At 60.1% G+C, this 53,423-nt stretch carries 44 protein-coding genes (1 of these 44 running past the window's edge); 26 read left to right on the top strand and 18 right to left on the bottom strand.

The features are described from left to right. Both ACESMW_RS00285 and ccmI read left to right on the top strand, forming a co-directional pair. Positions 1–111: the end of a cytochrome c-type biogenesis protein gene (locus ACESMW_RS00285; protein WP_372985097.1), read on the top strand. The gene continues 369 nt to the left of window position 1, outside the view; only the last 111 of its 480 coding nucleotides appear in the window; its start codon lies off the left edge, out of view; it ends in the stop codon at positions 109–111. Between the two features lie 51 nt (positions 112–162). Continuing rightward, positions 163–1,431, top strand: coding sequence for a c-type cytochrome biogenesis protein CcmI (gene ccmI / locus ACESMW_RS00290; RefSeq protein WP_372985098.1), 1,269 nt, complete (start codon positions 163–165; stop codon positions 1,429–1,431). Between the two features lie 19 nt (positions 1,432–1,450). On the opposite strand, the gene ACESMW_RS00295 is transcribed toward ccmI, so the two are convergent. From ACESMW_RS00295 to ACESMW_RS00320, 6 genes are read right to left on the bottom strand one after another with little or no spacing between them, the layout of a single operon-like run. Beyond that, a complete protein-coding gene (locus ACESMW_RS00295) occupies positions 1,451–3,154 on the bottom strand; it encodes a BatD family protein (RefSeq protein ID WP_372985099.1) in 1,704 nt (567 codons plus the stop codon). Between the two features lie 17 nt (positions 3,155–3,171). After that, a complete protein-coding gene (locus ACESMW_RS00300) occupies positions 3,172–4,923 on the bottom strand; it encodes a VWA domain-containing protein (protein WP_372985100.1) in 1,752 nt (583 codons plus the stop codon). Next, positions 4,916–5,941, bottom strand: coding sequence for a vWA domain-containing protein (locus ACESMW_RS00305; protein WP_372985101.1), 1,026 nt, complete (start codon positions 5,939–5,941; stop codon positions 4,916–4,918). Before ACESMW_RS00305 ends, ACESMW_RS00300 begins: the two co-directional genes overlap by 8 nt. Beyond that, positions 5,935–6,405 (bottom strand): DUF4381 domain-containing protein, encoded by a 471-nt coding sequence (locus ACESMW_RS00310; RefSeq protein WP_372985102.1) that lies wholly within the window; start codon positions 6,403–6,405, stop codon positions 5,935–5,937. The genes ACESMW_RS00305 and ACESMW_RS00310 overlap by 7 nt, the downstream gene beginning before the upstream one ends. Beyond that, positions 6,402–7,349, bottom strand: a complete 948-nt coding sequence (locus ACESMW_RS00315) for a DUF58 domain-containing protein (protein WP_372985103.1) — start codon at positions 7,347–7,349, stop codon at positions 6,402–6,404. The genes ACESMW_RS00310 and ACESMW_RS00315 overlap by 4 nt, the downstream gene beginning before the upstream one ends. Before the next feature lie 31 nt (positions 7,350–7,380). Continuing rightward, a complete protein-coding gene (locus ACESMW_RS00320) occupies positions 7,381–8,343 on the bottom strand; it encodes an AAA family ATPase (RefSeq protein ID WP_372985104.1) in 963 nt (320 codons plus the stop codon). A 160-nt stretch (positions 8,344–8,503) separates the two neighbouring features. Here ACESMW_RS00320 and ACESMW_RS00325 point away from each other — a divergent pair, with 160 nt between their 5' ends. The 4 genes from ACESMW_RS00325 to ACESMW_RS00340 all read left to right on the top strand — a co-directional run bounded on the left by ACESMW_RS00325 (position 8,504) and on the right by ACESMW_RS00340 (position 16,462). Then, positions 8,504–13,390 (top strand): NAD-glutamate dehydrogenase, encoded by a 4,887-nt coding sequence (locus tag ACESMW_RS00325; protein WP_372985105.1) that lies wholly within the window; start codon positions 8,504–8,506, stop codon positions 13,388–13,390. 66 nt (positions 13,391–13,456) lie between these two features. Beyond that, positions 13,457–14,137, top strand: coding sequence for a carbonate dehydratase (gene can, locus ACESMW_RS00330; RefSeq protein WP_372985106.1), 681 nt, complete (start codon positions 13,457–13,459; stop codon positions 14,135–14,137). A gap of 7 nt (positions 14,138–14,144) precedes the next feature. After that, positions 14,145–15,191: a methyltransferase gene (locus ACESMW_RS00335; protein WP_372985107.1), complete on the top strand. Its 1,047-nt coding sequence runs from the start codon at positions 14,145–14,147 to the stop codon at positions 15,189–15,191. 131 nt (positions 15,192–15,322) lie between these two features. After that, positions 15,323–16,462 (top strand): class I SAM-dependent methyltransferase, encoded by a 1,140-nt coding sequence (locus ACESMW_RS00340; protein ID WP_372985108.1) that lies wholly within the window; start codon positions 15,323–15,325, stop codon positions 16,460–16,462. Here the strand turns inward: ACESMW_RS00340 and ACESMW_RS00345 are convergent. Then, entirely contained in the window at positions 16,444–17,055 is a 612-nt protein-coding gene (locus ACESMW_RS00345) for a riboflavin synthase subunit alpha (protein WP_372985109.1), read from the bottom strand. The genes ACESMW_RS00340 and ACESMW_RS00345 overlap by 19 nt on opposite strands. A gap of 123 nt (positions 17,056–17,178) precedes the next feature. On the opposite strand from ACESMW_RS00345, the gene ACESMW_RS00350 reads away from it, so the two are divergent. The 4 genes from ACESMW_RS00350 (at position 17,179) to ACESMW_RS00365 (ending at position 20,426) form a co-directional block, all read left to right on the top strand. After that, positions 17,179–17,856 (top strand): TetR/AcrR family transcriptional regulator, encoded by a 678-nt coding sequence (locus ACESMW_RS00350; protein ID WP_372985110.1) that lies wholly within the window; start codon positions 17,179–17,181, stop codon positions 17,854–17,856. Between the two features lie 61 nt (positions 17,857–17,917). Continuing rightward, positions 17,918–18,418 carry a L,D-transpeptidase family protein gene (locus tag ACESMW_RS00355; RefSeq protein WP_372985111.1) on the top strand — a complete coding sequence of 167 codons (501 nt, stop codon included), beginning with the start codon at positions 17,918–17,920 and terminating at the stop codon, positions 18,416–18,418. 23 nt (positions 18,419–18,441) lie between these two features. Next, positions 18,442–19,638 carry a mechanosensitive ion channel family protein gene (locus tag ACESMW_RS00360; RefSeq protein ID WP_372985112.1) on the top strand — a complete coding sequence of 399 codons (1,197 nt, stop codon included), beginning with the start codon at positions 18,442–18,444 and terminating at the stop codon, positions 19,636–19,638. Then, the gene (locus ACESMW_RS00365) at positions 19,638–20,426 is read left to right on the top strand and encodes an S-methyl-5'-thioinosine phosphorylase (RefSeq protein ID WP_372985113.1); all 789 of its coding nucleotides are present in this window, start codon (positions 19,638–19,640) and stop codon (positions 20,424–20,426) included. The genes ACESMW_RS00360 and ACESMW_RS00365 overlap by 1 nt, the downstream gene beginning before the upstream one ends. On the opposite strand, the gene ACESMW_RS00370 is transcribed toward ACESMW_RS00365, so the two are convergent. Both ACESMW_RS00370 and mfd read right to left on the bottom strand, forming a co-directional pair. Beyond that, entirely contained in the window at positions 20,401–21,162 is a 762-nt protein-coding gene (locus ACESMW_RS00370) for a CsiV family protein (RefSeq protein WP_372985114.1), read from the bottom strand. The genes ACESMW_RS00365 and ACESMW_RS00370 overlap by 26 nt on opposite strands. A gap of 28 nt (positions 21,163–21,190) precedes the next feature. Next, complete coding sequence (mfd, locus tag ACESMW_RS00375) at positions 21,191–24,715, bottom strand: transcription-repair coupling factor (RefSeq protein WP_372985115.1); 3,525 nt, start codon at positions 24,713–24,715, stop codon at positions 21,191–21,193. A 203-nt stretch (positions 24,716–24,918) separates the two neighbouring features. On the opposite strand from mfd, the gene ACESMW_RS00380 reads away from it, so the two are divergent. The 10 genes from ACESMW_RS00380 (at position 24,919) to sthA (ending at position 35,398) form a co-directional block, all read left to right on the top strand. Continuing rightward, complete coding sequence (locus tag ACESMW_RS00380) at positions 24,919–26,388, top strand: glyceraldehyde-3-phosphate dehydrogenase (RefSeq protein WP_372985116.1); 1,470 nt, start codon at positions 24,919–24,921, stop codon at positions 26,386–26,388. A 323-nt stretch (positions 26,389–26,711) separates the two neighbouring features. After that, on the top strand, positions 26,712–28,058 hold the full coding sequence (locus ACESMW_RS00385; RefSeq protein WP_372985117.1) for a Na(+)-translocating NADH-quinone reductase subunit A: 1,347 nt from the start codon (positions 26,712–26,714) through the stop codon (positions 28,056–28,058). Positions 28,059–28,062: 4 nt separating this feature from the next. Continuing rightward, positions 28,063–29,271, top strand: a complete 1,209-nt coding sequence (locus tag ACESMW_RS00390; RefSeq protein WP_372985118.1) for an NADH:ubiquinone reductase (Na(+)-transporting) subunit B — start codon at positions 28,063–28,065, stop codon at positions 29,269–29,271. Continuing rightward, complete coding sequence (locus ACESMW_RS00395; protein WP_372985119.1) at positions 29,264–30,067, top strand: Na(+)-translocating NADH-quinone reductase subunit C; 804 nt, start codon at positions 29,264–29,266, stop codon at positions 30,065–30,067. The genes ACESMW_RS00390 and ACESMW_RS00395 overlap by 8 nt, the downstream gene beginning before the upstream one ends. Positions 30,068–30,069: 2 nt before the next feature. Then, positions 30,070–30,735 (top strand): NADH:ubiquinone reductase (Na(+)-transporting) subunit D, encoded by a 666-nt coding sequence (locus ACESMW_RS00400; protein ID WP_239036804.1) that lies wholly within the window; start codon positions 30,070–30,072, stop codon positions 30,733–30,735. After that, on the top strand, positions 30,735–31,343 hold the full coding sequence (gene nqrE, locus ACESMW_RS00405; protein WP_372985120.1) for an NADH:ubiquinone reductase (Na(+)-transporting) subunit E: 609 nt from the start codon (positions 30,735–30,737) through the stop codon (positions 31,341–31,343). The genes ACESMW_RS00400 and nqrE overlap by 1 nt, the downstream gene beginning before the upstream one ends. A 37-nt stretch (positions 31,344–31,380) precedes the next feature. Continuing rightward, a complete protein-coding gene (gene nqrF, locus ACESMW_RS00410; protein ID WP_372985121.1) occupies positions 31,381–32,607 on the top strand; it encodes an NADH:ubiquinone reductase (Na(+)-transporting) subunit F in 1,227 nt (408 codons plus the stop codon). 9 nt (positions 32,608–32,616) lie between these two features. After that, complete coding sequence (locus ACESMW_RS00415; RefSeq protein WP_372985122.1) at positions 32,617–33,666, top strand: FAD:protein FMN transferase; 1,050 nt, start codon at positions 32,617–32,619, stop codon at positions 33,664–33,666. A 12-nt stretch (positions 33,667–33,678) separates the two neighbouring features. After that, positions 33,679–33,927, top strand: a complete 249-nt coding sequence (nqrM, locus tag ACESMW_RS00420) for a (Na+)-NQR maturation NqrM (RefSeq protein ID WP_372985123.1) — start codon at positions 33,679–33,681, stop codon at positions 33,925–33,927. Between the two features lie 79 nt (positions 33,928–34,006). Further along, the gene (gene sthA, locus ACESMW_RS00425) at positions 34,007–35,398 is read left to right on the top strand and encodes a Si-specific NAD(P)(+) transhydrogenase (RefSeq protein WP_343810540.1); all 1,392 of its coding nucleotides are present in this window, start codon (positions 34,007–34,009) and stop codon (positions 35,396–35,398) included. 278 nt (positions 35,399–35,676) lie between these two features. Here sthA and ACESMW_RS00430 read toward each other — a convergent pair whose 3' ends face one another. The 7 genes from ACESMW_RS00430 to ACESMW_RS00460 form a co-directional block, all read right to left on the bottom strand. Continuing rightward, positions 35,677–36,513, bottom strand: a complete 837-nt coding sequence (locus tag ACESMW_RS00430) for a glycerophosphodiester phosphodiesterase (protein WP_372985124.1) — start codon at positions 36,511–36,513, stop codon at positions 35,677–35,679. Then, entirely contained in the window at positions 36,510–37,637 is a 1,128-nt protein-coding gene (locus tag ACESMW_RS00435; RefSeq protein ID WP_372985125.1) for a 3-deoxy-7-phosphoheptulonate synthase, read from the bottom strand. The genes ACESMW_RS00430 and ACESMW_RS00435 overlap by 4 nt, the downstream gene beginning before the upstream one ends. Before the next feature lie 14 nt (positions 37,638–37,651). Beyond that, entirely contained in the window at positions 37,652–38,098 is a 447-nt protein-coding gene (locus ACESMW_RS00440; RefSeq protein ID WP_372985126.1) for a TerB family tellurite resistance protein, read from the bottom strand. Between the two features lie 27 nt (positions 38,099–38,125). After that, positions 38,126–39,091: a transaldolase gene (tal, locus tag ACESMW_RS00445; protein WP_372985127.1), complete on the bottom strand. Its 966-nt coding sequence runs from the start codon at positions 39,089–39,091 to the stop codon at positions 38,126–38,128. Between the two features lie 117 nt (positions 39,092–39,208). Continuing rightward, positions 39,209–40,243: a tRNA dihydrouridine(20/20a) synthase DusA gene (gene dusA / locus ACESMW_RS00450; RefSeq protein ID WP_372985128.1), complete on the bottom strand. Its 1,035-nt coding sequence runs from the start codon at positions 40,241–40,243 to the stop codon at positions 39,209–39,211. Between the two features lie 145 nt (positions 40,244–40,388). Beyond that, complete coding sequence (locus ACESMW_RS00455) at positions 40,389–41,414, bottom strand: NAD(P)H-dependent flavin oxidoreductase (protein WP_372985129.1); 1,026 nt, start codon at positions 41,412–41,414, stop codon at positions 40,389–40,391. Positions 41,415–41,433: 19 nt separating this feature from the next. Further along, positions 41,434–41,898: an acyl-CoA thioesterase gene (locus tag ACESMW_RS00460; RefSeq protein WP_372985130.1), complete on the bottom strand. Its 465-nt coding sequence runs from the start codon at positions 41,896–41,898 to the stop codon at positions 41,434–41,436. A gap of 246 nt (positions 41,899–42,144) precedes the next feature. Between ACESMW_RS00460 and ACESMW_RS00465 the strand changes: the two genes are divergently transcribed. From ACESMW_RS00465 to ACESMW_RS00475, 3 genes are all read left to right on the top strand, one after another. Then, on the top strand, positions 42,145–44,784 hold the full coding sequence (locus ACESMW_RS00465) for a DUF3427 domain-containing protein (protein WP_372985138.1): 2,640 nt from the start codon (positions 42,145–42,147) through the stop codon (positions 44,782–44,784). Next, positions 44,781–46,463 (top strand): methyltransferase domain-containing protein, encoded by a 1,683-nt coding sequence (locus ACESMW_RS00470; protein ID WP_372985131.1) that lies wholly within the window; start codon positions 44,781–44,783, stop codon positions 46,461–46,463. Before ACESMW_RS00465 ends, ACESMW_RS00470 begins: the two co-directional genes overlap by 4 nt. A gap of 112 nt (positions 46,464–46,575) precedes the next feature. Further along, positions 46,576–47,385 (top strand): SDR family oxidoreductase, encoded by an 810-nt coding sequence (locus ACESMW_RS00475; protein ID WP_372985132.1) that lies wholly within the window; start codon positions 46,576–46,578, stop codon positions 47,383–47,385. A gap of 4 nt (positions 47,386–47,389) precedes the next feature. Here ACESMW_RS00475 and ACESMW_RS00480 read toward each other — a convergent pair whose 3' ends face one another. After that, on the bottom strand, positions 47,390–48,574 hold the full coding sequence (locus ACESMW_RS00480; protein ID WP_372985133.1) for a trans-sulfuration enzyme family protein: 1,185 nt from the start codon (positions 48,572–48,574) through the stop codon (positions 47,390–47,392). 172 nt (positions 48,575–48,746) lie between these two features. On the opposite strand from ACESMW_RS00480, the gene selD reads away from it, so the two are divergent. Together selD and ACESMW_RS00490 are read left to right on the top strand one after the other, a co-directional pair. Continuing rightward, complete coding sequence (gene selD, locus ACESMW_RS00485; protein ID WP_372985134.1) at positions 48,747–49,784, top strand: selenide, water dikinase SelD; 1,038 nt, start codon at positions 48,747–48,749, stop codon at positions 49,782–49,784. 30 nt (positions 49,785–49,814) lie between these two features. Beyond that, positions 49,815–50,729: an AEC family transporter gene (locus tag ACESMW_RS00490; protein WP_372985135.1), complete on the top strand. Its 915-nt coding sequence runs from the start codon at positions 49,815–49,817 to the stop codon at positions 50,727–50,729. Here the strand turns inward: ACESMW_RS00490 and ACESMW_RS00495 are convergent. After that, a complete protein-coding gene (locus ACESMW_RS00495) occupies positions 50,706–51,632 on the bottom strand; it encodes a zinc ABC transporter substrate-binding protein (RefSeq protein WP_372985136.1) in 927 nt (308 codons plus the stop codon). The two genes, ACESMW_RS00490 and ACESMW_RS00495, sit on opposite strands and share 24 nt — an antisense overlap. A gap of 146 nt (positions 51,633–51,778) precedes the next feature. Here ACESMW_RS00495 and gltX point away from each other — a divergent pair, with 146 nt between their 5' ends. Continuing rightward, positions 51,779–53,260, top strand: a complete 1,482-nt coding sequence (gltX, locus tag ACESMW_RS00500) for a glutamate--tRNA ligase (protein WP_372985137.1) — start codon at positions 51,779–51,781, stop codon at positions 53,258–53,260. Positions 53,261–53,423 lie beyond the last annotated feature (163 nt).

A 53,423-nucleotide genomic window follows, 5' to 3' on the forward strand; every position in this document is an offset into this window, starting at 1 on the left:
GTGGTTATCCGTGCCCGGCGCAGTGAACGGCAGGCAACCGGCCTGAGCGCAGAAGAGCGCGCTCGCGCCGAGCAGATCCTGGCAGGCCAAGACGAGACCCGCGACCGCTGAGCGCTCGCCTGAACCGATCGAATCCATTTCCAATGCAGTGACGACATCTCCATGACCGATACTTTCTGGATTGCCGCGACGGTACTGATCATTATCGCCCTGGCTTTTGTACTTTTCCCGGTGCTGTTCCAGCGCGCCGACGCCCGTGCCCGGGCGAATATCCGTAACCAGAACCTGATGGCCTACCGCACCCGGATGAAAGAACTCGATGAGGAGTTTGAAGCCGGTATTCTGGATGAAGACAACTACCGACAGCTGAAAGAAGAACTGGCGGGTTCCATGCTCGACGATGTCCCGGAATCGGAACAGCCCCGGCGCGTGGTGCCCGGTCGCAGGAGTGCGATTGCGGTGGCGCTGGTGTCGGTTCTGGTCTTGCCCGCTGCAGCCTACCTGCTGTACCAGGAATGGGGTGCCATGGACCGGGTTGAACAGTACATTGCCATGCAACAGATGGAGCAGAGCGATTCCGGTCGTCAGGCACAGATGGCGGACCTGGTGGTGCAGCTCCGGGACAGGCTCGAGGCCGATCCCGACAATCCTGACGGCTGGGCCATGCTGGGCCAGAGCTATATGCGCCTTGAGCAGTACCAGGAAGCTGCCTGGGCATTTCGTCAGCTGGCCAAAGTGGTAGATGGCAACGATCAGGCGGAGGCGGTGGCCCTGGGGCTGTCGGCACAGGCCCTGTTCTTCGATAGTCAGGGCATAATGACCGAGGCGGTCACCGAGGCGATTCGCCGGGCGCGGTCCCTGAACCCGGACGAAGTCAACGCCCTGGGGCTGCTCGGGATCAATGCCTTCAGTCAGCAGAATTACCGCGAGGCCATTGAATACTGGGAGCGGATCGTGACCGTGGCGCCGGATCACCCCCAGATCGCCTCGATCCGGGGCGGCATCAATGAGGCGTATAATCGCCTGGGTGAAACGCCGCCCGAGGTGCAGGCGACAGCCGATGCCGGAGGTCCCGGTGTGACCGTCGAGGTGTCCCTGGCGGATACTTTCCAGGGCCAGGTGCCGGCCGACACGACCCTGTTCGTGTTTGCCCGTGAAGCCGGTAACACGGGTGGGCCGCCGCTGGCCGTCGCGCGCCTGACCGCCGGCGATCTGCCGGTGACCCTGCGGCTGGATGATGGCAACTCCATGTCACCGCGGGCGAAAATTTCCAGTGCCGATGAGGTGCTGGTCACCGCCCGCCTGAGCCGCTCTGGCAGTGTTTCCGCCCAAGCCGGTGATTGGCAGGGCAGTGTCGATGAGCCTGTCACCGTATCCGGCGAGGATGCTGATCCGGTCCGGCTGGTCATCGACCAGCAACTGACCAACTGATTCGGGCCGGCGGCGCCGGTCAGGCCGACAGGTTATCCGGGTAAAGGGGGCGCAGGCCATTCTCCCGGGTGGTCCGGGCTTTCCGGCGCCGAACCTGTTCCAGAGCTCTGACCAGAGCCTGCCGGTCCGCCACACCCGATTCCGGACTTCCTTTCCCGGCAAACAGATCCGCCTGCAGGCGATCCAGTTCAGCTGCCAGGGCTTCATCTTCCAGAAACTTCACAACATCCCCGGCGGTGTGGAACAGCTGATCCGGATGCCGATGCTGCATCCACCGGATCAGGAAATGGGGTGTTTCCGCAGATCCCTTCCTGGCGGCGATGATGAGTTGGTCAAACAAAGCGTGCTCGTTGTTGTCGCCCTCATGGGGTACGGGCTGTTTACGCGTCCCACGGCCATTCCTTCCGGACCACCACCAGCCAGCGACAGTGGCAGCCCAGGCGACAGCCAGGGCCAGACTGACCCAGGGCCAGATCGATCCGGTTGCTTCCGGTGAACTACCAGTCTCCGGCTCGCTGGCCGTGCCGGTTGTTGTGGAACCGTCTGGAGGCGGTTCCGGGGCGGGTGGCACGGCGGCGGCGCCGGTATCGGCTACTGACAGCGTCCGGGCAGGAATGACCGCCACCTGCTGGTTGTCAGTGTCGGTGTCCCACCAGGCAAGCCGGACTTCCGGCAAGGTCATCTCGCCGGCTTGCACAGGAACCAGCGCGATGGTCTGTTCCAGGGTTGAGACCAAACCCTCGGGCGTCACCTGGGTGCTTCTCTGCGGCTGGTCGGGGTAGGCACGGACTCCCGGTGGCGTATCCTCGGGCAGTGGGGGCAGGGCCTCCGAAGGCAGATCACTGGCTTTCAGGGTGATTCGGCGGGTCAGGTTCTCACCCATGTCCACTTCCAGGGTCGGTGGCAGGCCGCTCTCTTCCAGGGTCAGGTCGCTCGTGGGTAGCCAGGTGTCGCCGGTAAATTCGTCCGGAACCGGTTTTACCGGGATGGCAAAGAACTCCTCGCTGTCCCTCAGGAACCGTAGCTTGCCCTCCTGGGTCCGTGCCTGGCCCTCGAACCGGATCGGGGGCAGATCGAGCTCACCTGTCCTCTGCGGAAACACGGCATAACGCCGTTCAACGACCCGGTAGCGGACGCCGTCCCGGTACCGGGTATATTCCTGCTGTTTGCCAAGGCTTTCGATGATGGCGTGGGGGTGCTCCGGCTCGGACAGTTCACCCCGAATCAGATTGCCGGTGAAGAACAGGCGAACCGTCAGGGTCAGTTGCTCCTGCACATAGACCTCGCCCTTGTCCGCGGACAGCTCGACAAAACTGTCCCGGACTTCCGGCCCGGAGCCGGAGACCACTTCAACGGTCACAGGCTTCGAGGTGGCATCCCTGAAGGTGAGTTCGGGAATGGTGAGCTCACCGGTGCGTGTGGGGGCCAGCTGGTAGGTCCAGGTGATCTCACCGATCATCTGGCTGTTGACGGTACGGATGCTGTATTGCTGGTTACGGGCGAGGATCTCGAAATCCGGCTCGACCTTCTCGATATCCGGCGCGGGCAGCTGGGACAGATCGAACTCGAACAGGTTGCTGAGGTTGATGTCCAGCTCCATGGTGCCCTTGACCGTGACGGTCAGGACCTCGCCTTCATAAAGCTGCTTTCGGTCCGGCTCGACGGACAGCTCACCGGCGCAGGCCGGGAAGGCCAGCGCCAGCAGCAGCCACAATCCGGTCATCGTTGCCAATATCCGTTTTACCATGGTGTATCGCCCTCAGCGGGTGGTGTCTGACGTTCCTGGTACTGTTGCAGGAATTTCCGGCGCAACAGGCCGCCGGGATTGTCGGGAATGCGCCTGAGCCACTGTTCCTGCCCCTGGCTCAGGGGTGTCTCCGAGATCGCGGCCGGGGCTTGCGCCTGTTGCCCGTCCTGTTGTTCCCCGGACTCTCCCTGTTGGCCGCTAGCCGGATCCTGTTGCGGTTGCGCGGGGTCCGATTCCTGTTCGCCCTGACCGCTGTCCTGACGGCTGTCCGACTGACCGGATGGATCCTCCCCGGAGGGGGAAGGCTGCTGTCCGGCTTGTTGGTCATCGCCCTGCTGCGATGGGTTGTCCTGGCTGCCACCCTGGTCCTGCTGATCCTGCTGCTGTTGTTCCAGCAGTTGCTCCACCAGGTCCCGGTTGTGGCGCGCGTCCTCCATCTCCGGTGCCTGCGCCAGGGCGCTCTCGTAGGCGTCGAGAGCCTGTTCGAGCTTGCCGGCCCGGGCCAGGGCATTGCCCCGGTTGTAATCTGCCTCCGGACCATCCAGGGATCCAAACAGTTTGGCCGCCTGTTCATACTCTCCGGAGCGGTAGAGTGCAGGCGCCCGCCAGGAGGGGGTTTCGAGTTCACGGGCGGCCTGCTCGGGATCCTTGCGGATCAGCTCCGGCGCCCGCTGATCCTCCCGTTGCCAGAGGCTGTCCCAGCTTGCAGCCCGCGCCGGTTCGGGCATCAGGGGCAGGATTAGCAGGGCGAGCACAGCAAACCCGCCCCGGCGCCAGCCCAGAAGGATCAGTGGGAGCGCAAGCCAGAGTAGCCAGTAGCCATCATCCTGCCAGCGATTCACGGTCTGGTCGGAGTCGGCGGATTGCCAGTCGTCACTGTCTTCTGGCGCCAGTTTCAGTGCCTCGACATCGGTGTCGTCCAGGGTCAGGGCGTGAAAGGAGCCCCCGGTTTCCGCGGCCACATCGGAAAGTGCGCCGGGATCGGCCCGGGTAATCACGATCTCCCCGTTTTCGCGCATGAAGCCCCGTTTGGCCAGGGGAATGGGGCCGCCACCCTCGGTGCCGACCATCAGGGTGCTGAGGGTGTAAGGCGTGCCTGCCAGGGCGTGGGTGATTCCGGGCAGATACCCCTCCCGGACATCATCGGTGATCAGCAGGATCTTGCCTTTGCCCGGCGCTCCCTGTTGCAGCAGCTCTGTTGCCCGGGTGACCGCCAGATCGGCGCGGTTGCCCTGGGCCGGCATGATCGTCGGGTCCAGCACCTTGAGCATGGCTTCGATGGTGCGGGCATCATCGGTCAGCGGTGTGACCACATGGGCATCGGCAGCATAGACCACCAGACCGTTGAGGCTTCCCTCCCGGGTCTTGAGGATATCCCGGATCTTGCGTTTGGCCCGGGTCAGGCGGTCGGGTTCCACATCGGTGGCGAGCATGGACAGCGACAGATCCAGCACCATGACCAGACTGTCCCCCGGTTGCTTCAGGGGCGTGGGTGCCTCCCGCCAGGCCGGGCCGGCCAGGGCAACCGCCAGTATCACCAGTGCCAGGGAGACCGGCACAAGCGGAGAACCGCCCCTGCCATTCTGTTGACCCCCGGACCGGATCAGTGGTGACAGCAAGGGGGCGGGAATCAGCCGTGACCAGCCGCTGTCGCCGTGGCCTGCGTTGCGGAGTATCACCACGAGTACTGGTACCGCGAGAAGGAGTAGCAACCAGAGTGGGCGAAGGAAATGGAAGTCAGCCATGTTGCGCTCCTCCCCGCGCTTCTGCGCCGGATTGGCGGCGTCGGGCGGCGAGGTTTGCCAGGGCGAGTATCAGCCATAGACCGGTCGCCATGCCCGCCGGCCAGACGAACAGCTCGGTCACCGGCCGGTAGAATTTGCCCTCCAGTTCGATGGCTTCGAGCTGGTTGATGCTCTCATAGATCATTTCCAGTTCGGGCAGGCTACGGGCTCGGAAGTACTGGCCGCCGGTGGCCTGCGCCATGCGGGTGAGCAGGCCCTCGTCCAGGTCCCGGGAGGGATTGACCCGTCGGGAACCGAGAAGGCCTCGCTGCACCATGGTGTCGGCCCCGATCCCGATGGTATACAGCCGGACGCCGGCTGCTGCGGCGATTTCCGTGGCCTTGTCCGGACTGATCTCTCCTGCGGTGTTGGCGCCGTCAGTGAGCAGCACCGCGACTCGTTGTTCCTGGGGGCGGTCCCGTAACCGCTTGACTGACAATCCGATGGCGTCGCCGATTGCCGTGGCCCGGCCTGCCATGCCCAGTCCTGATTCCTGCATCAGGGTGCGCACGGTTTCCAGATCAAAAGTCAGCGGTGCCTGGACGTAGGGCTCGGTGCCAAACAGGATCAGGCCGAGCCGGTCGCCCTTGCGCCGCGAGATGAAATCATTCAGCACGTGTTTGACCGCCTGCAGACGGTTGATGCTGCGGCCCTGGATCACCATGTCCCGCTCGTCCATGGAGGGGGAGATATCCACCACCAGCATGAGGTCGCGCCCGGTAACCGGCAGCTGCACCTGCTCACCCACATACTGGGGGCGCGCCAATGCCAGCACGAGGAGTAGCCACAGTAGAGCGAGCAGCAGTCTGCGCCACCACGGGGTGGCGTTCCCCTGACGACTGACGCCGGGCAAGCCGGACAACCAGTGCCCGGTGGGCAGGACTGGTGCGTCCACCTGCCGGCGGGCCGGTCGGCGCCACTGGATCAACAGCGGGAGCAGGGCGATGACAAGCACCCAGGGATAAGCCAGGCTCAGCATTTCTGCCCTCCCAGCCAGTGGCGGGCAAACCGGATCGCTTCGGCGGGATCGGCCTGTACCGTTGGCATCCAGGCGGCATGGGCCATCGCCTCGAGCTGGTGTCGCTCAGGAGTTTGCCCCTCCGGTGCCGTGGCGATCAGGAAATCCACCCAGGCGCCGCCGCTGAGGGCCTGGGGTCGACTTTCCGGGTGGCATTCCCTGGCTGCCTGCTTGAGTAGCGTATTGAGGCGGGCGAACCAGACAGGCGTCGGTTCCGCCTTTTGCTCGAGGTCAATCAGGGCGAGGATCGCCTGTCTGCGCCAGCGACTGCGACGCCTGCGGCGAAGCAGGGCTACCACCGTCAGCGTCAGGACAGCCAGAATAAGCAGGGCAAGCACCCACCAGCCCGGCGCCGGGGGCCAGAAACCACCGGTGGCGGGAAGGTGGATGTCGCGCAGCTGGCTCAGGGGATCCTGTGGATTCATCCGATGCGCCCCCTTGGCCCGAGCAAGGACTTCAGCACCGAGGCTGGATCCTCGCCGGTTGAAACCGTCGCGGAAACAACACCGGCGGTGCGGAAACAGGACGCCAGCCGTGTTTCGTGGGCTGTAATGCGTTGCCGCCAGGCCTGCTGGAAACGGGGGTTGCCGGCATCGAACCAGATCGGGCCGTCCGGCCCGGCAACCGCGAACCGGCCGCTGTCGGGCAGCTGCTCTTCCAGCGGATCCACAATCCGGATGGCATTGACGGCATTGTGGCGTGCCAGGGCCCCGAGCAGGGAGGCAGTGTCGTCAGAGATCTGCAGGAAATCGCTCAGTACGAAGATGCGGCTGCCGGTGTGGGCAACGCGCCGGGCTTCGGCCAGCGCCTGATCGAGCCAGGGCCCGTTCTCCATGCCGGAGGCTGGCAGTCCCCCGTTGCGGTCGGGTTTGTGCTGCTGTTCCGCCAGGGCATCGAGCAATCGCAGCACCGATTTCTTGCGACGGGCCGGCCGAAGCACCTGGAGCTTCTCACCGTTGAAGACGATCCCGCCGACCTGGTCTCCGGCCCAGAGGGCCAGCCAGGACAGGATCGCCGCCACCTGGGCGCAACGGACCTGCTTGTAGGCGCCGGTGCTGGCGAAGAACAGGCTGGGTCCCAGATCGCACAGCAGCAGTACGGGACGCTCCCGTTCCTCCTCGTACAGTTTGGTGTGCGGAGATTGCCTTCGGGCGGTAACCCGCCAGTCGATGCTGCGGATGTCATCGCCCGGCTGGTACTGGCGCACCTCGGCAAAGGCCATCCCGCGCCCCCGTTGCGGTGAGCGCTGCAAACCCGCCTGCCGGGACCTTACCGGCCGGGCCGAGGGCAGCTTCAGGGCCCGGGCATCCGCCTGCAACCGGATCAGGTCAGGCAGGCTGATGTGTGTCGTGGCTTGACTGCTTACCATGGCGTCTGGTCTTGCACAGGAATGTAGGCCCTCAGGCGGCAACCGGAACCCGGTCGATCAGCCGCGCGATAACCGCGTCCGGCGTCATGCCCTCGGCTTCGGCCTCGAAGGTCAGCAGGATCCGGTGCCGGAGCACGTCAAAGGCCATCGCCCGGACGTCATCCGGGGTGACATAGTCCCGGCCATCCAGCCATGCACTGGCCCGGGCGCACCGGTCCAGGGCAATGGTGCCCCGGGGGCTGGCGCCGAAAGCGGTCCAGCGGGCCAGTTCCGGGTCCAGACTGGCGGCATCCCGGGTCGCCAGTACCAGAGCCAGCAGGTATTGCTCAACCGGCTCGGCCATGAAGATATCCGCGGCCTCGGCCCTCGCGGCGAAGACCTGCTCCGCACTGATACGGGTTTCGGCCTTTGGCAGTCCCTGGCGGTAATCGTTCCTTGCCAGATGCAGGATCGCCTTTTCGGCCTCGGCCGAGGGATAGTCAATCACTACATGCATCAGGAAACGGTCCAGCTGGGCTTCGGGCAGCGGGTAGGTGCCTTCCTGCTCGATCGGGTTCTGGGTGGCCATCACCAGGAACAGTTTGTCCAGGGGAAAGGTCCTGAGGCCGACGCTGACTTGCCGTTCGCCCATGGCTTCCAGCAGGGCGGACTGCACCTTCGCGGGCGCACGGTTGATTTCATCAGCAAGCACGAGGTTGTGAAAGATGGGGCCTTTCTGGAATTCGAATTGTCCGGTCTCGGCCCGGTAGATCTCACTGCCGGTGACATCCGACGGCAGCAGATCCGGGGTGAACTGGATACGGTGGAAATCCCCCTCGAGGTGATCCGCCAGCGCCTTGATGGCGGTGGTCTTCGCCAGCCCGGGCGCCCCCTCCACCAGCAGGTGGCCGTCCGCCAACAGGGCAATGAGCAGCCGGTCTACCAGTTTTTCCTGGCCAATGATCCTTTTGGCTAACTGTGACCTTAACTCCCCGAACGTATGCTGTAGTGACATTGGATGTAACTGCTCCCTTATCCATGTCCCGTCAAGGAACCGTATTGTTCGTAAGTAGTTGCCGCAGTTTTCGCATCTGGACGGCAAAAATCAAGGGCTTGGCTATGCTTATGTGACAGTGCGTCGATTACGTTTATTTCACACTAACCAGAGGTAGATCATGAACGCGTTGACTGTGGCCAGCAAGGAACAGTTTTTTGAGCAACTCGCTGATGCGTTTTCCCAGAAGATCGCGAAGACCGAGGCGAAAAAAATCAGTGAATTTGCAAAGCAGCATTACGCGCACATCCCTCTTGAAGAGTTGGTGAGTCGACGATTCTCCGATACCTACGGCGCCATTCTCGCCGCCTGGCAGTTCCTGCAGAAGCGCAGCGCCGAGGAGACCCCGGTATCGGTATTGAACCCGGACCTGGAAAGTGACGGCTGGCAATCCACCCACACGGTCATTTTCATCCTGCATCCGAACATTCCGTTCCTGATCGATTCCCTGCGGATCGCCATCAACCAGCGGGAAATCGGCACCCATTCCATCCAGCACTCGATCCTGCAGGTCGACCGTGACAAGGACGGCAAGCTCAAAAAGTTGCACTCCACCAAGAAGAGCGGCTCGGGCGCCGAGTACGAGGCCTTTATCGTTCTCGAGATCGACCGCCACAGCAATCCGTCGGATCTGAAAGATCTGGAGGAGATGTTGCAGACGGTGCTGCACGAAGTGCGTATCGCGGTCTCGGACTTCGATGTTGTGACCGAAAAGGTCAACCGGATTATCGGTGAGTTGGACGATACCACCGCCGGTATCAGCGATGAGGAAAAGGAAGAGGCAAGGGCGTTCCTCAACTGGTTGGTAGAGGACCACTTCACTTTCCTGGGGTACGACGAATTCGATTACGTGAAGGACAAGAAAGGTATCGAAGTCCGCCGGGTCGCCAATTCGGAGCTGGGTATCCTCCGGATAAGCAATGAGCGACCGGATCAGGTACGCCTTAACGAGCTGCCCCAGCGCACCCGGCACGAGATGACCCGTACCGACGACATGTTTATTTTCGCCAAGTCTGCGCAGCGCTCACGGGTGCACCGTCCAGCTTATCCGGACTACATCGCCGTCAAGAAGTTCAACGACAAGGGCGAGGTGATTGGCGAGCGTCGTTTCCTCGGCCTGTATACGGCCCGGGTCTATAACGAGCGTCCCGACGAAATCCCGCTGCTGCGCCGGAAGTTCCAGAGCGTGATGAAGCGTTCCGGTTTCCTCCGGAACGACTATGCCGGCAAGGAGCTGGAGCAAATCCTGACCCTCTACCCCAGGGATGAGCTTTTCCAGATCGAGACCGACGAGCTGCTGCGGGTGGCCAAGAACATCCTCTACATCCAGGAACGCCGGCGCATCGAGCTGTTCATGCGCGAGGATGTGTACGGCCAGTTTGTCACCTGCCTGGCCTTCTTCCCGAGGGATATCTACAACACCGAGCTGCGCCTGAAGGTGGAGCAGGTGCTGTTCGAGACCCTGGAAGCCGAGGACATCGAGTTCGTTACCCACTTCTCCGAGTCGGTCCTGGCCCGGGTGCAGTTCACCATCCGGGTGCCCCAGGTGGAAAACCGTCAGTTGCCGATCGCCGAGATCCGGGAGAAGGTCATCGATCTGGCCCAGTCCTGGCGCGACGGACTCTACGAGGCGCTGAGCGAAGCCTATGGTGAGGAGCGCGGCAACGAATTCTACCGGCTTTGGGCTGGAGGATTTCCGCCCAGCTACACCGATATGTTCTCGCCGCGCCGGGCTGCAATCGACCTTGATCACATCGCTGCTTCGGCGGATAGAGACGATCTGGCCATGAGTTTTTACCGGGCGTTGGAGGAGGATGAGTCGACCCTCCACTTCAAGCTGTTCTACCCGGACGAGCCGCTGCCGTTGTCGGACGTGATGCCGATCTTCGATAACCTGGGCTTCCGGGTGATCGGGGAGCATCCGTTCGAGGTCCTGGATCGCCACGGCAAGTCGGTATGGATCCACGATTTCACCCTGCAGGCCCACACCGGGGAAGTGGTGGACATCCACCGCATCCGGCCGATTTTCGAGGAACTGTTCCGCCGGGTCTGGCACGGCGAAGCGGAAAACGACGCCTTCAACCGCCTGCTGCTGTCGTCCTACATGAGCTGGCGCGAGATTGCCCTCTTGCGGACCTACGCCCGCTACATGCGCCAGATCCGTTTCTCCAACAGTCAGACCTTCATCTCCAATACCCTGGTCAACCATGTCCAGCTGACCCGGACCCTGCTGGACTTCTTTGACATCCGCTTCAACCCGGAGCGCTATCAGAGCAGGGGCAAGAGCGAGGCGGCTCAGCAGAAACTGGAGATCGAATTCAGCGCCGGCCTGGACGAGGTTGAAAACCTCAGCGAAGACCGGGTGATGCGCCTGTATCTGGAGCTGATGCAGGCCACCCTGCGCACCAACTACTTCCAGCTGGATGCGGACGGCAAGCCCAAGTCCTACATCAGTGTGAAGTTTGATCCCTCCGGTATTCCGGACATGCCGCTGCCGCTGCCGATGTTCGAGATCTTTGTATACTCGCCGAGGGTCGAGGGTGTGCATCTCCGGGGCGGCAAGGTCGCCCGTGGCGGTCTGCGCTGGTCTGATCGTTTCGAGGATTACCGCACCGAGATCCTGGGCCTGGTCAAGGCCCAGCAGGTGAAGAATGCGGTGATCGTGCCGGTGGGCGCCAAGGGTGGTTTCGTGGCCAAACGACTGCCGGATCCCTCGGATCGGGAAGCGTTTCAGGCCGAAGGTATCGAGGCCTACAAGACCTTTATCCGCGGCCTGCTGGATATTACCGATAATCTGGTGGATGCCGGGATCAAGCCGCCGGAGCGGGTTATCCGGCATGACGATGACGATCACTATCTCGTTGTGGCTGCCGACAAGGGCACAGCGACCTTCTCCGATATTGCCAATGGCCTGGCCGCGGAATACGGCTTCTGGATGGGCGACGCGTTCGCCTCCGGAGGCAGTAACGGCTATGACCACAAGAAGATGGGCATCACCGCCAGGGGTGCCTGGGTGTCGGTGGAACGCCACTTCCGCGAGATGGGCATCAACCCGGCACTGGACGAGTTTACCGCCATCGGCATCGGCGATATGGGCGGCGACGTGTTCGGCAACGGCATGCTGTGCTCCGAGAAGACCCGGCTGGTTGCGGCGTTCAACCACATTCACATTTTCGTCGACCCGGATCCGGATGCCGAGGCCAGTTTCCGGGAGCGCAAGCGCCTGTTCGAAATGCCCCGGTCAGCCTGGACCGATTATGACACCAAGCTGATCTCCAAGGGCGGCGGAGTGTTCAGCCGGAACGCCAAGTCGATCCCGGTCAGCCCGGAAATGAAAAAACTGCTGGGCATCAAGGCCGATCGCGTACCACCCAACATGTTGATCTCCCACATCCTCAAGGCCCAGGTGGACCTGCTCTGGGTCGGTGGTATCGGCACCTACGTGAAGGCCGGTTCCGAATCCAACACCGATGTGGGCGACAAGGCCAACGATGGCCTGCGGATCAATGGCTCCGAGCTGCGCTGCAAGGTGGTGGGCGAAGGCGGCAACCTGGGCCTGACCCAGCTGGGCCGGATCGAGTACGCCCTCAAGGGCGGCCGCCTGAACACCGACTTCATCGACAACTCCGGTGGTGTGGATTGCTCCGACCACGAGGTCAACATGAAGATCCTGTTGAATCGGGCCGTGGCTGTCGGCGATCTCACCGAGAAGCAGCGGAACGTGATGTTGGAGGAGATGACCGACGATGTCGCGGCGCTGGTGCTGAAGAACAACTACCGTCAGACCCAGGCCATCAGTATCGCCAGTGAGGATGCCGCCACGCGCCTCGAGGAATACCGCCGGCTGATGAATACCTTCGAGAGCGAAGGCAAGCTCAACCGGGCCCTGGAATTCCTGCCGGACGACGAAACCCTGTCCGAGCGCAAGCTCGACAAGAAGGGGCTGACCCGGCCGGAGCTGTCGGTGCTGATTTCCTACGTGAAAGGGGACCTGAAACAGACTCTGATCGACAGCACCTTGCCGGACGAGCCGCTGCTGGCCGGTGAAATGTACAAGGTGTTCCCCCGCGCCCTGACCCAGCAGTTCAGTTCGGAACTGGGTGAGCACCAGCTGCGGCGCGAAATCATCGCCACGCAGATTGCCAATGACATGGTCAATCACATGGGCATCACCTTTGTGGAGCGCCTGAACCAGTCCACCGGTGCCGACGCTGCTTCCATCGCCCTGGCATGGATTATCGCGCGGGATGTGTTCCGCATCGATAACTGGTGGGACCGGATCGAGGCGGAAGACTTCCATATTCCGGCCAGACTGCAGATGGAGCTGATGCAGGACCTGATGCGCCTGATGCGCCGCTCCGTCCGTTGGCTGCTGCGTAACCGCCGGGCCGAGCTGAGCATCCAGAGCCACATGGAACGGTTTGCCGACAGTGTCTGGGCCATTACCGCCGGCCTGCCGGACTACCTGGGTGAGCAGGCGCGCCAGGCCTGGGAGAAGCGCCACACAAATCTCGTCGAAGCGGGCTTGCCGAAGGAACTTGCATCGGTGGTTTCCGGGACCGGTTATCTGTATTCCTCCCTGGGTATCATTGAGGCCAAGGAGGCTACCGGTATGCCACTGAAGACGGTGGCCAATCTCTATTTTGAACTGGGTGACCGGCTTGACCTGACCTGGTTTGCCACGGCCATTGCCGATCTGCAGCCGGTGTCCCACTGGGAGGCACTGGCCCGGGAGAGCTTCCGGGAGGACCTGGACTGGCAGCAACGGGCCCTGACCACCGGGGTGTTGAAGCTGGCAGAAAAGCCGGCGGATGTGCCCGCCTCCGTGGAAAGCTGGATGCACCAGCATGAACAATTGATTGATCGCTGGAAATCCATGCTGGCGGAACTCAAGAGCACCCGGGAGCCCGAGTACGCCATGTTCTCGGTTGCATTGCGGGAATTGCTGGATCTGGCCCAGAGCACGATCCATCAGCCCCAGGGTGAAGTCGGGCTTGAGACCAACTGAGTATTGCGTTTTGACAATGATTCGCTTTCAATTCCGGCACTTTTGTCAGAAACGGGAGTTGTTTGCATGGGGCAGCTAGATAATCTGCTGGACAAGAACCGGGCCTGGGCCAACGGCATCAAGTCTGTCGATCCCAAGTTCTTCGACCGCCTGTCCAATCAGCAGGCGCCGGAATACCTCTGGATCGGCTGCGCCGACAGCCGGGTACCGGCCAACCAGATTGTGGATCTGCTGCCCGGTGAACTCTTCGTTCACCGCAATGTGGCCAACGTGGTTGTGCACACCGACTTCAACTGCCTGTCGGTGCTGCAGTTCGCCATCGAGGTGCTAAAGGTGAAGCACATTCTGGTGGTGGGCCACTACGGCTGTGGCGGTGTGCGTGCAGCGCTGCGGAACGAGGGCTTCGGCCTGATCAGTCACTGGCTGCGTCATGTCCAGGACGTTCGCGATCGTCATCAGGCAACACTGGACGCGATCACAAGTGAGCAGGACCGGATCGACCGCCTGTGCGAGCTGAATGTGGTGGAGCAGGTGGGGCACGTCTGCCAGAACAACATCGTCCAGGAAGCCTGGCGTCGCGGGCAGCCCCTGACGGTTCACGGCTTTGTCTACGACGTGGCCGATGGTCTGCTCCGGGACATGGGCTTGTCCATCTCCAACGAGGAAGAGCGGGACCAGGTCCGGCAGAATGCGGTCGAGGAGCTGGTTCAGCGTCCGGTCCGTGCCGGTCGCCAGAAACTGGCCTGATCGCTCCATGACTTCCCTTCCCAATTCCCACGAGGCATTGCTTCGTAACCGTGACCTGCTCGGTGGAGCCGTTGGTCTGCTCGGGGTAACGGATCCCGGCCTGCTTTCCCGATTGGGGCAGGGTGGCCTTGCCATGAGTGAGCATGCCGGCGTATACAGCGCTCTGAGTGGGGTGCCAGGCTGGCAGGCCTGTTTCGGCTATGACGACCCCGGCCTACAACCCGCCACGCTCGACACCATCGTGGTTTTCCTGCCCAAGGCCAGGGCCGAACTCGACCTGCGACTGGCTCTGGCGTTATGGCTGGCCAGGGCCGGTGCCCGGTTGATCCTGGTGGGTGAGAAAAAAGAAGGGATCGCCGGTGCGGTCAAACAGCTCAGGGCCAGGTTGCCCGATGCCGGCAAGGTGGATAGTGCCCGTCATTGCCAGGTGTGGAGCGCAGAGATTGCGGAGCCGGCCCCGGCGTTCGCGCTGGCGGACTGGATCACCTGGACACGGGTAGAGCATGGGGGTGTCAGCATTGATGTGGCCGGTATGCCGGGTGTCTTCAGCCTCGGTGAGCTGGATGAGGGGACGGCCCTGTTGCTGGACAGCCTCGCCAAAGAGCCTGTCAGTGCTGGCCGAGTGTTGGATTTCGCCTGTGGTGCCGGGGTGATCGGCAGCTGGCTCCAGGGCTGGCAGCGGCAGTCGGATCAGGCCGCGGCCCGGGTCGATGGCGTCGATGTCCAGTCGCAGGCGGTGAGCTGTGCCCGGGCAACCTATGAACGCAATGGCTGTGCGGGGGATATCCGTGCCTCGGACGGCCTCTCGTCCGTCGAGGGTAAATGGCCCGCTATTGTCACCAACCCGCCGTTTCATACCGGTGTGCGGACCGATACCTCCATGACCGAGCGCTTCCTCCGGGAGGTCGCTTCTCACCTGGAATCCGGTGGTGAGTTACGGCTGGTGGCGAACAGTTTCCTGCCTTATGAAGAGCTGATCCGGCGCCATGTCGGCACTGTGGAGCGACTGGAGCAAACCCGTCGGTTTACCGTCTACCGCGCTGTTCGCCGCTGAAGGGATAAAAAAAGCCCCTGGGGTGAGGGGCAAAGATGAATTGCATGAACGCCGCCCACTCTAGGGTTAATTTCTAGAATAAACAGCCTAGAATGGGCGCCCTCATGAAACCCATCTCCGGAAAGCCCGAAATGACTAGTGCCAAGCTCCAGACTCCCGATGGCCCACTGTCGCTGGTTCGCCCCGGCGGCGGTGACAAGTCGCTCAGGGCCTGGGATGCGGCCGATGAGCTGTTGCTGGAGTCCGCTGCCATGTTCCTTCAGGACCAGCCGGGCGCTAGAGTCCTCATTGTCGATGACCAGTTCGGTGCCCTGTCCCTGGGCCTGGCCCGCTTTGCCCCGGAACTGGTGGCGGACAACGCCGCACTGACCGAATCGCTGGCACTGAACGCCAGGGCCAATCCCTCGGTCATGAACGCGCCTCGTGCCACCAGCTGGCAGGATCCGCCTGCTGGCCCCTTTGATCTCGTCGTGTTGCGGATTCCCCGCCAGGCGGACTATCTGGCCTGGCTGCTGCGTTGGCTCAACGGGGTGCTGTCAGAGCAGGGACGGATCCTGGCCGGTGGCATGATCAAGCATCTGCCGGATCGCAGTGTCGATGTCTTTTCCGAGGCGGTGGTGACCGAGCAGGTTTTGCCGGCACGTAAGAAGGCACGGGTCGTGATGTGTAGCAGGGGGCAGGCGGGCCTGAACGACTGGCCGGGATTATGGAAGGGTTATGCCCTGGATAACGGTGTTCGGGTGGAGGCCTTGCCGGCGGTGTTCGCCCGGGAGAGGCTGGATATCGGTACACGGCTGTTGTTGCCCCATGTCGTAGAGGCCGTGGCGGCGCTTCCGGCCGATGCCCGGGTTCTGGATCTCGCCTGCGGCAATGGTGTGCTCGGGCTTCAGGCCCTGTCGACGCGACCGGAGCTGGATCTGACGTTCACCGATGTCTCCAGTCAGGCGGTGCTGAGCGCCAGGCACAATGTCAGTCAGGCATTTCCAGGCATCGACGTCGCCTTTCATCACGCCGACGGTGTTCCGGAAGAGGCCGGGGCGTTTGACCTGATCCTGCTCAACCCCCCGTTCCATGAGGGTGGTGTGGTAGGAGATCATATCGCCCTTCGGTTGTTCCGCCAGGCCGCCCGGCATCTTGCCGTTGGCGGCCGTTTGCTGATGGTGGGCAACCGGCACCTGGGGTACCACCGGACCCTCAGGCGCGATTTCTCAAAGGTACGTCAGCTGGATGCGGATCCGAAGTTCGTGGTGTTTCAGGCCGGGCGGTCGTAACCCAGGCGCGCCAGGGTGTCGACAATGGTCTGGGTCTGGCTGTCGATTTCGAGATTGACCCGGTCTCCAATCTCCGCCGTGCCGAAGGTGGTAGCCCTCAGGGTTTCCGGGATCAGATGCACGTTGAAGCGGTTGTCGCGGACCTCGCCAATGGTCAGGCTGGCGCCGTTGACCGCGATATAGCCCTTGGGAAAGATGTAGCGGGTCCATTCCTCCGGCACTTCAAACCAGATCGTGACATTGTTCTCGGGGCGCTCGATCTCCACGATCCTGGCAGTGGTGTGCACGTGCCCCGACAGCAGGTGACCACCGATCTCGTCACCGATCCTTGCTGCCCGCTCGAAGTTGACGGCGTCGCCTGCCTCGAGGTCTCCCAGGGTGGTCAGTCGCAGGGTCTCCTGCATGGCATCGAAGTACAGGATCGCGCCTTCCTGGCGGGTTACCGTCAGGCAGGTGCCATTGATGGCCACGGAGGCGCCAATCGTCACACCCCCGACCTTGTCCTCGGGGAGCCGCACCGCCAGTGTGCTCAGTCCCCGCCGGGCGGTGACGTCTTCGATGGTGGCAATACCCTGGACAATTCCTGTGAACATAGACTACCTCTCGGCTTTGGGGCCTGTGCGCTGTGGCGGGAAGCTGAAGGATAACAAACTTGACATAAATTGGCTTCAAACGTATGTTTAAAACAGACGTACGCTAGAGGCACCGATAACAAGATGGCGCAATCTGATACCGTAGACCGGATTCTTGACGCAGCCGAGGAGCTGTTCGCCGAGCGCGGGTTTTCCGAAACTTCCCTCCGGATGATTACCAGCAAGGCTAAAGTAAACCTCGCTGCTGTCAATTACCACTTTGGTTCGAAGAACGCGCTCATCCATGCGGTCTTCGCCCGTTTCCTCACACCATTTTCCGCTACCCTGGAAAAAGCTTTCGATGAGTTGGAGGAAAGCTGCGGCGATCAGCCCCCGACCCTGAATCAGACCCTCTGGGCCCTGACTGAAAGTGCCGTGCGTATGCCCCAGAGAAACGAGAAGGGTATCTCCATCTTCATGCGTCTGCTCGGGCTGGCCTATACCCAGTCCCAGGGCCACCTGCGCAAATTCCTGGAGCAGGAGTACGGCGACCCGTTCAGCCGTTTCATGCGCCTGCTCAAGGCCGCAACGCCGCAATTGTCGGCCGTGGATCGTTACTGGCGCATCCAGTTCATGCTCGGGGCGACCGCCTTCACCATGTCCAGCTCGGATGCCCTGCGCGATATCCTGCAGAACAAGACCGGTGTGGAAACCTCGGTTCAGGAGATCGCCCTGCGCCTGGTGCCTTTCCTGGCTGCCGGCATGCAAGCCGAAGATGCCATGCTGGTTCCGCCCAAAGGCAGCAAAGTCTCGGTTGCCTGAGTTCAGCTCCCTCGGTTAGGCTTCCGGTCTGGAATAGTCCGGATACGGAGCCCGACCGGTTTTGACCCAATCCCAAGAGCACGTCGATCATCTGGCAGTCTCCATCGCTGACCAGACCCTGTCCCTGGTGAATGATCAGGGTCGCATCATTGCCAGCTATCCGGTTTCCACCGCCCTGAACGGGGCTGGAGAGCAGGACGGCAGCGGCTGCACCCCCCGGGGCGAACACTACATCCGCGCCATGGTGGGCCAGGGCCTGCCGGAAAATATCGTGTTCCGGGCCCGTCGCCCCACCGGTGAGATCTACAGTCCGGAACTGGCACTATCGCATCCCGACCGGGACTGGATCCTGAGCCGTATCCTCTGGCTGTGCGGTCTGGAGCCGGGCAAAAACCGGGGCCCCGGGGTCGATACTTTCCGTCGCTTCATATACATTCACGGCACACCGGATACCGAGCCCATGGGGGTTCCCAGGTCCCACGGCTGCATCCGCATGCGCAACCGGGATGTGGTGGCCCTGTATGACCGGGTATACCCCGGGCTCCGGGTTGTAATCCTTTAACCGTCTTTCATCCGAGGGAACCGATGATCGGAGAGCTGCTGGCAACAATCAACGAGTGGATCAAGGGCTTCGGATTGCTCTCGGAGGGCTGGCGCACGGGCATCATTGTGTTTGCGCTGGTTTTAGGGACTGCCGTTGTGGCGTACGTGGTAAGCCATGTGGTTCGGGGGCTCGAGCGTAAGTTCAGCAATACCCGAAATATCTGGGATGATGCGTTGTTGCACGCAGCCCGGCGGCCACTCGTTGCCTTTGTCTGGCTCCAGGGCGTGTACTGGGCTGCGGAGGTGGCCCATCACTACTCGGAAGCCGAGATCTTCAAGGCCAACCAGAAGCTGCTGGAGCTGGGCTTTATCTGGATTGTGGTCTGGTCACTGCTGGGATTGATCAAGCAGATCGAACAGATCCTTGTTTCCCCGATGAAGATGAAAAAGCCCATGGACTACACCACCGTGAACGCGGTGAGCAAACTGTCCAGGGCCGTGGTCATCATTACCGCCGTACTGATTGTCATGCAGACTCTGGGCTACAGCATTTCCGGGGTGCTGGCCTTCGGTGGTGTCGGTGGTATTGCGGTGGGCTTTGCCGCCAAGGACCTGTTGGCCAACTTTTTCGGAGGCATGATTGTGCACCTGGACCGGCCCTTCAAGGTAGGTGACTGGGTCCGCTCGCCGGACCGGAACATCGAAGGGACTGTCGAACATATCGGTTGGCGGGTGACGACCATCCGCACCTTTGACCAGCGCCCGCTGTACGTGCCCAATGCGGCGTTCACCACCATCGCGGTGGAGAACCCGTCGCGCATGTACAACCGCCGGATCTACGAAACCATCGGGATCCGCTACGCGGATGTCAGCCAGATGGCGGACATCGTCTCCGATATCCGCTCCATGCTGGAGAACCACGAGGAGATCGAGACCCAACGGACGCTGATCGTCAATTTCGTGGCGTTCAACAGCTCGTCTCTCGATATCATGGTTTACACCTTCACCAAGACAACCCAGTGGGTCCGGTTCCACGAGATCAAGCAGGATATACTGCTCCGGATCAGTGACATTATCGAAGGCTATGGTGCCGAGGTGGCCTTCCCGACCCGCACCCTGCATCTTCCCGATGGTGTCCGTCTCGCTGGCCATGAAAGTGGTGAACGGGAAAGTGGTGAGCGTGCAGGAGAAGAGCCGGTCTCGGGTAACGGCAAAGAATCATTTGAAGGAAGAGCATAATGACCTCAGCTGCAAGCAGCTCGCCGGTCGGTATCATCGGGGGTACCGGCCTGACCACGCTTTCCGGACTGACCATCACGGGCGAGTCGGGCGTTTCAACGCCGTGGGGTGAGCCCTCGGCGCCACTCGTGAAGGGCAGGCTGGGTGAGCAGTCCGTGATCTTCCTGGCCCGGCACGGCAATCCGCACCGGATTCCACCCCACCAGGTCAACTACCGGGCCAATATCCTTGCCCTGTATGAAGCGGGCGTGCGAACGGTGGTTGGTGTGAATGCCGTCGGCGGGATCCACCGGGACATGGGGCCGGCCCACATTGTCGTCCCCGATCAGATCATAGATTACACCTGGGGGCGGGGCAGTACCTTTTTCGAGGGCGACCTGGAATCGGTCACCCACATCGACTTCACCTTTCCCTACGACGCTGACGCCCGGCAGGCGCTGATCGATGCCGCAAAACGGGAGTCGGTGTCGTTCTCGGATTTCGGCGTGTATGGCGCAACCCAGGGCCCGAGGCTGGAAACCGCTGCGGAGATCCGGCGCATGGAGCGGGATGGCTGCGATCTGGTGGGCATGACTGGCATGCCGGAGGCGTCGCTGGCGGCGGAACTGGGGATGCGTTACGTGTGCCTGGGGCTGGTGGTGAACTGGGCCGCGGGTAAATTCGACCACATCATCACCATGGAAGAAATTGAAGAAGCCATCGAGCAGGGCATGTCCGGTGTGAAGACCATTCTCGCCAGCTCGATGGCCCAGCTCGGACGACTCAGTCCGATGCCTCGACCTTCCTGAAGAACACCAGGACGCCGATGGTGGGGGAGTCCAGGAAGTGGACTTCCTGGCTGCGCATCCTGCGGGTTTCACGAATCCAGGTCACCAGTTCCAGTGGATTTGCAACTGGCTGAGCCACCTGTGGCTGGAGGGATACAAAGCTATCGCCCTCGGTTTCTTCCTGCTGTTCTTCGCCATCAATGGGAGCCGGGGCGGACTGCCCGGTGAACGAACTGGTGCCCTGCTGCCAGTGATTGAGGTGGACATCCACGTGCAGATAGCGCTGGCGGTCAATGGTGATATGCCCCTCGATTTCCCGTTGGCCCGCGCTGTCGATCCAGTCGCCCATCTCAATTCTGAGGGGGTCCCCTTCATAGTCAGGCGGGAACGCCTCGTACCAGCCTGCGCTCATCAGTACCCGGTAATTGCCGCTGTTTTCCAGCCGCTGGGCCGCCGAGTTTAGGTACAGGTCCCCGCGGGGTGCCAGGTTCAGGGTTGTCTGGGCATTGCCGCTTTGATCCACCACCCAGAGTGCTTCGTCAGTCTCAACCGGTGGCTCCACCTCCCGGTCTCCCATGCGTTCTTCAACGCCAGAGGGGTCGACGATGCGCTCAAGTATGACAAATTCGGCACGATAGTAGTCGTCCGGAATGTTGCCCGAATCCTGGGCCTGGGCGGTCAGGGCCAGCATGGCCAGCGTGAACGTGGCCAGGATGCGGGCTGCCTTGGTACTGCTGAAAAGGGCGGTCGGTTGCAAAGGATTCTCTCCCCGAATCGTGCGAGCGTCAGTGCCTGGATTTGCTGTCAGCTGGTGCCAGCTCATCCAGCATTTGCGAAATGCCATCGAGTTTACCACCGGTGGAGGTGTCCTTCAGCCTGAAACGGAAGCTGTTGGCCCCCTCAAGCCGGTATTGGTCCGGAGCGGATTGCACTTTTTTAACCAGAACCAGCGGATCCACCGGTGTCGAGCCGCCGAACTCCAGGCGGGTCCATTCCTTGCCGGCATCGATTTTCACGATACCCAGTGCCTCGGCCTTGAGCCTTAGTTCAGTCTGACGAACCAGGTTCTTTGTCGGTTCCGGTAACAAACCAAAACGGTCAATCATCTCAACCTGAAGTTCTTTTAATGCTTCCTTGTTGTCCACGCTGGCAATGCGTTTGTACAGCATCAGCCGGTTATGGACATCGGGCAGGTAGTCCTCGGGAATCAGCGCCGGAATCCGCAAGTTCATCTCGGTACCGTGACTCAGCGGCAGGTCGGCGTTCGGCGTGCGGCCTTCCTTGATGGCCTTCACGGCCTCGTCCAGCAGCTGCATGTACAGGGTGAAGCCAATGGTCTCGATCTGCCCGCTCTGTTCCTCACCGAGCAACTCACCGGCGCCCCGGATTTCCAGGTCGTGGGTGGCCAGCATGAAGCCTGCGCCCAGGTCCTGGGACTCGGAGATGGCATCCAGGCGCTTTTTGGCATCCGCGGTCATTGCCCGTGGCGGCGGGGTCAGCAGGTAGGCGTAGGCCTGGTGGTGGGAGCGGCCCACGCGGCCGCGGAGCTGGTGCAGCTGGGCCAGGCCGAACTTGTCCGCCCGCTCGATGATGATGGTGTTCGCGCTCGGGATGTCGATGCCGGTCTCGATGATGGTGGTACACACCAGCACATTGAAGCGCTTGTGGTAGAAATCGGACATGATCTGTTCGAGTTCCCGCTCGCGCATCTGGCCGTGGGCCACGCCCACCCGTGCTTCGGGTATCATCCGGCGCAGGTCTTCCGCCGTTTTCTCGATGGTGGCAACGTCATTGTGCAGGTAGTACACCTGACCGCCCCGCAGGATTTCCCGCAGGATGGCCTCCTTGGTCATGGCGTCATCCCGTTGCCGGACGAAGGTTTTCACCGACAGCCGTCGGGCGGGCGGGGTGGCAATGATGGACAGGTCCCGCAAGTGACCCATGGCCATGTTCAGGGTTCTCGGGATGGGCGTGGCGGTCAGTGTCAGCATGTCCACCTCGGCCCGAAGGGCCTTGAGCTTTTCCTTCTGCTGGACGCCGAACCGGTGTTCCTCATCAATGATCACCAGGCCCAGGTTCTTGAACCGGATATCACTCTGCAGCAATTTGTGGGTTCCAATCACAATATCGGCTTTGCCGTTCTCCAGGGCTTCCAGCGCCTTGGTGGTCTGGCTGCCACTGCGGAACCGGCTCAGTAATTCCACCTGGACGGGAGTGCCGGAGAACCGGTCCCGGAAGGATTCGTAGTGCTGCTGGGCCAGCAGGGTGGTAGGCACCAGCACCGCCACCTGTTTCCCGGACCAGGTCGCCAGGAAGGCGGCGCGCATGGCCACCTCGGTCTTGCCAAAGCCGACGTCACCACAGACCAGGCGGTCCATGGGGCGCTCGCCGGTCATGTCCTCGAAGACGGCCTGGATGGCCACTTCCTGATCCGGAGTCTCCTCGAACGGAAAGTCGGCGGCAAAGGCGCGGTAGGCCTCTTTGGGATCCTCGAACTGGAAGCCCTTGCGGGCCTCCCGGCGGGCATAGACATCCAGCAGTTCCGCGGCGGTATCCCGGATTTTCTCCAGTGCTTTCTGCTTGGCCTGGCTCCAGCGCTCGGTGCCCAGTTTGTGCAGCGGAGCGTGCTCGACGTCGGTGCCGGCGTAACGGGAAATCAGGTGCAGGCTGGAGACCGGCACATACAGTTTCGAGCCGCCGGCGTATTCGAGCATCAGAAACTCGTTGGATTCGTCGCCGACAGTTATCGTTTCCAGGCCCAGGTAGCGCCCGACACCATGATCGATGTGGACCACCGGGGCCCCGATCCGTAGTTCTGACAGGTCGCGGTAGCCGCCGTCATCCAGTTCGGTCGGTTTTTCCCGGCGGCGGCGTTGCAGGACCCGTTCGCCGAACAGGGCCGTCTCGGTCACCAGTGCCAGATGCTGCTCGGGCAGCACCAGTCCCTGCTCCATGGGCGCAATGGTAATGGCCAGCGGGCAGTTCTCTTCTGAAATGAAGGATTGCCAGTTATCCAGGTGCCTGGGTTTCAGGTTGTGACTGGACAGGTTCTCGATCAGCGCTTCACGCCGGCCAGAGGATTCCGCTCCGATCAGGACGCGGCCACCGAATTCCTCGATAAAGCGCTTGAGCCGCGCTGCCGGGTCCGCCGCCCGGCCGTCCATTGCGACGTCGGGCAGGGCCTGGCTCGGGCAGTTGATGGCGCCGCTGCCTTCGACGGTCTCCGGGGTGGTGGTGATCCGGGGGAATGTCTTGAGATGGCCAAAGAGCTCATCCTGCTGCAGGAACAGGGTGGCTGGCGGCATGATTGGCCGCAGGCGGTCGTGCCGGCGATCTTCGTAACGGTTGCGGGTTTCGGCGTCAAACTGGCTGACCGCCTCGTTCAGGCCCTCGGCGGTGAAGACCAGGGTTTCCCCGGGCAGGTAATCAAACAGGGTGGCCGTTTCGTCAAAAAACAGCGGCAGGTAGTATTCGATGCCGGGCGGCGTGATGCCGTGACTCACGTCCTGGTAAATGGGGGCATCCCGGTCGGCATTCGGGAACTGCTCAAACCAGCGGTTCCGGAAGCCTGAGCGGGCTTCCTTGTGCCAGGGGAATTCATAGGCCGGCAACAGTTCGATGCGGTCAATCCGGTCAACCGAGCGTTGGGTCTCGGGATTGAAGGTGCGCAGGGTCTCGATTTCGTCATCGAACAGGTCAATGCGATAGGGCTGGCTCGCCCCCATGGGGAAAATGTCCAGAATGGCACCGCGGACGGCATATTCCCCGTGTTCGTAGACATTCTCCGTGTAGCGGTATCCGGCCGCTTCCAGTTGCAGGCGCCATTTGTCGATGTCCAGGGACTGGCCGACTTCCAGGATCAGGGTGTTGCCCTGCAGGTAATTGACCGGTGGCAGCCGGTGCATCAGGGTGCGGGCGGGCACCACCAGTAGCCCGTGACGGGTCGATGGCAGGCGATGCAGGGTCCGGATCCGCCGGGAGGTGATGTCCTGGTGCGGGGAGAACAGGTCGTAGGGCAGGGTCTCCCAGTCCGGCAGGGAGAGTAGTTCCATGCCGTCGGCGGTGATCGCCGGTTGATCCTCGTCGTCGGGCAGCCCCAGGAAAAAGCGCATGGCCTGCTCCAGCTGGATGGCCTCGCTGGTGCTGCGGGTGATAACCAGGGTCAGGCCTGGATGGTTGCGGGCACTCTCGCAGATGGCCAGGGCGTTACTGCTGCCGTGCAGCTCGCCCCAGGTGCGGTGGTCCGCCGGGCGAGTGGGAAACTCCGGTGCAATCAGCCGGTTATCTGATCTGGAGGGGCCTTGGCTCATGGTCGGGTGGTTGCTCCTGCAGTCCTGTATCGGGGAGATGGCAAGCGGCGTATTCTACCCGTCGGTGGTTTCAGTGTCATGGCAGCGACGGATCAGGCCGATTATCTACGAAGGTAGGGAAGTATCGTATTTGCCGTAAGGCCCCTTAAGTTGGATAATGTGCGCCCCTGAAATTATTCCCAGTGCTAACAGAGGTCCCAACCGTGAGTCACGAACAGATCAACCAGCACCTGTCTAACTGGACGGAAAGAGAATCCACCGCGGAAGCCATGATTCCGCTGATCGGCCGTCTCTACCGCAAGAACAACGTGGTTACGTCCGTTTATGGCCGCGCCATTATCAACCAGTCGGTGATTGATATCATTCGCGCTCACCGGTTTGTGCGTCAGGTGGAAGACAGCGAACTGTCTGTTCACGACACCCTGCCGATCCTCGAGGCGATGGACAAGCTGGACCTTGGTCGTGCCCACGTCGACATCGGCAAGCTGGCTGTGAAGTTCAAGTCCGAAGGTGGCGATCTGACCGAATTCCTCAAGCGTGAGATCGGTCCGGTGGTTGGTCAGTACCAGTCTCAGTCCGAGGAAGATGCCCACAACGACACCAAGGACGTTGTGCTCTACGGTTTCGGCCGTATCGGCCGACTGCTGGCCCGTATCCTGATCGAGAAGGCGGGTGGCGGCAACAACCTGCGCCTGCGTGCCATCGTGGTTCGTCAGGGCGGCGCCGAGAACGACCTCGAGAAGCGTGCCAGCCTGCTGCGTCGTGATTCTGTCCATGGTCCGTTTGACGGCACCATCACCGTGGACGAGAAAGAGTCTGCCCTGATCGCCAACGGCAACTACATCAAGGTGATCTACTCCGACGGTCCGGACAAGGTGGATTACACCCAGTACGACATCCACAATGCCATCGTTATCGACAACACCGGTAAGTGGCGTGACGAGGAAGGCCTTGGTCTGCACCTGAAGTCCAAGGGCGTAAGCCGGGTGATCCTGACCGCGCCGGGCAAGGGCGACATCAAGAACATCGTCTATGGCATCAATAACGACTGGATCACCGACGACGACAAGATCCTGTCTGCGGCCTCCTGTACCACCAACGCTATCACCCCGGTGCTGAAGGCCATTCATGACGAGTACGGGATCCAGGACGGTCACGTGGAGACTGTGCACTCCTACACCAACGACCAGAACCTGATTGACAACTACCACAAGGGTAGCCGTCGTGGCCGCAGTGCCCCGCTGAACATGGTTATCACCGAGACCGGTGCTGCCAAGGCCGTCGCCAAGGCTCTGCCGGAGCTGAAGGGCAAGCTGAGCGGGAATGCCATCCGGGTGCCGACTCCGAACGTGTCCATGGCCATCCTGAACCTGAATCTGGACAAAGATGTCACCGTGGAAGGGGTGAACGAGTACCTGCGCGACATGGCGCTGCACTCCGAGCTGCAGAAGCAGATTGACTTCGTGAACTCTCCGGAAGTTGTTTCCACCGATTTTGTCGGTTCCCGCCACGCCGGCATCGTCGATGCCCAGGCTACCATTGCCAGCGGCAAGCGCCTGATCCTGTACGTGTGGTACGACAACGAGTTTGGCTACAGCGCCCAGGTGGTTCGCTGCGTGAACCAGATGGCGGGTGTGACTTATCCGATCTTCCCGAAGCGCGCACGCGACTAAGGTCTTAGCGCCGGTTTGGCGCTAGGTGCTCTGAAGAACCCCGGTAGTCTCGGCTGCCGGGGTTTTTTACTGCTTTCGGGGTACAAAACCATTCCGGTTACTGGTGGAAATAGAATTCCTTAATCTCTATAATTGGCGCGATTTTGGGTATGTCTGGCACCCCGTTTCTCATCTTTTCCTGCGTCGAATGCCCGGCAGCAGACTTTGCTGTGGTATTTGAGTCAAATGGTGCAGCCTTCTGGCGCAATTCCGCCAGGAAATCTGGGCCGCAGGGGCCGGGCGTTGGAAATCCTTAGATAGTTTCTGATGATTGGACGAGGCTAATGATCAAGATCAAAAAAGGCCTGGATCTTCCCATCAGCGGCGCTCCCGAACAGACCATTACAGACGGCAATCCGATTCGCCACGTGGCATTGATCGGTTTTGACTACACCGGCATGAAGCCGACAATGGCTGTGAAAGAAGGAGACCGTGTCAAGCGCGGGTCGCTGCTGTTCACGGACAAGAAGACCGAAGGCGTTCGTTATACCTCACCCGCTGCTGGCGTGGTGAAAGAAGTCAATCGCGGTGAGCGTCGTGTGTTCCAGTCAATCGTTATCGAAATCGATGGCGATGAGGCTGAGACCTACGCCCGCTACAACGATGCCGACCTTGGTGGTCTGGAGCGTCAGCAGGTTGTCGATAACCTGGTTGAGTCCGGCCTGTGGACAGCGTTCAAGACGCGTCCGTATAGCAAGGTTCCGGAAATCGACTCCGCTCCCCATTCCATTTTCGTTTCCGTGATGGACACCAACCCGCTGGCGGCCGATCCGACTGTCATCATCGGCGAAAATGCCAAGGCCTTCGAGAAAGGGCTGAGCATCATCTCCAAGCTGACCAGTGGCAAGGTTTTCGTCACCGGCAAGCCGGGTTCCGACGTGGCCGTGCCCAAGGCGGATAACATCGAGATCCAGCAGTTTGACGGTGTGCATCCGGCGGGCAATGTGGGTACCCACATCCATTACCTGGACCCCGTTTCTGCCAGCAAGACCGTCTGGTCGATCAATTACCAGGACGTTATCGATATCGCGAAGCTGTTCGAAACCGGTGAAGTGCCGGTCGAGCGCATCGTTGCCATCGGTGGCCCGAAGGCTCTGAAGCCACGCCTGGTTCGTACCCGTCTGGGTGCCAGCCTTCAGGAACTTCTGGACGGTGAAATTGCCACAGACTGTGAAGTCCGTGCCATCTCCGGTTCGGTATTCGGTGGTCGTCGTGGCGACGGTCCCTGTGCGTACCTGGGTCGCTTTGCCAACCAGGTGACCGTGCTGGAAGAGCAGACCAAACGCGAGTTCATGGGCTGGTTGTCTCCGGGTCCGAACAAGTTCTCCGTGCTGAACATCTATCTGTCCAAGCTTAACCCGGGCAAATTGTTCAACTTCACCACCACCACCAACGGCAGTGAGCGGGCCATGGTACCGGTGGGTGCGTATGAGCAGGTCATGCCCCTGGATATCCTGCCGACCCAGCTGCTGCGTTCGCTGATTGTCGGTGATACCGAAATGGCACAGAAACTGGGTGCCCTGGAGCTGGACGAAGAAGATCTGGCGCTGTGCACCTTCGTGTGCCCCGGCAAATATGAATACGGTCCGATTCTCCGCGAGAACCTGACCCGAATCGAGATCGAGGGCTAATACGATGGCAATCCGACAGTTTCTCGACGGAATCGAGCATCACTTTGAGAAAGGCGGCAAATACGAGCGCTGGTATGCGCTGTATGAAGCCGTCGATACCATTTTCTACTCGCCTTCGAGCGTAACTTCCACCACCTCCCATGTGCGTGACGGCATCGACCTCAAGCGCATCATGATCACAGTATGGTTGTGTACCTTCCCGGCCATGTTCTTCGGTATGTGGAACATCGGCTACCAGGCCAACAGCTTCCTGGCGTCCAACCCGGATGCCATGGTGGGTGACGGCGGCCTGCGGACTGCCTTCATCCAGGCTCTGGCGGTAACCGGCGTCGGTGCCGGCATGTGGGATAACTTCGTTTACGGTCTGGCGTACTTCGTGCCCATCTACTTCGTCACCTTCGTGGTGGGTGGTTTCTGGGAAGTGCTGTTTGCCACCGTGCGTCGCCACGAAGTGAACGAAGGTTTCTTCGTGACCTCCGTGCTCTTTGCCCTGATCTGCCCGCCCACCATTCCGCTCTGGCAGGTGGCTCTGGGTATCACCTTCGGTGTGGTCATCGGCAAGGAAGTGTTCGGCGGTACCGGCAAGAACTTCCTGAACCCGGCCCTGACCGGTCGTGCGTTCCTGTACTTCGCCTATCCGGCGCAGATCTCCGGTGACAGCGTCTGGACAGCCGTTGACGGCTTCAGTGGTGCCACGGCTCTGAGCTGGGCTGCCTCCGGCGGCCTGGAAGCACTGCAGGAGCAAATCGGCTGGATGAGCGCATTCATGGGCACCATTCAGGGTTCCATGGGGGAGACCTCCACCCTGGCCATCCTGATCGGCGGTCTCATCCTGCTGGTCATGAAGATTGCCTCCTACCGTATCGTGGGCGGTGTGCTGATCGGTATGATCGGTATGTCCCTGTTGCTGAACCTGGTCGGTTCCGACACCAACCCGATGTTCGGCGTGCCGGCACACTGGCACCTGGTCATGGGTGGTTTCGCCTTCGGCATGATGTTCATGGCCACTGACCCGGTTTCTGCCGCCATGACCAACACCGGTCGCTGGTGCTTCGGTATCCTGGTGGGTGTCATGACCGTGCTGATCCGTGTGGTCAACCCGGCATTCCCGGAAGGCATCATGCTGGCGATCCTGTTCGCCAACCTGTTCGCACCGCTGATGGACCACTACGTGGTTCAGGCCAACATCAAACGGAGGCTTGCTCGTGGCTAAAGCTAAAGATACTGTCTCCAGAACCCTGATGGTTGCACTGGTGCTGAGTATTGTGTTCTCGGTTGTGGTTTCGACCGCAGCCGTCATGCTCCGGCCGGCGCAGATCCAGAATCAGAACCTGGATATCAAGACCAACATCCTGTCCGCTGCCGGCATGCTTGAGCCCGGCACCAGCGCCCAGGAGATCGAAGAAGCGTTCGAGCGTTTCGACGTGCGCCTGGTTGACCTGGATAGCGGCGAATTCGTGGAGCCTTCCGCCGTTGGCGTGCAGGACCCCATGAAGTACGACATGTACAAGGCGGCCTCTGATCCCCAGATGTCCACCAACATTCCCTCCTCCGAAGACAAGGCCGGCATCAAGCGCCGTCCGAACGTCGCCAAGGTTTATACCCTGAGCGAGAACGGTGAGCTGGTTCGTGTGGTGCTACCGATTCATGGCTATGGCCTGTGGTCCACCCTTTATGGTTTCATCTCCCTGGAGGGAGACCTGAACACCATCGAAGGTCTCGGCTTTTACTCCCACGCGGAGACACCGGGTCTGGGTGGTGAAGTGGACAATCCGCGCTGGAAACAGCAGTGGGTCGGCAAGGAAGTGTATGCCGACAGCCCCAGCGAGCCCCAGATCCAGCTGGTCAAGGGTGGTGTGAATGCTGATGCCCGTGACAAGGAGCATAAGGTTGACGCTCTGTCGGGCGCAACGCTCACCAGTCGGGGTGTTCAGCAGCTGGTCAACTACTGGATGGGTGAGCGCGGGTTCGCTCCGTTCCTGAAAAAACTTCGTGAAGGGGAGGTCTGATCATGGCCGGTTCATCTGCCAAACAGGTTCTCTTCGAACCGATCTTCAGTAATAACCCCATCGCCCTGCAGATCCTCGGTATCTGTTCGGCGCTGGCGGTAACCACCAGCATGAGCGTGACCATCGTCATGTGTCTGGCGGTTATCGCGGTTACCGCTTTCTCCAACCTGGCGGTTTCCCTGGTCCGTACCCAGATTCCCGGCAGCATCCGGATCATCGTACAGATGACCATCATTGCCTCCCTGGTAATCGTGGTGGACCAGATCCTCAAGGCCTACGCCTACGAGATTTCCAAGCAGCTGTCGGTATTCGTTGGTCTGATCATCACCAACTGTATTGTTATGGGCCGCGCGGAAGGCTTTGCCATGAACAACCCGCCCCTGCTGAGCTTCCTGGACGGTATCGGTAATGGCCTGGGTTACTCGGTGATGCTCCTGTTCGTGGCTTTCTTCCGGGAACTGCTGGGCGCCGGTTCGTTGTTCGGTGTTGGCCTGCTGCCGGTCGTGAACGAAGGTGGCTGGTACGTGCCGAACGGCCTTCTGCTGCTGCCGCCGAGCGCGTTCTTCATCATCGGTCTGGCGATCTGGGGCCTGCGGGCCTGGAAGCCGGAGCAGGTTGAAGAGCCTGACTACAAGATGTCTCGTCACAAAGCCAAGGAGGCCTTCTGATGGAACACTATATCAGTCTTCTGGTTAAGGCCATTTTCGTTGAGAACATGGCGCTGGCCTTCTTCCTGGGGATGTGTACCTTCCTGGCGATCTCCAAGAAGATCGAGGCGGCCACCGGTCTGGGCATCGCCGTTGTTGTGGTACTCACCGTCACCGTGCCGGTTAACAACCTGCTCTATAACACCATCCTGCGCGAAGGCGCCCTGGATTGGGCCGGTCTGTCCAACGTGGACCTGAGCTTCCTGGGCCTTCTCACATACATCGGTGTTATCGCGGCGATCGTACAGATCATGGAGATGGTACTGGACAAGTACATCCCGGCTCTTTACGCCGCACTGGGTGTGTTCCTGCCGTTGATCACGGTTAACTGCGCCATCCTGGGTGCGTCACTGTTCATGGTTGAGCGTGACTACACCTTCGGTGAGAGCGTGGTGTATGGCTTTGGCGCCGGCGTCGGCTGGGCCCTGGCGATCATCGCACTGGCGGGTATCCGTGAGAAACTCAAGTACAGCGACGTTCCGGAAGGCCTGCGTGGTCTGGGCATCACCTTCATTACTGTTGGTCTGATGTCCCTGGGCTTCATGTCCTTCTCCGGTATCTCCCTGTAATTCACCCGGTGATTCGGTTTAACGAAAAGGCGAGACCATGAATACAGAAATTATTCTCGGCGTGGTCATGTTCACCGTTATCGTTCTGGCGCTGGTCGCGATTATCCTCGCGGCCCGTTCCAGGCTGGTAAGCACCGGTGATGTGACCATTGAGATCAACGACGACCCTGAGCATACGCTCAAGACCAGTGCCGGCGGCAAGCTGCTGGGTACACTGGCCAACAGCGGTATCTATCTGTCCTCCGCCTGTGGTGGCGGTGGTACCTGTGCCCAGTGCAAGTGCAAGGTTCTGGACGGCGGCGGCGCCATGCTGCCCACGGAAAAGACCCACTTCACCAACCGGGAAGAAAAGGAAGGCTGGCGCCTGTCCTGCCAGGTTCCGGTCAAGCAGGACATGAAGATCGAGGTGCCGGAAGAGTTCTTCGGTGTGAAGAAGTGGGAGTGCGAGGTGGTTTCCAACCACAACGTCGCCACCTTCATCAAGGAGCTGGTCCTGAAACTGCCGGAAGGCGAGGAAGTGGACTTCCGTGCTGGCGGTTATGTACAGCTGGAATGTCCTCCTTACGAAATCGACTTCAAGGATTTCGATATCGAGGAAGAATTCCACGAGGACTGGGACAAGCACGACATTTGGCGCTATAAGGCGATCAACAAGGAAGACACCATCCGGGCCTACTCCATGGCGAACTATCCGGAAGAGAAGGGTGTTCTGAAGTTCAACATCCGTATCGCCACGCCGCCTCCCGGTAACGATCATCCGCCGGGGATCATGTCCAGCTATGTGTTCAACCTGAAGCCGGGTGACAAGGTCACCGTTATGGGACCGTTCGGTGAGTTCTTTGCCAAGAAGACCGACGCCGAAATGGTATTCATCGGTGGTGGTGCCGGCATGGCCCCGATGCGTTCCCACATCTTCGACCAGCTCAAGCGCCTGAACTCCAAGCGCAAGATCAGCTTCTGGTACGGTGCCCGGAGTGTCCGCGAGATGTTCTACGTGGAAGACTTCGACATGCTGCAGGAAGAAAACGAGAACTTCGAGTGGCATGTGGCATTGTCCGACGCACTTCCGGAAGACAACTGGGAAGGCCCCACCGGCTTTATCCATAATGTGTTGTATGAGAACTATCTGAAGGACCACCCGGCGCCCGAGGATTGTGAGTACTACATGTGTGGGCCCCCCATCATGAACGCCTCGGTTATCAAGATGCTCAAGGATCTTGGCGTTGAGGACGAAAACATCATGCTGGATGACTTCGGGGGTTAATCTACTCAGATGACATCCTGCATGTTACGACCCGTCAGGGTAGCCCTGGTCAGCGCCTTCATGGTGCTGGCCCTGGCCGCTCTGGCGGGTTGTTCGTTTGAGCCCGAAGAAAAAGTCTGGGAAATCTCCGGTGGCGTGTTCGGTACCACGTACCACATCAATGTCGTATTGACCGATGACCAGCAACGTCTGGAGAATCTGGCCAAAGGCATTGAAACGGAACTGGAAAAAGTGGATACCGCCATGTCGACCTGGCGGGAAGACTCCGAGCTGTCGCGACTGAACCGGATGCCGGACCAGAGTGAATGGGTCGAGATATCCGAGCCGCTTCATGAGGTCCTTGCCAAGGCCGTGGAGGTCTCCGAGCTTACAGATGGCGCGTTTGATGTGACCATAGGGCCGGTGGTGAACCTCTGGGGGTTCGGTCCCGAGGCCCGGCCCGAGCAGGTTCCGACCGAGCAGGAGCTGGCCCGTGTGTTATCGGCCACCGGCTATGAGCAGCTTGCGCTTCGGGATGAGCCGCCGGCCGTGCGGGCAGACAAGCCGCAATACATTGATCTTTCAGCGATTGCGAAAGGCTACGGTGTGGATGCGGTGGCCCGTTACCTCGACAGTGAAGGTGTGAGCGCTTACCTTGTAGAGATCGGCGGTGAAGTCCGTGTCCAGGGCCGTAAACCGGGCGGCGACGCCTGGCGTCTGGCCATTGAACAGCCCATATCGGAAGGCCGGGAGGTCAACCGGGTGGTCGCGCTGGAAACAGAGGCGATGGCGACGTCCGGAGATTATCGTAACTATTACGAATCGGAAGGGCGGCGTTATTCCCATACAATTGACCCTGAGACCGGAAAACCTATCACCCACAACCTGGCCTCGGTAACGGTGCTCGCCGAAAACTGTATGACCGCGGATGCCTTGGCTACCGGCTTCAACGTGATGGGATTTGAACGGGCTCAGGCGCTGGCAACGCGGGAGAACATCCCCGCCTATTTTATTATCAGGACGGAAACCGGCTTTGAAACGCATCAGACGCCGGCCTTTTCCTCCTACGTGATCCAGTAAAGGGAGGGCAACATGGGTACCTTTCTTCTAGTTTTGTTCATCGTGATTGTGCTGGTGGCAGGAATGTCCATCGGCGTTATGTTCGGCCGCAAGCCAATCAGCGGAACCTGCGGTGGCATTGGTGCCCTGGGTATCAGCTCTTCCTGCGATATTTGTGGCGGCAACACCCAGAAGTGCAAGGAAGAAAACGAGCGGCTGGAGAGCGAAGCCAAGGGTGCCGACGATCTGGCCTACGATGCTTCCAGCACGGATCGTCATTGATCGGGATGCCGCTGACCCGGACACAGAATCAATAATCAGAATCAAATTCTCACGACGTAGATAAGGAGTCACTGCGCGCATGGCAGAACATCATTACGACGTCGTCGTTATCGGCGCCGGTCCGTCCGGCGAAGGCGCGGCGATGAATGCGACCAAACACGGCAAGCGTGTCGCGATCATCGAAGACAAGCCAACGGTTGGCGGTAACTGCACCCACTGGGGTACCATCCCGTCCAAGGCCCTGCGTCACTCGGTCAAGCAGATCATCACGTTCAACACCAACCAGATGTTCCGTGATATCGGCGAACCGCGCTGGTTCTCCTTCCCGAGGGTTCTGCAGAACGCGCAGAAAGTGATCGGCAAGCAGGTCAAGCTGCGCACCCAGTTCTATTCCCGCAACCGGGTGGACCTGATCAACGGCCGCGCATCGTTTCTGGACCGGAACCGGCTCGAGGTTCGTGGCAACAAGTCGGTCGAAACCCTGCATTTCAAGCAGGCCATCGTTGCCACCGGCTCCCGACCGTACCTGCCACCCGACGTGGATTTTCGCCACCACCGGATCTACAACTCCGACACCATCCTGAACCTGTCCCATACGCCGCGTACCCTGATCATTTATGGCGCGGGTGTCATCGGCTCTGAATATGCCTCCATCTTTGCAGGGCTTGGCGTCAAGGTGGACCTGATCAACCCGGGCAGCCGCCTGCTGTCGTTCCTGGATGATGAGATCTCTGACGCCCTGAGCTACCACTTGCGCAACAACGGTGTGCTGGTACGTCACAACGAGCAATACGAGTCTGTGGTGGGCGATGACCACGGTGTGGTGCTCTCGCTCCAGTCCGGCAAGAAGATCCGGGCGGATGCTTTCCTGTGGTGTAACGGCCGTACCGGAAACACCGACAGTCTGAGCCTCGAGAACATCGATCTGGTACCCAACGGCCGCGGCCAGCTCGCGGTGGACGAGCATTACCGGACCGAAGTGGAAAACATCTACGCGGTGGGTGACGTGATTGGCTGGCCCAGCCTGGCCAGCGCCGCCTACGACCAGGGTCGTTCCGCGTCCTCGGATATCGTGAAGGATGAATACTTCCGGTTCGTGTCAGACGTGCCAACGGGTATCTACACCATTCCGGAAATCAGTTCCGTCGGCAAGACCGAGCGCGAGCTCACCGAAGCCAAGGTGCCCTATGAAGTGGGCCAGGCCTTCTTCAAGGACCTCGCCCGCGCCCAGATCACCGGCGAAGCGGTGGGCATGCTGAAGATCCTTTTCCACCGGGAAACCCGGCAAATCCTGGGCATCCACTGCTTCGGTGACCAGGCCGCCGAGATCGTCCACATCGGCCAGGCCATCATGAACCAGGAAGGAGAGGCCAACTCCCTGAACTACTTCATCAACACCACCTTCAACTACCCGACCATGGCCGAGGCCTATCGGGTGGCGGCGTTGAACGGGTTGAACCGGATTTTCTGATGAAGTTGGTGGGGTCTGAAGAAAGCCTTCTTCTGACCCCTTTTTCAATCTCGGAGTTAGGCTCCAACTTGGGGTCAGATGAAGGTTTTCATCAGACCCCTGTGCCTTATGCTGAAGTCTCGGGCAAACTCCGGGGTCAGAAGAACGCTTTCTTCTGACCCCATTTTCAATTTAGGAGCCTGGCTTTAACTCGGGGTTCGGTCCAGGTTGGGGTCAGATGAACGAGTTCATCAGACCCCTGTGCCAAGACCCCTGTGCCAAGACCCCTGTGCACATTCTCAGGCCCGGCCTTCCCCCGGGGTCAGATGAAAGCCTTCATCTGACCCCATCTTCACCCCACTCCCTGCCTCGGGACTTGCCTCCTCCCTGACCGGCAACTGCAACAAAGCCCGGGCCCGGTTATCAAAAAACATCCGGGTGCTCGTCGGGTAGTCGGTAATAATGCTATCCACCCCCAGATCCTCAAGCTGCAGCATGTCGTCGATACGGTTCACGGTCCAGGTGGACACGTGCATGCCCCGGCGATGGGCCAGATCGACCATGTCCTTGCTCAGGATTTTCCAGTTGGCACAGAAATACTCGCAGCCGAGCCGGGTAGCGATATTGAGTGGCCGGGGGAATTTCCGCTCCGCTACCAGCCCGGTGCGGATTTTCTTGTCGCGGCGACGGATTTCCCGCAGGAACCCGGGATCGCTGGAGGTAATGGCGGCCCGTTGGTAAAGGTCCCGGTGCTGGATGATTTCGGTCAGCCGGTTGCACAGGATGTTCAGACGCGGGCGCGCATCCTTTTTGACCTCGAGCTGGAGGTGCTCCAGATCATCAAACTGGTCCAGCAGCTGCTCCAAAGTCGGAATGCCTACTTTCCTGGGCCAGGAGGTGGTATTCCGGCGCGCATCCATATCCGCCAGCTCGGCCGCGGTGTAGTTGCACACGCCGCCCTTGGCGCCGGTGGTGCGGTCCACAGTCAGGTCATGGACCAGCACCGGGACGCCGTCCTTCGACAGAACCACGTCCAGCTCAAAATGCCGTATGCCGTGGCGATAGGCATGAATGAATCCGGGGAGGGTATTCTCCGGGGCCTCTCCCTTGGCGCCCCGGTGCCCGTAGACGATCATTCTGGTGCTGAGTCCTTCATCCGTTGGTAAATGGCCTGGCGTTTCTTCCAGGTTTCGTGGCACAGCCGGATATCTTCAAGATAGGCCGGCAGTTCATGCATGAGCAAGGCCTGGGGGCCGTCCACCAGGGCTTTTTCCGGCTTGGGATGGAAATCCACCAGCACCATGTTGGCGCCGGCGATCACGCCCTGGGCGGTAGCATGTTCGAGATCGAGAATGCCGTCCGGTGAGGCGTCCCGGCTGCCCACCGAATGGGACGGATCCACGCACACAGGCATCCGGGTCAGACGCTTGACCGCGGGCACGTGGGCAAAATCCACCATGTTGCGGTGTGGGTTGCCGGCTTCCGTTTTCATGCCGCGCAGGCAGAAAATGACATTGGAGTTGCCTTCACTGGCCAGGTATTCGGCAGCGTTCAGCGACTCGTTCAGGGTAATGCCGAAGCCACGCTTGAGTAGCACGGGGTAGGTGCTCTGGCGACCAATCGCCTTGAGCAGCTCAAAGTTCTGGGTATTCCGGGTGCCCACCTGCAGCATGACGCCGGTCGGACGGCCCAGTTTTTCCAGGCAGGTGTCGATTTCCTCGATGTGGCTCTCGTGAGTGATCTCCATGGCGATCACCTTGATGCCGTGCTTGCCCGCCTTCTCGAACACCCAGGGCAGGCAGCCCTTTCCATGACCCTGGAACGAATAGGGGTTGGTCCGCGGCTTGTACGCGCCCATACGGGTACAGACTTCGCCGTGTTCCTCCACCGCCTTCATCATCATCTCGACATGTTCAGGCACATCCACGGCACATAAGCCGGCAAAGACGTTCAGGTTTTGCTGGCTGAATTCCACGCCGTTGTAGGTGAAGCCGCTCTGGCGCTGATCATCCTTGTGCCGGCCAAGAATCCGGTAGTCCTCGGAGATGCGGATCGCCCGCTCCACCGCCGGCAGGGCTTCAATTTCTTCCTTGTCCAGGGATTTGGTGTCCCCCAGCAGGTAGATCTCGGTCAGCCGTTGGGTGGCACCCTGCACCTCGTGCACACGCAGGGACACGTTGGGCAGGTTTTCCAGGTAGTGCATGGTCTGCCGGTAGGCGTCGCTGTCCAGTGCGGTGTTGGGATGAAGAATGGCTAGCATGATATCTCCTTGTGTTAACCGGTCCCCTCGGCCCGGTGCCGCGCCTGCATGTATTCCCTGTGGTTAAGATGCAGCAGGTCTGCCATACGGCGAATAAGATGTTCTTCGTACTTGTCGATGCGTCCGTCGGCCAGGGCCACGTGCCAGATGCTCTCCAGCAGAGCCTGTTTCTGTTCCTGGTCCAGGTGATCGTTGATCTGACCGGTAAACTCGTACAGTGACGTGGCATCTTCGGCGTGGGCGAGAGCATCCTGCAGGATCTCCTCGGCTTCTTCCCGGGTCACCTGGTGAGACTTCACGGCGCAGTCCACGATGGTTTTCAGTTCCCGCTCGTCCTCGTGGTTGTCCACCCGGGACAGCTGCACCATCAGCGCCGTCGCTGCGACGGCCAGCTGATGGGCATCCGGCTTGACCGGTTCGGAGTCGGGAACGGCAAACAGTTTCTTCAGGCGCTCGATCATGATCAGTTACTTCGGTTGTTGAGACACTCAGGCCGCGCGGGCCAGTTGGCGCACCCGGTTCTCCAGCTCAATCTGATCGGCGGTGAACCGGCGAATGCCATCAGCCAGCTTCTCGGTGGCCATGGCATCCTCGTTGGACTCCCAACGGAACAGTTTCTCGTCGATGGTGCCGAACCGGTCACCGGTGTTGGCGTTGTCCGGGTGCAGTTGACGGTCGAGGGCGCCGGTATCGTCCTGCAGTTCCTGCAACAGGGCAGGGCTGATAGTCAGCTTGTCGCAACCGGCCAGCATCTCGATCTCGCCGGTGTTGCGGAAACTGGCGCCCATCACCACGGTATTGAAGCCGTTGGCCTTGTAGTAATTGTAGATCCTGCTGACGGAGAGTACGCCCGGATCTTCGTGGGCCGGGTAGCTGTCCCGCCCGCTGTTGGCCAGGTGCCAGTCCAGGATACGACCGACGAACGGTGAAATCAGGTGTGCACCGGCCTGGGCGCAGGCGGCGGCCTGGATGAAAGAGAACAGCAGAGTCAGGTTGCAGCGGATGCCTTCCTTCTCCAGCTGCTCGGCGGCGCGGATGCCTTCCCAGGTGGAGGCAATCTTGATCAGTACCCGGCTGGAATCCACGCCCTGGCGATCATAGAACTCGATCAGGCGACGGGCCCGCTCCAGGGTTCCGGCGGTATCGAACGACAAACGAGCGTCCACCTCGGTGGAGACCAGGCCCGGTATCAGGTTCAGGATTTCCCGGCCCGCCAGTACCGCCAGCATGTCGGTGGCTACGGTAAGCTGCTCCGCGTCGGAACCACCGTGGCGCCGGGCTTCCGCCACTGCCTTGTCCAGCATCGGGCGATAGGCCTCGGAGGTGGCTGCTTTAAGCAGCAGTGACGGGTTGGTGGTGGCATCTTCCGGGCGCCACTTGGCGATGGCGTCGATATCGCCCGTGTCGGCTACCACGGTGGTCATGGTCTTCAGTTGGTCAAGCTTGCTGGTCATTCGTCCTGTCGTCCCGGTTGTACGTTGTTTCAGGCATCCATCTCCGGGATGCCGGTGTTTTCCCTACAATAACGGGCTGTTCTGACAGGAACAAGACAACTAAAGGTTAGGATTGGGTCAGCTTTCGGCAACAGTCGCCGGCTCAGGCACTCGGACCTTGGCCAATGCCGCCTGGATGACCTCCAGACCACTGCCGGGCTTGTGGGCATTCTCGCTGATATGGCGCCGGAACTGGCGCCCGCCGGGCATGCCATGGAACAGCCCCATGATGTGCCGGGAAATGTGGGTGAGATACACGCCCCGCTCGAGTTCTTGCTGGATAAACGGGAACATGGCCTTCAGAGCTTCATGGCGATCTGCCACCGGTGCCGGCTCACCGAAGAACTCCGTGTCCACTCCCGCAAGCAGCCACGGGTTATGGTAGGCCTCGCGGCCGAGCATCACGCCATCGGTGTGGCGAAGATGCTCATGGCACTCTCCGAACGTCTTGATACCGCCGTTGATGATGATCTCCAGGTGCGGGTAACGCTCCTTCAGCCGGTAAACCCAGTCGTACTTCAGCGGCGGAATGTCCCGGTTCTCCTTGGGGCTCAGGCCTTCAAGAATCGCAATGCGGGCATGCACGATGAACGTGCGGCAGCCGGCAGCGGAAACCTTGTCGATGAATTCGCACAGCTCGTCCCAGGACTCCCGGCCATTGATGCCGATCCGGTGCTTGACCGTTACCGGCAGGGTCGTGGCCGCAATCATCGCCGCCACCGCCTCGGCCACCTTGTCCGGATGGCCCATCAGGCAGGCGCCGATCATGTTGTTCTGGACCCGATCGCTCGGGCAGCCAACATTCAGGTTCACCTCGTCGAAACCGAACTGCTCAGCCAGCTTCGCACAGTGGGCCAGTTCGCCCGGATCGCTGCCGCCAAGCTGCAGGGCCAGGGGGTACTCGCAAGGATCATGGCGCAGGAAACGCTCGGTATCGCCGTGGATCAGCGCACCGGTGGTTACCATCTCCGTATACAGCAGGGCACGCCGGCTCAGAATCCTGGCCAGGTAGCGGAAGTGCGGCGTGGTCCAATCAAGCATTGGGGCTACACAGAAGCGGCGGGAAGGGCCAGGATATTGGCGAGCGGCATCCAATGCGGGTGTTGCGGACATTTCGGTAACCTATCTACGGAAAACAGTTGTCAGTACGAAAATCTGAGCGCCGTAGTTTAACAGGGTTGGCAGGGTGTTTGCCGTAAGGCTTTGGCGAAGTCTCATCGCCCGCTGCGCAACCCTGGATGCTGTTGTTTGCAGATCTTTAGTGAACAAGCCGTTCCACAATCTCCGCCGCCGAATGCTCCCGGCATCCCGCCGCGTTCTGCCCACACCACAAGGGTGAAAAGTCTCCGGAACCGTTAGCCTCGGCCGCAGCCCGAAGTGGCGCAATGGCACTGGTGGCGAGGGGAAACGCCGGTGCTTCAGGGGATACAGGACCCAGTTCCTGCATCACACGGTTCACAATACCCCGGGCCGGCCCGCCGGAGAAAAGATTGGTGATAGCGGTATGCCGGGCCTGGGGGCTTTTCAATGCCTCCCGGTGCACCGGTTTGGTGGTCGCCTCCGGGCAGAGCAAAAAGGCCGTTCCCACTTGGGCCGCGATTGCGCCAAGATCCAGCGCGGCCTTCACACCCCGGGCATCGGCAATGCCGCCGGCAGCAATCACCGGTACCTTCACCGCAGCGACGATCTGGGGCAGCAGGGCAAAGGTGCCCATCTGCGTGGTCATGTCCTTGGTCAGAAAAATACCTCGGTGGCCACCGGCCTCAAGACCCTGGGCGATGATAGCGTCGGCACCGTGCTGCTCCAGCCAGAGGGCCTCCTCAACCGTGGTCGCGGTTGACAGGATCCTGGCGCCGGCCTTCCGCACCCGTTCAACCATTGCAGGCTCCGGCAGCCCGAAATGAAAACTCACCACCGCCGGGCGGAATTCCTCCACCACAGCAGCGGCTTCTTCATTGAACGGCATCCGCCCCGGCCCGGAACTGATGGAATCGGGATCGATACCGAATTCCTGGTAATAGGGCGCCAGCGCCTGTCGCCACCTCCGTTCGCTGTCCGCATCCGGTGTTGGCGGCGTGTGGGCGAAGAAGTTCAGGTTGAAGGGCTTTTCGGTGGCCGCTTTGAGAGCCTGAGGCTCGGTTCGAAGCGCCTCAGGGCTCAACATTGCGCAGGGCAGGGAGCCCAGGCCACCGGCGTTCGAGACGGCGGCCGCCAGTCGGTGATCCTGAACACCGGCCATGGGCGCCTGGATAATGGGAAACTGTATGCCGAGAATGTCTTTCATGTTCGATCCTTATCGCGTGTCAGACGGACTCTTGCTCTCCGGCATGACTGATCAGTACCCCCGGTGCGCCTTCGACCAGCTGCTGTCGGATATGATCCGGAATGGCCACCTTGGACATGGTGGATGACCGGATCATCACATCAGTGATGTCGGCTTCGGCGATGAACTGGCCATCCCCGTAGCGATAGAACTCCAGGTGCAGGGTGAACGACGTGTTGCCGATCCGCCCGGTACGAATCCTCGCTTCCAGCACGTCATCAAACCGGGCGGGCGCTTTCCAGTTCACGGTGAGGCTCACCACCTGGACGTCCAGGTCCTGGTCCAGCAGGCGCTGGTAGTCGCCGAACACGGCGCGGATGTATTCGTTGACGGAAATGTCCACGAAGTCTGCATAGCGGGCGTTGAAGACGACACCCTGGGCGTCGCATTCGCCGTAGCGGACTCGGAAGCGGAATTTGAATGGGGAGTTGTTTTTTTCGGTCATGGTTCACTGATGCGGTTGAATGAGATTCAAGGCTAACGGATTCCCGAGATCATGCAACTTGGCCATCTCAGGACCTGCTGGTAACCTGGTTTACAACAATGCGGCACGAATTAGTAGTAAGGAAACTGTCCCATGCCCGATACGCTAGGCTATTACGACAACAACGCCGAAGCGTTTGTGGAGTCCACCTTTGATGTTGCCATGGATGAGATTCATCGTGAGCTCCATCAAACTGGAACCTAAGTGATGCAGCAAACCGGAATCTACGAGCAGCTGATCACAAAGCTCATCCAGAGCCGCCTGGATCGGGAAAAATTCTATGTTGGCGAGCGCCAGCTCAGCAGCGCGGAAGCGTCGGTGTGGTTGTCTCGATTCCTGTCTAATATTCTTGAGTTTGCCATTGAGTCAGTGCCCACGGGCGAAAACCGACTGCAAGAGCAAATTGAGCTTTCAAATCAACTGCTAATGTGGCTCAAAGGTCAGATTCAGGACGACGGATTTTTGGAAGAGAACCTTCTTGATAGCCAGGGAAAGATTCTGACCGCTCTTTATGAGCTGGAGAACCCCGTTGCAGCTGACCTGAAACAATACGTAGAAGACATTTTTCCTCTCACGGGCCTCACCCAGAGTGAGCTGTTCTCGGGAAGTAATGCGGGCCTGTCACTCGAGTCCGAATTGAAGCGCGAGATTCTGTCAGCGGACAAGATTTACTGGCTGGTTTCATTTATCAAATGGGCCGGGATTCGTATTTTCAGGAAGGAATTAGAAGCCTTTACCGCCAGTGGTCGCGAGCTGAAAATCATCACCACATCCTACATGGGCGCAACAGATGCGAGGGCTGTTGAGTATTTGGCCAGCTTGCCGAACACCGAAGTGAGGCTGAGCTACAACACCGAGCGCGAGAGGCTGCACGCCAAAAGCTATCTGTTCCTCAGAAATTCGGGTTATCACACCGGTTACATCGGATCATCAAACCTCTCCCGCTCGGCGTTGACGAATGGCCTCGAGTGGAACCTGAAAATCACGTCTCAGGAAATTCCCCACATCATCAACAAGTCCCTAAGCACCTTTGAAACCTATTGGGCATCAGACGAATTTGAGCGGTTTGATGGCCAGGCTGAAAGTGCTGAAAAACTCAAGCGTGCGCTGAAGCAGCAAAGAGGACAGGACGATGCTGGTGCGTTGCATTTTTTTGATATTACGCCGTTTCCCCACCAGAAGGACATTCTGGAACAGCTTTCTGTGGAGCGGGACGTACACCAGCGTTATCGAAACCTTGTGGTGGCTGCCACAGGTACCGGTAAGACATTAATCTCTGCCTTCGACTTCCACCGATTCTTGAAGGCAAAGCCTGACGCAAATTTTTTATTTGTTGCCCACCGAGAAGAAATCTTGCGACAGGCTCGTGAAGCCTACCGTGGAGTATTCATGAAGGCCTTGGCATTCTGTGTAAGCCGTGATCACGCGAACTTTATGGTCCAGCAGCTACTATTTCATGGCATCAAGGCTGATGTGCTAACCAGTGACAACAGCCATGAACGACAGCAAAAACAACAAGCCATTCGTTCAGGGCAGATCAACGTGTTGTGTGTCGTCGATATCTTCAATGAGGGCATCGACATTCCGGAAGTTGATACCTTGCTGTTTCTGAGACCAACGGAAAGCTTGACCATTTTCTTGCAGCAACTCGGCCGAGGTCTGCGTTTGGCGGACGGTAAAGATTGCTGCACTGTTATGGATTTTGTCGGTAATTCCCGGCCTGAGTATGATTTTGCGAATAAATTCAGAGCGCTGCTGGGTAAATCTGAACGTTCGATCACCGATGAACTGAAACAAGGCTTCCCTCATGCGCCCTTGGGTTGCCGGATAGAGCTGACCAAGAAAACCCAGGAGATGGTACTGAGCAATATACGGCAGGCCACTCTGACCATGAAACGGCTTGTGTCTCTGGTTCGCCAGTTTCCTCAGCATTCAGTGCAGCCGCTGACGCTGAAGAACTTTTTAACTCATCATCCGCACATTAATCTGAACGAGCTGTATAAGCGGGGCAGTTGGTCAGAGCTGGTTAGTAAAGCCAAAGATGAGAATGTTGCTGATGAGTCACCGTTCAAACTGGCGAGAAAGGCGATCTACAACCGGATTTTGATGTGTGACGATCATCAATATCTGCTTTTCCTTAAGAAGTTGTGCCAGGCGGGGTTTGTTTTGGACCAGGCAGATAATCGTCTGGCTTTGATGTGCCATTACGATTTCTGGCAAAAACCTGGGCCAGAGCTGGAGCTAGAGTCACTTTCCCAGAGCTTGGCCGAACTCAACAAGCTGGGGGTCAAGCAAGAGCTTTCTGATGTGCTCGATTGGAAATTGGCGCAAACCAAGCATGAGCAACCAAGTATGCCCGACCTGCAGCAAGTACCTTTACGCCTGCATGCGCGATACTCTCGAGAGGAGATTCTGGTTGGATTTGGTGCAATGACATTCGACCACCAGCCTCCGTCAAGAGAAGGCGTTTTTGTAATGCAGGATCAGAAAATCGAGCTTTTGTTTGTCACGTTAAACAAAAACGAAAAGCAATTTTCCCCGACCACCATGTATCACGACTACGCCATAAACGAGGAGTTGTTTCATTGGCAGTCGCAAAACAGCGCGCGACCTGACCGCGGGCGAGGGAAGGACTATATTGAGCATGCCGCCATCAACAAGCGATTGTTCTTGTTTGTAAGGGAGCAAGCAAAGGATGAATATGGTCGCACGATGGGCTTTGTGAATTACGGCGAGGTCGACTATGTGTCCCATACTGGTTCACAGCCAATGAGCATTACATGGAAACTCCGTACGCCTATGCCAAACTTTATGTGGCATCAGGCAGCAAAGTTAGCGGTAGCATGACGTACGCCCCCTACAACAAAAACGCCCAGAAATTCTTCAACCAATACCAGTCCCTGACCTTCGAACAGGTCCACAGCGACTGGCTTCCTTATCTGGATAAGAAAACCGGTCTGGCTCTGGATGTAGGCGCGGGCAGCGGCCGTGATGCTCAGGCGCTTGCGGAGCGTGGCTGGGACGTCGTAGCAGTGGAGCCTGCGACCGAACTGTGCCACCTGGGCGAGGCAGCAACGGCTCACCGCAGTATCCAGTGGGTAGATGATTCCCTGCCGGACCTGAGTGAAATCCGCAAACTCAGTTACCGGTTTGATCTGGTTCTGGTGTCTGCGGTGTGGATGCACCTTCCGCCCGGTTCCCGCGAGCGGGCGTTCCGGATTCTGACGGAGCTGCTGGCTCCTTCCGGCATGTTGGTGATCACTCTGCGCCACGGGCCGGGTGATGGCGAGCGGCAGTTTTATGAAGTCAGCAAGGCAGAGCTGGACAGCTTCGCCCGCCACCGTGCGGTTATGCCGGTGCCTTTGCCCGATACACCCCGTGCCGATCAACTCAAGCGCGCGGATGTCTGGTGGGAAACCGCCGTGTACCGCTTGCCGGATGATGGCACCGGCGCGTTGCCGACATTGCGGCATATCATTATCAATGACAACAAATCCTCAACCTACAAGCTTGGGCTGCTGCGAACGCTGGTGCGTATGGCAGACAGCGCGCCGGGGCTGGTGCTGAACCGGTCGGATGACTGGGTGGAACTGCCGCTGGGGGCGGTGGGTCTTTTCTGGATCATGCTGTATCACCCGTTGGTGCTGAAACACCATCTACGGCAGGCTCCGGGTTCCCGTGGGCTTGGCTTTGCGGGGGATGACTTCTACGAGCTAGGCAAGCTGTCGCCGCTGGATTTCCGTGTGGGGTTGTCGCTGTCGGCGGAGTTTGCTCCGGTGGTTATGCGGGCTATCCGGCTCGCGGCTATAAACATTCTCAAGAATCCGGCGCATTTCACCACCTGGCCAGGTACCAATCGCCAGATCTTCGAGGGTGGTGCAAGCAGGCTTACCATTCGCAATGAGCCGGTCCGGCTGGATAAAGAAACCCTGGCCCGTTTCGGTCGGTTCCGCGTACCGGCCATGCTCTGGGATACCTTCAGCCGTTATGCCTGCTGGGTAGAGCCGGCCATTGTGAATGAGTGGATCAACCTGATGGGCAGCTGGGAGGCTCGCTACTCGTCGGAGACTTACCACAAGGCGCTGCAGTGGGTAGAAGGGCGGCGTGATACTTCGGTGGTGCGCCAGCTGGTGGAGCAGCAGTTGTCTAACGGTTCAGTGGAGTGTGTGTGGACCGCCAGAGACCTTTCCCGGAGCCGCTATGATATTGACCATTGCTTTCCCTGGTCCCGCTGGAACAATAACGATCTGTGGAATCTGTTGCCGGCTTCCCACACCGCCAATGCTGCGAAATCCGAAAGGCTCCCGGCAGATTCCCTGCTGAAGCAGGCCCGGCCCCGGGTGATCGAGTGGTGGGAGCATGCCATTGTCGGAACGGAACGTGAGCGGCAGTTCTACTCGGAGGCTGAAGCGGCGCTGCCGTTACTGGGTGAGAGTCGTACCTTGGACGGCGTATTTGAGGGCATGCTGCAGCAGCGTTTACGCTTGAAAACCAATCTTCAGTTGGCGGAGTGGCTGGGGCTTTGAGTGGCGATTGGCTACTCGGCCACTTCAAGCTCCGTCAATGAAGGCATAGGTTCCTCAGTGATGGCTGGTTAAGCTACAGGGAACAATAACCAGAATGGAGATCGTTCCCTGCATGAGACACTCCCGCAAAGTCGAGTCATCAAATCCTCCCAGACACATCTACATCACCGGCGGTGCCAGCGGCATCGGCCTCCAGCTCGCGCGGGATTATGTGCGCTCTGGCTGCGCGGTCACCCTGTTTGATATCCAGTCCACGGAAAATGCGGTTGCCGAGCTTTCGGCCATCCCCGGCGGAGGTTCGGTGCGCGCGTTTGCGCTGGATGTCAGTAATCCCGCCTCGGTCCGGGAGGTGTTCTCCGAGGCTGCGGCGGGGCTGGGGCCGGATGTGGTCATCCACTGCGCCGGTATCTGCATCGCCGCGCCTTTTGACGAGATCGATGATGATGCCTACACCCGGCTGATCAACATCAACCTGCTTGGCTCCCGACATGTGGCGGCGGGTGTGCTGCCGCATCTGAAATCCGGTTCCCAGCTGGTGTTTGTGGCGTCCATGGCCGGGCTGGTCGGGTGTTATGGGTATTCGGCGTACTGTGCCTCCAAATACGGCGTGGTTGGCCTGACGGAAGTGTTGCGCTTGGAATTGGCGCCGAGGGGCATTGATGTGTCTGTGGTCTGTCCCCCGGAGGTGGAGACGCCGCTGGTGGTGGAGGAGCGCAAAAGCCGGCCCAAACAGACCGAGTCGTTGAAGCTGATGGCGGGCACTTTGCCGGTGGAGTATGCGGTTGGGCAGATTCGTCGGGGAATCGATCAGCGCCGGTTCCTGATCATTCCCGGCAAGCGGGCCCGCAGCCTGTGGTTCACCAACAAGCTGCTGCCCGGATTCCTGACCCGCCGGCTGGCGGATTTTCTAGTCAGTCGTTGAGGTTTTAGCCGAAGGCTTTGTCCAGGGCCTGGTTGAGGTCCGCGATCAGGTCTGCACTGTCTTCCAGCCCGATGGACAGCCGCAGCATGCCGTCGGTAATGCCCCGCTTGAGACGTTCCTCCTGGCTGAGTCCGTGGTGGCTGGTGGCGCAGGGTTGGCTGACGAGGCTCTCCACGCCGCCGAGGCTGGTGGCTAACAGGAAGAGGCGCAGGTTGTCTGCCACCGCGGTGGATGCTGCCCGGTCTCCGTCCACCTCGATCGTGACCATGCCGCCAAATCCTTTCATCTGCCGGGCTGCCAGTTCGTGGTCGGCAAATCCGGGCAAGCCGGGGTAGAGCACACGGCGCACCTTCGGATGTTGTGCCATGGCCTGTGCCACCGCCATGGCGTTCTCGTTATGCTGGCGGATACGTACCGGCAGGGTGCGCAGGCTTCGTGAGAGCAGGGCGGCGGTTTCCGGCGCAAGTAGTTGCCCCAGGTTCTTGCGCCAGGGCACGACGGCTGCCGCCAGTTCCGCTGAGGTCATCAGCGCGCCTGCGGTGAGGTCGGAATGGCCGCCCAGGTACTTGGTGGCGCTGTGCAAAACCAGGTCGGCGCCCAGTTCCAGGGGTTGCTGGTTGATGGGGCTGGCGAAGGTGTTGTCTACCGCCACCAGTGCACCATGCTCGTGGGCGATTCTGGCGAGGGCGGCAATGTCCAGGATGGCCAGGTTGGGGTTGGCCGGCGTCTCGAAGTACACCAGCTTGCCCGGTTCATCCAGGGCGTTTGCCAGTTGGCCCACCTCCTCCTTGAACAGAAAATGCACCGGAATACCCAGTGCCTGGCAGTGACTGACCAGCAGCTCCTGAGTGCCTCCGTACAGATCACCCACGCACACAATACCCTTGCGGCCGTGGGCCAGCAGTGTCGCTGAAATGGCGGCCATGCCCGAGGCGAACGCCAGCGCGGCCTCGGCATTCTCAAGCCGGGCGAGACCCTGTTCCAGCTCCTCGATGCTCGGGTTGGTGCCCCAGCGAGTGTAAAGTTGGCCCGGCGCGCGGCCCTCGATCACGTCCAGCAATGCTTCTGTGTTTTCGAACTGGTAGGTGGTGGTGTTGTAGACCGGCGAATAGGGGCTGCCGAAGCTGTCCCGGTGATGGCGGTTGTGGATGATGCCTGTGGCGGGACCGTGGGAGTTGTCCTTGCTCATTGCAGCTCCTGATGGTTGGGCTTGAACGAGAATTCTTGCACGGAGATGCTTCCGCTGAAAGGTACGGGGTTGATCTGGGCGGTGGAGATATGGATGCAAACCGGGCCGACGGGTAGACTTGCGCGTATTTCCCGAATACGTTCATTTACATGCGAAAAATAGGAAACGTACTTTGGCTATCCGACTGACCGAATTCAGCCACGGCGCGGGCTGTGGCTGCAAGATTGCTCCCGATGTACTGGATCGCATCCTTCATACCGACGCGCCCGAGTTCAAGGACCCGCGCCTGCTGGTAGGCAATAGCAGCCGTGATGACGCCGCCGTGGCGGACGTAGGTAATGGTCTGGGGGTGATCAGTACCACCGATTTCTTCATGCCGGTGGTGGATGATCCGTTCGATTTCGGGCGGATTGCTGCCGCCAATGCCGTCAGCGATGTCTATGCCATGGGCGGCAAACCGGTCATGGCTATTGCCATTCTGGGCTGGCCGGTGAATGAGCTGGCGCCGGAGATTGCCTCTCAGGTGATCGATGGCGGCCGCGCGGTGTGCGCCGAGGCGGGAATTGCCCTGGCTGGTGGCCACAGCATCGATTCTCCAGAGCCCATCTTCGGTCTGGCGGTGACCGGCCAGGTGGCAGTGGACCGCATCATCCGCAATGACACGGCCAAAGCCGGAGACCTGCTGTATCTGACCAAGCCCCTGGGTGTGGGCATTCTCACCAGCGCCTCCAAGAAGGGTAAGGTCAGTGCTGAGGATCTTGCGGTTGCGGTGAAGAACATGGCGACGCTGAACAAGGTGGGTGAGGCCTTTGCGGAAGTGGACGGGGTCCATGCTATGACCGATGTGACCGGCTTCGGCCTGGCCGGGCATCTGCTGGAGATCTGTCGGGGCAGCGGGCTGCGGGCAACTGTGAACCGCGGTGCTATTCCGGTGTTGCCAAACCTCCAGCCCTATATCGACGCAGACTGTATTCCCGGTGGTACGCACCGCAATGCAGCCGCTTTTGGCAAAGCCATCTCCGGGATGACAGAAGCCGACAAACTGCTGTTCTGTGATCCGCAGACCAGTGGCGGCCTGATGGTCTGCGTGGCTGAGGAGAGCCGTGCGGCCTTCGAAGCCGTGGCCCGGGAGCAGGGTCTGGAGCTGTCACCGCTGGGGCGGCTGGGAACGGCCAGTTCCGAAGAGAGCTTCGTGGTGATCAAGGACTGATGACCGAACACACGGATTGGAGATGTTGATATGCCAGTGATGGTGCAGGCCCTGGTGCCGGTGTTCGTGCTGATCATGCTCGGGCACCTGTTCCGGCGTTGGGACTTTCCCGGTGGCGACTTCTGGCCCCAGGCGGAGCGTTTCACCTATTACGTGCTGTTCCCGGCGATGCTGGTGTTCAAGCTGGGCCAGGCAAGGTTGCCGCCGTCCGCCTATGGCGATATTGCCCTGCTGATTTGCTCCATGCTGCTGGTCATGACGCTGGTGCTGGTCTTGGTGCAACTGATCTGGCGCTGGAGTGGGCCTGTGTTCTCCTCCGTGTATCAGGGAGCGATCCGGTTCAATTCCTACGTGGGCCTTGCAGCAGGCGGCATGCTGCTGGGCGACGACGGGCTGTCCCTGACGGCGATCGCCGTGGCGATCATGGTGCCGTCGCTGAACCTGCTGTGCATTCTGATGTTCACCCTGGTGGCGGATCAGGACAAGGTGCGGTTCGGGCAGGTGCTGAAGGCCATCGTCACCAATCCGTTGATTGTCGGCTCGGTGATCGGGGTGGTGTGGAGCTATTTCCAGATCGGTTTCCATCCTTTGCTGGCGGGAATCCTTCACCCCCTGAGTAACCTGGCCCTACCCATGGGGCTGATGACCGTGGGGGCCGGGCTGCAGCTGACCGCCCTGCGCGGAGCCTCGATGCCGTTCCTGGTGTCGTCGGTGCTGAAGTTGCTGGCCTTTCCGCTGATGGCGGCGGGCCTGGCGTGGATGCTGGGTCTGGAAGGTCTGATGGTGCAGGTGGCGGTGTTGCTGGCAACGTTACCCACCGCCACCTCCGCTTACATCCTGGCCCGGCAGCTGGGTGGGGATGCCCCCCTGATGGCGGGCATCATCAGTGGTCAGACCCTGCTGGCCATGGCCTCCATTCCGTTAATGCTCAGTATCCTCTGGTAGGCATCGGAGGATGGCGTCGGCGATGGATTGCTGGAAGTCGATGTAACCGGTCTCCGTGGCATCGATGTCCATGGCCAGCGGATCCCAGGTACTGAACGTCACGTCCAGGCCCTCGGTGATGGAGCGCCACCACTGACGGTTGAACTGGGGTTCGGTCAGCAGGCACGGGTGCGTCGCTTTGCGCAACTTGTCCTGAACCTCGGCCACGTGCCGCGCCCCGGGAGACAGTTCCGGATTGAGGGTCAGAATGCCCGCCAGTTCCAGGTCATAATGCTCGGTAAAACGGACAAGGGCGCTGTGATAGGCGAAGATGTCGATCTCCTTCGCCGGTGCCAGCTGCTCGCGAATAGACGCCTCTCGTTCGGTCAGTGCGACTTCAAAGGCGGCCAGCTTCTGGCTGATCGCCGTCTGGTCCGCGCCTTCCTGCCCGGCCAGTGCCTTTGCAATATCCCGGGCCATCTCGAGACCCAACATCGGGTCTACCCATAGATGTGGGTCCTCGCCTTCTTCATGGCCGTGGCCGTGATCATGACCGTGCGCTTCCTCGTGATCGCCCTCGACCACTTCCTCTCCGGAGAGAGCGATAGTGCGACCGTGGAACTCTTCGGCCGACAGCAGTCGGATCAGGAAGGATTCCATATCCGGACCGACCCAGAACACCAGATCCGCATTCTCCAGGGCGCGCCGCTGGGATGGGCGAATGGTGTAATTGTGTGGGCTGGAGCCTGGTGGTACCAGGTTTGTGACCCGGACATCCCCGGGTGCCACCGCCCGCACCAGCAGTTCAAGCGGCTTGATCGAGGTGACCACGTTTACTTCGGCGTTTGCGGGCGCGGCTGTGAATACGGTGGCGCCAAGGAGTACAGGCGCAAGGGATCGACCCACGCGGGACAAGATCGACATGTTGGGGCTTCCTGAAGCTGCGTTGAATGAAATGTTATAATATAACAAGATTGTCTGAATCGCCAATGGGATGGCCATGCGAAATCGTCGGAGGGCCGGTATAATGCCGGCTTTATCAAACGGCCACCGACATTTCAGGAAGGTTTATGACTGTACGTACCCGAATTGCTCCATCCCCCACCGGAGACCCACACGTTGGTACCGCCTACGTGGCCCTGTTCAACCTGTGCTTTGCCCGGCAGCACGGCGGGCAGTTCATCCTGCGTATCGAAGACACGGACCAGGCGCGCAGTACGGCGGAATCCGAGCGGGATATCCTGCAGGCGCTACGCTGGCTGGGGCTGAACTGGGACGAAGGCCCCGATGTGGGTGGCCCCCACGGTCCCTATCGCCAGTCCGAGCGCAAGCACATGTATGCCCAGTATGCGGAGGATCTGGTAACGGCTGGTCACGCCTTCTACTGTTTCCGGACTCCGGAAGAGCTGGATGCGATCCGGGAGGAGCGCAAGGCCAAGGGTATGAACCCGGGCATCAAGGGCGACCTGGAACTGTCGGATGAAGAGGTCAAGCGCCGCCTGGATGCCGGTGAGTCGTACGTGATCCGTATGAAGGTACCGGATGAGGGCATCTGCGAGATTGATGACATGCTGCGCGGCACCATCGAGATCGACTGGAGCCAGGTGGATTGCCAGATCCTGCTCAAGTCCGACGGTATGCCGACCTACCACCTGGCCAACGTGGTGGACGATCACCTGATGGGGATTACCCATGTTCTCCGTGGTGAGGAATGGATCAACTCCGCGCCCAAGCACAAGCTGCTGTATCAGTATTTCGGCTGGGACATGCCGGTGCTTTGCCATCTGCCGCTGCTGCGTAACCCGGACAAGAGCAAGCTGTCCAAGCGCAAGAACCCCACCAGCATCAATTTCTACGAGCGCATGGGCTTCCTGCCGGAGGCGGTGACCAACTACCTGGGCCGCATGGGCTGGTCCATGCCCGACGAGCGGGAGAAGTTCACCCTCGATGAAATGATCGAGAACTTCGACATTCAGCGTGTCTCCCTCGGTGGTCCGGTATTTGATGTGGAGAAGCTGCGCTGGCTGAACGGCCAGTGGCTGCGCGAAGAGCTCGACGATGAGCAGTTCATGGAGCGCATGCGCCAGTGGTGGTTCAACGAGGACGCCCTGAAGGCTCTGGTGCCGCACGTGAAGGGCAGGGCCGAGGTGTTCTCTGACGTGGTGCCCATGGCCCAGTTCATGTTCTCCGGCATGCTCAACCTGACTCCGGAAGACTTCGCCCACAACAAGCTGGAAGAGGCCCAGATCAAGCGGGTGCTGCAGTTCACCCTGTGGAAGCTGGAAGCCGAGCGCCACTGGAGTAAGGAAAACATCTTTGCCGACATCAAGGGTCTGGCCAAGGCCATGGAGCTGAAGATGGGCGATTTCATGTTCCCGGTGTTCGTGGCGATTGCCGGCACCCCGAATTCCTGGTCGGTGATGGATTCCATGGCCCTGCTGGGACCGGACATGACCCGGTCGCGGTTGCGTCACGCCCTGGAGGTTCTGGGCGGTTTCTCCAAGAAAGAAACCAAGAAGGTGGAGAAAGAATACGCCGCATTGGGTGTGTAATAACCGGTTTGGCGAAGAAGTAATCGATCTGGACAGGGACGTTCAGAAAACTGAAAAAAAAGTGTTTTTAAGTGTTGACGCCCCCCGGGTGGATCCTTAATATACGCAGCCGTTGAGGGGCCATAGCTCAGCTGGGAGAGCGCAACACTGGCAGTGTTGAGGT

Source organism: Marinobacter sp., from assembly GCF_041690455.1.
GTDB lineage: Bacteria > Pseudomonadota > Gammaproteobacteria > Pseudomonadales > Oleiphilaceae > Marinobacter.

Excerpts from the sequence above, each read along its gene's own strand:
- ccmI (WP_372985098.1), top strand. The coding sequence starts at position 163 with ATGACCGATACTTTCTGGATTGCCGCGACGGTACTGATCATTATCGCC.
- ACESMW_RS00295 (WP_372985099.1), bottom strand. The coding sequence starts at position 3,154 with ATGACCGGATTGTGGCTGCTGCTGGCGCTGGCCTTCCCGGCCTGCGCC.
- ACESMW_RS00300 (WP_372985100.1), bottom strand. The coding sequence starts at position 4,923 with ATGGCTGACTTCCATTTCCTTCGCCCACTCTGGTTGCTACTCCTTCTC.
- ACESMW_RS00305 (WP_372985101.1), bottom strand. The coding sequence starts at position 5,941 with ATGCTGAGCCTGGCTTATCCCTGGGTGCTTGTCATCGCCCTGCTCCCG.
- ACESMW_RS00310 (WP_372985102.1), bottom strand. The coding sequence starts at position 6,405 with ATGAATCCACAGGATCCCCTGAGCCAGCTGCGCGACATCCACCTTCCC.
- ACESMW_RS00315 (WP_372985103.1), bottom strand. The coding sequence starts at position 7,349 with ATGGTAAGCAGTCAAGCCACGACACACATCAGCCTGCCTGACCTGATC.
- ACESMW_RS00320 (WP_372985104.1), bottom strand. The coding sequence starts at position 8,343 with ATGTCACTACAGCATACGTTCGGGGAGTTAAGGTCACAGTTAGCCAAA.
- ACESMW_RS00325 (WP_372985105.1), top strand. The coding sequence starts at position 8,504 with ATGAACGCGTTGACTGTGGCCAGCAAGGAACAGTTTTTTGAGCAACTC.
- can (WP_372985106.1), top strand. The coding sequence starts at position 13,457 with ATGGGGCAGCTAGATAATCTGCTGGACAAGAACCGGGCCTGGGCCAAC.
- ACESMW_RS00335 (WP_372985107.1), top strand. The coding sequence starts at position 14,145 with ATGACTTCCCTTCCCAATTCCCACGAGGCATTGCTTCGTAACCGTGAC.
- ACESMW_RS00340 (WP_372985108.1), top strand. The coding sequence starts at position 15,323 with ATGACTAGTGCCAAGCTCCAGACTCCCGATGGCCCACTGTCGCTGGTT.
- ACESMW_RS00345 (WP_372985109.1), bottom strand. The coding sequence starts at position 17,055 with ATGTTCACAGGAATTGTCCAGGGTATTGCCACCATCGAAGACGTCACC.
- ACESMW_RS00350 (WP_372985110.1), top strand. The coding sequence starts at position 17,179 with ATGGCGCAATCTGATACCGTAGACCGGATTCTTGACGCAGCCGAGGAG.
- ACESMW_RS00360 (WP_372985112.1), top strand. The coding sequence starts at position 18,442 with ATGATCGGAGAGCTGCTGGCAACAATCAACGAGTGGATCAAGGGCTTC.
- ACESMW_RS00365 (WP_372985113.1), top strand. The coding sequence starts at position 19,638 with ATGACCTCAGCTGCAAGCAGCTCGCCGGTCGGTATCATCGGGGGTACC.
- mfd (WP_372985115.1), bottom strand. The coding sequence starts at position 24,715 with ATGAGCCAAGGCCCCTCCAGATCAGATAACCGGCTGATTGCACCGGAG.
- ACESMW_RS00385 (WP_372985117.1), top strand. The coding sequence starts at position 26,712 with ATGATCAAGATCAAAAAAGGCCTGGATCTTCCCATCAGCGGCGCTCCC.
- ACESMW_RS00390 (WP_372985118.1), top strand. The coding sequence starts at position 28,063 with ATGGCAATCCGACAGTTTCTCGACGGAATCGAGCATCACTTTGAGAAA.
- ACESMW_RS00400 (WP_239036804.1), top strand. The coding sequence starts at position 30,070 with ATGGCCGGTTCATCTGCCAAACAGGTTCTCTTCGAACCGATCTTCAGT.
- nqrE (WP_372985120.1), top strand. The coding sequence starts at position 30,735 with ATGGAACACTATATCAGTCTTCTGGTTAAGGCCATTTTCGTTGAGAAC.
- nqrF (WP_372985121.1), top strand. The coding sequence starts at position 31,381 with ATGAATACAGAAATTATTCTCGGCGTGGTCATGTTCACCGTTATCGTT.
- ACESMW_RS00415 (WP_372985122.1), top strand. The coding sequence starts at position 32,617 with ATGACATCCTGCATGTTACGACCCGTCAGGGTAGCCCTGGTCAGCGCC.
- nqrM (WP_372985123.1), top strand. The coding sequence starts at position 33,679 with ATGGGTACCTTTCTTCTAGTTTTGTTCATCGTGATTGTGCTGGTGGCA.
- sthA (WP_343810540.1), top strand. The coding sequence starts at position 34,007 with ATGGCAGAACATCATTACGACGTCGTCGTTATCGGCGCCGGTCCGTCC.
- ACESMW_RS00430 (WP_372985124.1), bottom strand. The coding sequence starts at position 36,513 with ATGATCGTCTACGGGCACCGGGGCGCCAAGGGAGAGGCCCCGGAGAAT.
- ACESMW_RS00435 (WP_372985125.1), bottom strand. The coding sequence starts at position 37,637 with ATGCTAGCCATTCTTCATCCCAACACCGCACTGGACAGCGACGCCTAC.
- ACESMW_RS00440 (WP_372985126.1), bottom strand. The coding sequence starts at position 38,098 with ATGATCGAGCGCCTGAAGAAACTGTTTGCCGTTCCCGACTCCGAACCG.
- tal (WP_372985127.1), bottom strand. The coding sequence starts at position 39,091 with ATGACCAGCAAGCTTGACCAACTGAAGACCATGACCACCGTGGTAGCC.
- dusA (WP_372985128.1), bottom strand. The coding sequence starts at position 40,243 with ATGTCCGCAACACCCGCATTGGATGCCGCTCGCCAATATCCTGGCCCT.
- ACESMW_RS00455 (WP_372985129.1), bottom strand. The coding sequence starts at position 41,414 with ATGAAAGACATTCTCGGCATACAGTTTCCCATTATCCAGGCGCCCATG.
- ACESMW_RS00460 (WP_372985130.1), bottom strand. The coding sequence starts at position 41,898 with ATGACCGAAAAAAACAACTCCCCATTCAAATTCCGCTTCCGAGTCCGC.
- ACESMW_RS00465 (WP_372985138.1), top strand. The coding sequence starts at position 42,145 with ATGCAGCAAACCGGAATCTACGAGCAGCTGATCACAAAGCTCATCCAG.
- ACESMW_RS00470 (WP_372985131.1), top strand. The coding sequence starts at position 44,781 with ATGACGTACGCCCCCTACAACAAAAACGCCCAGAAATTCTTCAACCAA.
- ACESMW_RS00475 (WP_372985132.1), top strand. The coding sequence starts at position 46,576 with ATGAGACACTCCCGCAAAGTCGAGTCATCAAATCCTCCCAGACACATC.
- ACESMW_RS00480 (WP_372985133.1), bottom strand. The coding sequence starts at position 48,574 with ATGAGCAAGGACAACTCCCACGGTCCCGCCACAGGCATCATCCACAAC.
- ACESMW_RS00490 (WP_372985135.1), top strand. The coding sequence starts at position 49,815 with ATGCCAGTGATGGTGCAGGCCCTGGTGCCGGTGTTCGTGCTGATCATG.
- ACESMW_RS00495 (WP_372985136.1), bottom strand. The coding sequence starts at position 51,632 with ATGTCGATCTTGTCCCGCGTGGGTCGATCCCTTGCGCCTGTACTCCTT.
- gltX (WP_372985137.1), top strand. The coding sequence starts at position 51,779 with ATGACTGTACGTACCCGAATTGCTCCATCCCCCACCGGAGACCCACAC.